The sequence below is a fragment of the Streptomyces sp. AC555_RSS877 genome (genome assembly GCF_019049245.1).
Taxonomy (GTDB): Bacteria; Actinomycetota; Actinomycetes; order Streptomycetales; family Streptomycetaceae; genus Streptomyces.
In genome coordinates, this window is sequence record NZ_JAGMUK010000018.1 from 57,010 (window position 1) to 114,680 (window position 57,671).

Sequence of the window (57,671 nt, forward strand, 5' to 3'; positions counted from 1 at the left end):
GCCCGCGGAGGCGCCGCCCGCACACCGACCAGGCGCCGCGCCTGCTCCTTCTCGTCCACGCGATCACTTCTCGGGGCCCGCCCCTGGGGACGGCTGTCGTCTGAAGACAGCTGGTACCCCGAGGCCGCCGTAGGGCGCCTCGGGCCGCGGCCGTACGCCCACACAGGCGTCGTACGGCCGCATCCCCGCACATCACGGATGCCCCGAGAAGGACACCAAGTGATCGCTACAAGGCACCCCATGGACGACTCCACGACCGCCTGGGCGCTCGCCGCCCGGGCCGGTGACACCGAAGCCGTCGAGCACTTCGTCCGCGCACTGCACCGCGACGTCCTGCGGTACGTCGCCCACCTCTGCGCCGATCCGCAGGCTGTGGACGACCTGGCCCAGGACACGTTCCTGCGGGCGCTCGGCAGCCTGCACCGGTTCGAGGGCCGTTCCTCCGCCCGTGCCTGGCTGCTCTCCATCGCGCGGCGCGCGGTGATCGACAGTTACCGGTACTCGGCGGCCCGGCCCCGGCTGCACGACGCGACGGACTGGCAGCTGGCCGTCGAGCGGGCCCAGCCGTGCGGACTGCCCGGCTTCGACGACGGCATCGCGCTGGCCGACCTGCTGGCGGCGCTGCCCGACGAGCGCCGGGAGGCGTTCGTCCTCACCCAGTTGCTGGGCCTGCCGTACGAGGAGGCGGCAGCGCTGGCCGGCTGTCCGGTCGGCACGGTCCGTTCCCGGGTGTCCCGCGCCCGCGCCACCCTCATCGAGCTGCTGACCGCGGCGGAGGAGCAGCCCCCACGGCCTGCCGTCCTGGCGGCGTGACGCTCCGCTTCAGCCGGACCGCAGCCTGACGTACGCACTCGACAGCGTCTGCGGCGAGGGCGTGAAGGCCCGCAGCCGGATCCGTACGCCCGGCTGTCGCGGCACGGCGTACGTCCCGTCCGGCGGCCGGAGTTCGTACGTCGCCGTCATGTGCGCGGGCAGCGCGGCCGGGCCCCGCACGACCGGCCAGTACGGGTCCATGCCCTGACCCGTGGTGAGCGTGAAGTGGGGGGTCAGGGCGGTGGCGTCCGTGTTGGTGACCCGCAGGGTCAGCCCGGAGACGACGGTCGCCGAGGCCCGTTGCACCGACGCGACCCGCATCCGCAGCGGAGGCGTCCCCGTCACCGCCAGCACGGAACCCGCCAGCGCGGGAACGAGCAGCAGTACGGCCGCCGCGGCCCGCGCCGGACGCCGGTGCGGGCCGCACAGCAGGCGCGGCCTCGGCTGCCACGCGCCGGCGAACTCCGCCGGGGGCGCGGTGATGGCCGCCGCCAGCCACAGCGGCGTCATCATCAGGTAGTAGCCGTCCTGCGAACGCGTCGCCAGATAGAAGGCGCACCACGGCAGCACGGTCGCGGCGGGCCCCAGCCGCCGTACGAACAGCACGAACAGCGCCAGCAGGCCCGCGGCCAGCAGCAGACTCGCATGCGCGTACCAGTCGAGCCGGTCGCTGCCGTTCGTGAAGTAGAGCGAGACGTCGACCAGACCCTGCCCGTGCAGGACCGCGCCCTGGGTCAGCGGCAGCGCGATGCCCTCGAGCCAGGGTCCCGGCTCGCTCACGACGAAGTACGTGTTGATCAGCAGCCACACCGTGACGGCGGCCCCGACGACCCGCAGCACCACCAGTGCCGCCGCCCGCGCGCCCAGCTCGCCGCACCGCACGGCGTAGACGCCGGCCAGCAGGAACGGCGCGAGGAACCACGGCAGTTGCTGCGCCGCGCACGCCGCTCCCAGGCAGGCGGCCTGCGCGAGCCCGGCCGGGCCGAGCCGCCCGCCGCGTCCGATCCGCGGCCAGCGCACCACCACCGGCACCAGCAGGGCCAGGGCCAGGATCGCCGGGTAGCCGAGCCTGCCGTACGACGGCAGCATGCCGAAGCCGAGGCACACCATGGTCGCCGCGGACCGCAAGGGGACGGGCAGCAGCCGCCACAGCACCACCGTGCCGACGACCAGCGCGAGCGAGGCCAGCACCGCCGCCGGGGTGCCGCCGTGGCCCAGCCACAGCAGGGGAGCGGTCAGCAGCGGGGCCAGCGGAGGGTAACCGTACGTCAGGTCGTAGCCGCCGTTCGTCGTCGGGGTGAGCCCGACACCGGGATGGCCGAACAGCCAGGGCCAGGGCTGCCCGTAGACGGCGTGCCCGGCGACCAGCTCCCGGGCGGCCTGCGTGGTCAGGTCCGCCTCGTCGGAGCCCCGGTGGGAGAGCACGAGCGCGCACAGGGCGAGCGTCACCGCAGTCACCAGGACGCACAGGTCCAGCCGCGCCAGCGACCGTTCCCGGCGCACCACCAGCGCCAGCACCCCGTATACCAGGATCGACGCGTAGCAGACGCAGATCACGGCGGCCACGGGCAGCCGGTGCACGGCCGCCTGCGTCCACACCGAGCGTGTACCGATGAGAAGGCTGATGTCGGCGAGCAGCGTCAGGACGCGATGCCACTGCGCGGGGGGTTCCGGGGCGGCGGGCCCCGCCGGCTGGAGCCGCCGACCGGGCGCCGACAGTCGAGTATCTGCCAGGAGCACGCCACCGGACGTTAATCGTGCCTGGTGAGCGAGGTGCCGAAGGAGGTGAAGAGCGCGGTGTGAGGGCGGTAAGAAGCGGGCATCCCGGGCAAAGGGTGCCCGGCGGACGTCCCGCTTCGCGCGTCCACGGGACGTCCCACTTCCGCGCGTCCAGCGGACGTCCCCCCACGGAGTGCCTCAGTACACGTCCCGCACGTACCGCTTCGCCGCCGCCAGCTGCTTCACCCACGCCGACGCCTCGGTCTCGTCCAGCCCGCCGTGCGCGACCGCGATGTCCCGCAGGGCCCGGTCCACGTCCTTCGCCATCCGCGAGGCGTCACCGCAGACGTAGAAGTGGGCGCCGTCCTGGAGCCAGCGCCACAGCTCCGGGCCGTGCTCGCGCATCCGGTCCTGCACGTACACCTTGTTGCGCTGGTCCCGGGAGAAGGCGGTGTCGAGGCGGGCCAGGGCGCCCTCGTCGAGCAGTGCGGTCAGCTCGTCCTCGTAGTAGAAGTCGGTGGCGCGGTGCTGCTCGCCGAAGAACAGCCAGTTGGGCGCCCGGTGACCGAGTGCGAGCCGCTCCTGGAGGAAGCCGACGAAGGGCGCGACACCCGTACCGGGGCCGACCATCACCATCGGCGTCGAGGCGTCGGCGGGCGGCCGGAAGTGCGGCGAGCGCTGCACGAACACCGGCACCTCGGTGTCCGCCTCGGCGCCGGCGAGGAAGGGCGAGCAGACGCCGCCGCGCGGACGGCCGTGCAGGTTCTCGTAGCGCACGACGGACACCGTGAGCGAGACCTGGTGCGGGTCGACGAGCGGGCTGGACGATATGGAGTACAGCCGCGGTTGCAGTTTCTTGAGGACGTCCGCCCAGTCCTGCGCGGCCGCCCGCACCGGGTGCTCGGCGAGCACGTCCACCGCCTGGCGGCCCCAGCTCCACTGCGCGAGGCGGTCCTTGTTGTCGGGACGCAGCAGCCTGCGGAACTCCCGGTCGTCACGGACGTGTTCGGAGACGAAGCGGAGCAGGTCGGGGGTGATCTTCGTGATGTCCAGGTGCCGGTGCAGGGCCTCGGCGAAGGGCACCTCCCCGACACCGTCCACGGACACGGAGGCCGAACCCTCGACGCCGGTCACCGCGAGCCATTCCTCCACCAGCGCGGGCGAGTTGACCGGCCGGACCCCGAGCGCGTCCCCGGCCTCGTACGCGAGCGGCGTCCCGCTCGTGTCGAAGGTGAACCGCCTGACCTCCTTGCCCGCGCCGGGCCGGCTGAGCAGCCGGTTGCCGACGAGACGGGCGGCGGTGGGGGCGGGCTTGGGGGAGCGGGCGGGCTTCGTGGCCGGGGGCTGCGGGCTCGTCGCGGGTTCCTGGACGTCGGTCTTGGTGCCCAGCGCGCCGAGCACCTCGTCCAGCCACGCGTCCGCCGACGGCTCGAAGTCGGGTTCGCAGTCGATGCGCGGCGCGAGCCGCACCGCGCCCAGCTCGTCCAGCCGTGCGTCCAGTCGGCGGCCGTGCCCGCAGAAGTCGTCGTACGAGGAGTCGCCGAAGGCCAGGACGGCGTAGCGGACCCCTTCCAGGCGCGGGGCCTGCTCCCCGGACAGCGCCTCCCAGAAGCCGGAGCCGTTGTCCGGCGCGTCCCCGTCGCCGAAGGTGCTGGTGATCAGCAGCAGGTCGGCGCCGGACGGCAGTGTGCCCGGGTCGGTGTCGTCCATGCCGACGAGCGTCGCCGTGTGCCCGCTCTCGGACAGCCGGTCGGCGACGGCGCCCGCGAACTCCTCGGCGTTGCCGGTCTGCGAGGCCCACAGGATGACGACCTGACGGCCGCGCCGGACCTGGGGCTCGGCCGTGGTCCGCGAGTACATGCCGGCCAGGACGCCGTTCACCCACAGCGCGTGCTCGGGGCTGAAAGGCGCGTCCGGCGGGAGCACCGGGACGCCGGGGGCGCCGGAGTTGATGCCCGCGAGGAAGCCGGTGAGGTAGAGCCGTTCCTGGGAGGTGAGGACGGGCGGCGGGGCCGGTGCGATCCCGAAGGGGTCCGCGCCCGGGGTGACGGTGGTCGGGACGATGACGTCGGCGGGGGCCGCCGGTGCCACCGGTGCCGACACCCGCGTCAGCGACACCGCGCACACCTTGAACTCCGGCTGGAACGACACCGGATCCACCGCGTCGCTCGTGACGGCGTTGACGCTCAGGTACTCCCCGAACAGGTCGTTCCAGTGGAACGGCGCGAAACAGGCCCCCGGCCGCACCCGGTCGGTGACCGCCGCGGGCAGCACGGCCCGCCCCCGCCGCGACGCGACCTCCACCCGGTCGCCCTCGGAGACCCCAAGCTCCCGCGCGTCCGCGGGATGCAGCTCCACGAACGGCCCGGAGTTCAGCTTGTTGAGCTTGGCGACCCTGCCCGTCTTCGTCAGCGTGTGCCACTGGTGCTGCACCCGCCCGGTGTTCAGGACGAACGGGTAGTCGTCGTCCGGCATCTCGGCGGCCGGCAGGTGCGGCCGCGCGTGGAAGACGGCCCTGCCGCTCGCGGTCGGGAACCGCAGCCCGCCCTCGTCCACGTACCGGATGGGGTTGCGCTCGGGCCCGTCCTCCGACGCGGCCGGCCACTGCACGGGCGTCGACCGCAGCCGCTCGTACGTCACCCCGCGCAGGTCCCATCCCGTGACGGGGTTCCAGAAGCGCCGGATCTCCTCGAAGATCTCCTCGGCGCTGTCGTACGAGAACCCCTTCTCGTACCCCATCTCCCGCGCCACGGCCGCGATCAGCCGCCAGTCCGCCGTCGCCTCGCCGGGCGGGTCGGCGACGGCCGCGGTCAGCGTGAGGCTGCGCTCGCTGTTGACGAAGACGCCCTCGCCCTCGGTCCACATCGCGCCGGGCAGTACGACGTCGGCGTACGCGTTGGTCTCGGTGTCGCCGAAGACGTCCTGGGTGACGACGAACTCGGCGGCCTCCAGGCCCTCGATGACGGTACGGCGGTTGGCGACCGAGGCGACCGGGTTGGTGCAGATGATCCAGCAGGCCTTGATCTCCCCGTCGGCCATCTTCTGGAACATCTCGACGGTGCCCTTGCCGACCCCGTCCGCCCGGACGGCCCCCGGCGGCAGCTCCCACAGCTCCTCGACGAACGCCCGCTCGTCCGGCACGAGCACCGACCGCTGCCCCGGCAGGCCCGGGCCCATGTAGCCCATCTCACGGCCGCCCATCGCGTTGGGCTGGCCGGTGAGGGAGAAGGGGCCGCTGCCCGGACGGCAGATCGCGCCGGTCGCCAGATGCAGGTTGACCAGGGCGTTCGTGTTCCAGGTGCCGTGCGTGGACTGGTTGAGCCCCATGGTCCAGCAGCTCATCCACTCACCGGCCTCGCCGATCAGCCGCGCGGTCGCGCGCAGGTCGTCCTCGGCGAGCCCGGTGATCTCCGCGACGACGTCCGGCGCGTAGTCGGCCAGGAACCCCTCCATCGCCTCCCAGCCCTCGGTGTGCGCGGCGATGAAATCGGGGTCGGTGTGCCCGTTCTCGACCAGCAGATGCAGCAGCCCGTTCAGGAGGGCCAGGTCCGTACCCGCCTTGACCTGCAGAAACAGGTCCGCCTTGGCGGCGGTCGCGGTGCGCCGCGGGTCCACGACGATCAGCTTGGCGCCCGCCTTGACCCGCTCCATCATCCGCAGGAACAGGATCGGATGGCAGTCGGCCATGTTCGACCCGATGACCAGGAAGACATCCGCGGAGTCGAAGTCGTCGTACGAGCCAGGCGGCCCGTCGGCCCCCAGCGACAGCTTGTAGCCGGCACCCGCGCTGGCCATGCACAGCCGCGAGTTCGACTCGATCTGGTTGGTCCGCACGAACCCCTTGGCCAGCTTGTTCGCCAGGTACTGGGCCTCCAGGCTCATCTGCCCGGAGACGTAGAAGGCGACCGCGTCCGGCCCGTGCTCGTCGATGATCGTGCGCAGCTTCCGCGCGGTCTCGGCGATCGCGTCGGCCACGGGCACCGGCACCGGCTCCTCGCCCCGGTCGTCCCGCACCAGCGCCGTGGTCAGCCGGCCGGGCGCGGCGAGCATCTCGGCGGTCGTCGCGCCCTTGGTGCACAGCCGCCCCGCGTTCGCCGGGTGCGCCTTGTCACCGGACGCCTTCAGGACCGTACGCCTGCCGTCCGGGCCCATCCCGACGTCGAGCAGGATGCCGCAGCCCACACCGCAGTACGAGCAGACCGTGCGCACCTGCTGCGTCTGCTGCATGCGTGGGGTCGTCGTCATGACGACAACCGTACGAATTGCCCGTTACGCCTATGTGACACAACTTGATCACCAGGGGTTACGCCCACTGCACAGGCGTCCCGGAGGCGGTGTGAGGGGGGTCGCGGAGCGTGTCGCTGTGGGCCGAACGGGTGACCATGCGTAAGAATTACCGGATGCAGACAGCAGTGCGAGCCGAGAACGGAGCATGCCGGTGAACAGCCACGATGTCACCGACGAACAGTGGGAGGGGCTCGCCCAGGTCGTGCCGCTGCGGGGCCGGGACGCCTGGCCCTCCTCGGTCGGTCACCGGGCCATGCCCGAGGCCGTCACCGAGACCCGGCGCCGCTTCGTGGTGTTGAGGGTCACTGTGTTCGCGGACGCCCGCGAGGTCGCCGAGACGCTGATGGCGGGCATACCCGTCCTCCTCGACCTCACCGCCGCGGAGACCGACGTCGCCAAACGCATCCTCGACTTCAGCACGGGGGTCGTCTTCGGGCTGGCGAGCGGCATGCACCGCGTCGACCGGAACGTGTTCCTGCTCACACCCGCCGGCACCGAGGTGACCGGACTGATGGAAGGCGTGGGTGTGCCCGGCACGTGAGACCGGTCCCCCGATCGTAGGAAGGTCCGCCGGACGGAACGGTTCGCCTGACGGCGGAGTCCTACGGTCCGCACATGACCGTGTCCTGCACGTCCCCCACGTCCGCCTTATCCCCCTCACCGGCGCCGTCCGGGGACGGCGGAGAGCGCCCGGACCGGCCGTGTGTCACCGAACTGCGCCTGTCCGCCTTCGCCGGGCACCGGCGTGCCGGGTTCCCGCTCGGCCCGCTCACCCTGTTCGCCGGGCCCAGCGGCTGCGGCAAGACGACCGCGCTGCGGGCGTACGAGGCACTCGCCCGGCTCGGCGGCGGAGCCGTGGTCGACGAGGTGTTCCCCGACCCGGCCGCCTGCGTCCCCGACCGCGCCCGGCCCGACGCCCAGCGCCGGCGCGGCTTCCGCATCGGCTGTACGGCCGACGGACCCGAGGGCCCGGTCCGGCTCGACGTCGCGGTCCAGGCCGAACCCAACCTGCGCATTGTGGGCGAGCGGTTGTCTACGGACGGCCTGGTCCTCCTGCAGACCGCCCTGCGCGACCCCTCGCGCCGCACCGTGCAGGCCGCCTGGCACACGGCGGGCTCCGCGCCGGTCACCCGCGCCCCGCTGCCCGACGACCGGCTCGGCACCGCCCTGCTTCCGCTGCGCGTCGCCGGCAAGACGGACGGGCAACGCCGGGTGCTCGCCGCCGCCGAACAGATGGTCGTCGCCCTGCGCTCGGTCTTCGCCTGCGATCCACGCCCCGGCCGGATGCGCGGTCCGGTCCCGACCGGCACCGGGCGGCTGCTCGGCGGCTGCGACAACCTCGCCGACGTGCTCGGGCGCACCCGCGCCGAGTGCACGCGACGACATGCGCAACTCGTCGCGGCGGTGCGCGCCGGATGCGCCGGCCCCGTCAAAGACCTGTACGCCGAACCGCTCACCGACGGGACCGTGCGCGCGCTGCTCGACCGGGGCGACGGGATCCGGACGCGGCTCGGGCGGCTGGGCGACGGCGAGTTGAGGTACCTCGCGCTGGCGCTGGTGCTGTTCACCGGACCCGGGGTGCTGGAGGTCGACCCGGTCGGCGAGGTACCGGCGGCCCTGCAGACCCTCACCGTGCTCGCCGACAACCTCGACCGGGGCCTCGACCCGCGCCAGCGGGCCGAACTGCTGCGGCTGGCCGCCCGGATGTGCGACCGCGGGCACATCCGCCTGGTCGGCGCGGTGAGCGACGCGTCCTGGGCCGCCGGTCTGGCGGGAGTCACGGTGGTACACCTGGAGCCGTGACCGAACCTCTCGACGTGGCGAAACTGCAGCGCAGGCTGGCCGAGTTCGCCGCCGCCCGCAACTGGCAGCCGTACCACACCCCCAAGAACCTCGTCGCCGCGCTCAGCGTGGAGGCGTCCGAACTGGTCGAGATCTTCCAGTGGTTGACGCCGGAGGAGTCCGCCCGCGTCATGGCCGACCCCGAGACCGCGCACCGCGTCACGGACGAGGTGGCCGACGTCCTGGCGTATCTCCTGCAGCTGTGCGAAGTGCTCGGTATCGACCCGCTGGCGGCGCTGGACGCCAAGATCGACCGGAACGAGCGGAGGTTTCCGGCGCCGTAGTGGCGCTCGCGGGACCAGGCGCGTCCGCGGGAGCAGCCCGCCCGTTGGGGGAACCGGCGCGTCCGTTATTACTCTCCGGAGTCAGAAATCGAGCCGAAATCGATTCGTTGTCCGAAGATTTCCGCCTTCCTCTGGCTTTTTGTCTCAGGCGCCCTCACTCTGGGTAGTGAACAAGGGAGTTCGGGCGGACGCGCCGCGCGCGCGTCGGACAGACGGGGGCAGCGCATGGACGCTGTGCGGCTCATCGTGGCGAGCAGACGCGCCCTGGCGGGAGGCGGTGACCCACCGCACGTCATGGCGGAGGTGTGGCAGGCGCAGGCCCTGGCCCAGGCGATAGGCAGCCGCCTCGCGGTCGCGGGCCCACCCGAACTGCGGGGTGAGGCGCTGGGGTTGACCGAGCTGGCGGGCAGAGGCTGCGGTGTCCTCGACCGTCCGGACATCGACATGGAACATCTCCGTGCCGCCCAGCTCACCGACCTGGGCGACGCCCGCCAGGCGCTCCTCTGCCTCGGCGGCCTGCTCGGCGAGGTGGGCATCGCCCTGGTGGGCCTCGCCAGCGCGGCGGACGACGAGGGCACGTACTGGCAGTGCATGGAGGCGATCGACGCGGCGGACGAGTCGAGGGACAGGGTCCTGGACATGCTGCGAAGACTGGCCGACAGGGACGAGGCGTTGCCGGCGTAGGGGTGGTGGAGGCGCGGTCGTGCCGCCCGTCCGCGGGCGGCGCCCCGTAAGCGCCGGGCTGCGCGACCCACCCCCCACGCCGACCCGCCCGGTCCGCCCGGAAGCGAACGGCCGTCAGCCGGTCTCCCCGTCCTCCACCGCTCCGCGCCCCGCGCTCCCGGCCGACTGCAGGTCCGCGTCCAGCGCCGACAGGTCCGCGTTCAGCGCGGCCATCAGCTCCTCCATCTGCTGGAGCAGCCCCTTCGGCTGCCCGGTGGCGGCACCGGCACCCCCGCCCTGATGCGGCACTGTTTCCTCGGACATGACGGCCTCCTAGGCCCAAGGCCCCTCGGGGCCGACGCGGGTGACGGACGACGACGCCCCGGGGCGACCGTCCGGTGCGGGCGCCGGTCGGTCCGGCTCCGCCGAGCCAACGATCACCGTCGTACCGGGTCACTGGCGAGGTCGCTCCCCGGGTGCGGCCTCGACGGATTCTCACCCGACCGGGCACGGGTGCGACCCAAGGGACCGATGAGGTTGACCGCGATCGCAGCGTGCAGGATGGAGGCATGGATCTCCGCATCTTCACCGAGCCCCAGCAGGGCGCCACCTACGACACCCTTCTCTCCGTCGCCAAGGCCACCGAAGACCTCGGATTCGACGCGTTCTTCCGCTCCGACCACTACATGAAGATGGGCTCCGTGGACGGCCTCCCCGGCCCCACCGACGCCTGGATCACCCTGGCGGGCCTGGCCCGCGAGACGAAGCGCATCCGGCTCGGCACGCTGATGACCGCCGGAACGTTCCGGCTGCCCGGCGTGCTCGCCATCCAGGTCGCGCAGGTCGACCAGATGTCCGGCGGCCGCGTCGAACTGGGCCTGGGCGCGGGCTGGTTCGAGGAGGAGCACGCGGCGTACGGCATCCCGTTCCCGAAGGAGAAGTTCGGGCGACTGGAGGAACAGCTGGAGATCGTCACCGGCCTGTGGGCGACCGCGATCGGCGAGACCTACGACTTCCACGGCACGTACTACGACCTCACCGACTCGCCCGCGCTCCCCAAGCCCGCCCAGCGCAAGATCCCCGTGCTCATCGGCGGCCACGGCGCCACCCGGACCCCGCGGCTGGCCGCGCGGTACGCCGACGAGTTCAACATGCCGTTCGGCTCGATCGAGGACAGCGAGCGCCAGTTCGGCCGGGTGCGTGCCGCCGCCGAGGAGGCGGGCCGCAAGGCGGACGAGATCACCTGCTCCAGCGCCCTCGTGGCCTGCGTCGGCAAGGACGACCAGGAGGTCGCCCGCCGGGCCGCCGTCATCGGCCGCGAGGTCGACGAGCTGAAGGCCAACGGCCTGGCCGGCACCCCGTCCGAGGTCGTCGACAGGATCGGCCGCCATGCCGATGCCGGCTGCGAGCGGATCTACCTCCAGATCCTCGACCTGTCGGACCTGGACCACCTGGAGCTCATCTCCGCGCAGGTGCAGTCGCAGCTGTCGTAGCTGTCGGAGCGCGCCGAAAGGTGACTGTGACAAGCCTGTGGCCGGAACTGTGGCCTCCGCCACAGGTGATGTGATCCGGATGCTGGTGGGGTGGCCCGATGCGCAGAGCCACCCCCTTACTCCCGGTCCTTGTCGCCGCCCTGCTTCTGGCAGGCTGCGGCTCGGAACGCGCCGGCTCCCCGGGCGGCGGAGCCGGCCCGACGCCCCGGAGCTCGGTGTCCGATCCGGGGCTGGACGGTGTGCGGGTCACCGGCGTGACCCTTCCGTCCCCCTCGACGCCCGGGATCGTTGCCGCGTACTCCCCGGTCTCCGCCGCCTACGAAGTGGTCAACGACAGCTCCGAAGCGCTGACGTACACGATCCTGTTCGACTTCACGACGGCCGCCGGCCAGGTGGTGACCAACACCCGCCAGACCGTGCGGCAGGTCGAGCCGGGCAGAACCGTGCGGGGGACCGTCGACATGCCGCTCCTGACGGGAGGCGGCGGGGACATGAAGGTGACGCGGGCGAAGGTCTCCCAGGTCACCAGCGTCCTCGCGGCCGAGGCGCCGGCCGAGCCGGGCAGGTGCCCCTCCTCCGGGATCAATGTCACGACCGACGAGGGCGACGCCGCCATGGGGCTGCGTGTCGTGGGGCTGTGGCTGGAGAACTGCGGCACCGCCGACTACCACGTCGAGGGCTATCCGCAGCTGACCCTCCTCGACGAGGACCGCGAGCCGGTCGACGGCGTCAGCATCCTCCGGGGCAGCGGCGGCATCACCACCGCCGTCACCGGCTCCGACGACCCGCCCCGGCCCGTGACCCTGAAGCCCGGCGAACGCGCCCGAGCGAGTCTGGTGTGGCGCAACACGACCCAAGGCGGCGTCGCCGTCAACGCTCCCTACGTGAGGGTCCGGGCGAAGTCCGGCGCCGCACCCGTCACGGTGACCCCTCACCTCGACCTCGGCACCACCGGAAAGCTCGGGGTAAGCCCCTGGCAGGCGGAGGAGCGCCGACAGCTCCGATAATCGAAAGCGCCGGTCGGCGGGGCTGTGGGATCGTATGACCGTCGTCCTGCCGCGCCCTCAGGATCACCTCCCTGAGGGCTTTCGCACGTACGACAGCCATCACATCCACCGGCCGGAGAGGCCTCCCCGTGTTTCTGACGATCAGCACCACCGGTACTCCCGAACGCCCCGCCACCGACCTCGGTTTCCTGCTGCACAAGCATCCCGAGAAGGCGCAGGCGTTCTCCACGTCCTACGGCACGGCGCACGTCCTCTACCCCGAGGCGGATGCCGAGCGCTGCACTGCGGCGCTGTTGCTGGAGGTCGACGCGGTGGCGCTGGTCAGGCGCGGCAAGGGCAAGGGGCGGGGCGGCGCACCCGACGCGGCACTCGCGCAGTACGTGAACGACCGCCCGTACGCCGCCTCCTCGCTGCTCGCCGTGGCGCTGAGCGGCGTGTTCTCCAGCGCGATGCGGGGCGTGTGCGGCGCGAGGCCCGAAGCCGCCGAGGAGACCAGGCCGTTGCGCATCGAGGTGCCCGCGCTTCCGGCCAGGGGCGGCCGGGAACTCGTACGACGTCTCTTCGAACCGCTCGGCTGGGCGGTGACCGCCGAACCGGTGGCTCTGGACAGCGAGTTCCCGGAGTGGGGCGACTCGCGGTACGTCCGTCTCGTACTGGAGTCGCAGGCGCTGACCCTCGCCGAGGCGCTGCGTCACCTGTACGTGCTGCTCCCCGTCCTCGACGACGCCAAGCACTACTGGGTGGCCCCCGACGAGGTCGACAAGCTGCTGCGGGCCGGTGAGGGCTGGCTGCCCGAGCACCCGGAGCAGAAGCTGATCACCAGCCGCTATCTGTCGCGCCGCTGGTCCCTGACCCGGCAGGCGATGGAGCGGCTGGAGCTCGTGCGGCTGGCCGAAGCCGACGACACGGACGTCGAGGAGATCGACAACGCCGTGGAGGCGGAGGCCGAGACCGAGGAGAAGCCGACCCCGCTCGCCGTGCAGCGCCGCGACGCGATCGTCGCCGCGCTCCAGGCGTCCGGCGCCGCCCGGGTGCTCGACCTCGGCTGCGGGCAGGGTCAGTTGGTGCAGGCGCTGCTCAGGGACCCGCGGTTCACCGAGATCGTCGGCACCGACGTGTCGATGCGGGCACTCACCATCGCCTCCCGGCGGCTGAAGCTGGACCGCATGGGGGAGCGGCAGGCCTCGCGCGTCCAGCTCTTCCAGAGCTCGCTGGCGTACACCGACAAACGGCTCAAGGGGTACGACGCCGCTGTGCTCAGCGAGGTGATCGAGCACCTCGACCTGCCCCGGCTGCCCGCCCTCGAGTACGCGGTGTTCGGGTCGGCCCGTCCGCGCACGGTGCTGGTGACGACCCCGAACGTCGAGTACAACGTCCGCTGGGAAAGCCTTCCGGCCGGGCACGTCCGGCACGGCGACCACCGCTTCGAGTGGACGCGCGCGGAGTTTCGCCAGTGGGCGGACGCGGTGGCCGAACGGCACGGCTACGGAGTGGAGTTCGTCCCCGTCGGACCGGACGACCCCGAGGTGGGACCGCCCACGCAGATGGCGGTGTTCACGATGAAGAGCGTGACCGAGAAGGAGGCGAAGGCGGCATGACCGAGACCGAGAGCAAGACCGGGACGCAGAACAAGGGACGGGTTCTCCCCGTCACCGACCTCTCCCTCGTCGTCCTCGTCGGCGCCTCCGGCTCCGGCAAGTCCACCTTCGCCCGCCGGCACTTCAAGCCCACCGAGATCATCTCCTCCGACTTCTGCCGCGGCCTGGTCTCCGACGACGAGAACGACCAGAGCGCGACCCGGGACGCCTTCGACGTCCTGCACTACATCGCGGGCAAGCGCCTCGCCGCCGGCCGCCGCACGGTCGTCGACGCGACCAGCGTGCAGCAGGACAGCAGGCGGCAGCTGATCGACCTGGCCAGGCAGTACGACGTGCTGCCCATCGCCATCGTGCTCGACGTGCCGGAGGAGGTATGCGCGGAACGCAACGCGGCCCGCACCGACCGCGCCGACATGCCGCGCCGCGTGATCGGCCGCCACATCCGCGAACTCCGACGCTCCGTACGGCACCTGGAGCGCGAGGGCTTCCGGAAGGTGCACATCCTGCGAGGCGTCGAGGACGTCGAGACCGCCACCGTCGTCACCGAGAAGCGCTTCAACGACCTGACCCACCTCACCGGCCCCTTCGACATCGTCGGCGACATCCACGGCTGCGCCTCCGAACTCGAAACCCTGCTGGGCAAGCTCGGCTACACCGACGGCGTCCACCCCGAGGGCCGTACCGCGGTCTTCGTCGGCGACCTCGTCGACCGCGGTCCGGACAGCCCGGGCGTGCTGCGCCGCGTGATGTCGATGGTGCGGTCGGGCAACGCCCTGTGCGTGCCGGGCAACCACGAGAACAAGTACGGCCGCTACCTCAAGGGTCGCAACGTCCAGCACACCCACGGACTCGCCGAGACCATCGAGCAGATGGAGGGCGAGAGCGAGGAGTTCAAGCAGCAGGTACGGACGTTCATCGACGGGCTCGTCAGCCACTACGTCCTCGACGGCGGCCGGCTGGTCGTCTGCCACGCCGGTCTGCCCGAGAAGTACCACGGCCGCACCTCCGGCCGGGTCCGCTCGCACGCCCTGTACGGCGACACCACCGGCGAGACCGACGAGTTCGGGCTGCCGGTGCGCTACCCGTGGGCGGAGGACTACCGGGGCCGGGCGGCGGTCGTCTACGGGCACACCCCGGTTCCGGAAGCCAGTTGGCTCAACAACACCATCTGCCTCGACACCGGTGCCGTCTTCGGCGGCAAGCTCACCGCGCTGCGCTGGCCGGAGCGCGAGCTGGTCGACGTACCGGCCGAGCGGATGTGGTACGAGCCGGCGAAGCCGCTGCGCAGCGAGGCGCCGGGCGGGCACGACGGACGCCCGCTCGACCTCGCGGACGTGCACGGCCGCCGGGTCGTGGAGACACGGCACGCGGGCCGGGTGTCGGTCCGGGAGGAGAACGCGGCGGCGGCCCTGGAGGTCATGAGCCGCTTCGCGGTCGACCCGCGGCTGCTGCCGTACCTGCCGCCGACCATGGCACCGACCGCCACGTCCCACATCGAGGGGTACCTGGAGCACCCCGCCGAGGCCTTCGCCCAGTACCAGGAGGACGGCGTCGAGCGGGTCGTGTGCGAGGAGAAGCACATGGGCTCACGGGCGGTGGCCCTGGTGTGCCGGGACGCGGAGGCGGCCGCCAGGCGCTTCGGTGTGGACGGCCCCACGGGCTCGCTCTACACACGCACCGGCCGCCCGTTCTTCGACGACGAGTCGGTGACGGAGGAGATCCTGGGCCGCCTGCGGACAGCGATCGGCGAGGCGGGCCTGTGGTCCGAACTCGACACGGACTGGCTCCTGCTGGACGCCGAACTGATGCCGTGGTCGCTGAAGGCGTCCGGCCTCCTGCGGTCGCAGTACGCGGCCGTGGGCGCCGCCTCCGGAGCGGTGTTCCCGGGTGCGCTGGCCGCCCTGGAGGGCGCGGCGGCACGCGGCGTCGACGTGGCGGACCTGCTCGCCCGTCAGCGCGAACGGGCCGGCACCGCCGCGAAGTTCACGGACGCCTACCGGCGCTACTGCTGGACCACGGACGGCCTCGACGGCGTCCGCCTGGCACCGTTCCAGATCCTCGCCGTGCAGGGCCGCAGCCTGGCCGCCCTGCCGCACGACGAGCAGCTGGCCCTGCTCGACCGGCTCGTGGAGCACGACAGCACCGGTCTGCTCCAGACCACTCGACGCCTGTACGTCGACACCGCCGACCCGAAGTCGGTGCGAGCCGGCGTCGACTGGTGGCTGGAGATGACCGGCCGCGGCGGCGAGGGCATGGTCGTCAAGCCGGTCGGCGCGGTGGTGCGCAGCGCGGCCGGCCGCCTGGTGCAGCCCGGCATCAAGTGCCGGGGCCGCGAGTACCTGCGGATCATCTACGGCCCGGAGTACACGAGCCCGGAGAACCTCGCCCGGCTCCGCGGCCGGTTCCTGAACCACAAGCGCTCCCTCGCGATCCGCGAGTACGCGCTCGGCCTGGAGGCACTGGACCGGCTGGCCGAGGGGGAGCCGCTGTGGCGGGTGCACGAGGCGGTGTTCGGGGTGCTGGCGCTGGAGTCGGAGCCGGTGGACCCCAGGCTGTAGCCGACGACAGCGCCCCGTGGGACCGCCGGGGTCGATTTCCGGCCGAGTCGCCCAACTGCGGGGCGCCCGGCCGGACTTCGTCCCGCGCGTCCCCGCTTGTCCCTGGTGAACCGCCAGTTGCCGTGCTAACTTCGCAGGCCGGTCAGGCAGGCGTACCGGCTTCATGGGGGACAGTCGGTGGAGACAGGCGCGGGGTGGGACGGGCCCGAGGGCGGTTCCGCGCGCCCGCGGGGACTTCGGCTCCTCCAGGACCTGACCGACGGCCTGTGCGAGCTGAGCTGCACGGAGGACTCCGAGAGCCGCCGCCAGTTCGCCGCGGTCCTCGGACAGCACCTCGGCCGGCCGGTCGACGTACGAGGTGTCCGGCAACGCGAGGACGTGGTGGCGCTGGTGCGCGTCGCGCTGAACGTGGCGGGCGGGGAACGCGTACTGGTCGGGGTGGTCCGCCTCCTCGAAGGAAACCCGGCGGGCGACGAACTCGACCGGCTGATCGACCCCTTCCCGGCCGCCGCCCTCGAGACGCCGCTCGGCCCCCTCAGCCGCGACGACGAGAGCAGTGCCCGCGCCGTCCTGGCCAAGGGCGAGATCTCCGCGAGCCGGCTGCGCGACGACCTGGTCGGCGAGCTCAACGGCCTCGACCTGCCCACCGGGCTCTTACCGGAGCAGCTGCTGACCCACGTCCTGGAGTGGAACACCCAGCCCGACGGTCTGCCGCCCGCCGTGCTCCTGCTGGACCGGGCGGCCCGGCTCGCCCTCGCCCCCGGCCATCGCGCAGCCCTCTCCGGCTGGGCCGACGACTGGGCCCGACGCGCCGGGCTCACCAAGGAACTGGAGCGGCGCAGGGCCGCCCGCCCCGCCGCGGTGAGCGACCCCGACATCCCGCGCTGCCTGATCGTCGCCGTCGAGCCGGCCCGGGACGGCACCGGCGAGATCGTCGTACGACCCTGGCTCAACACCGTCCCCGGTCACTGGAACCCCCAGCCCGGCGAACCGGCCACCACCACCCTCGACGGCCTGGGCACCGCCGTCGAACAGGCCCTCGGGCAGGGCGCCCGGCTCTGGTCGGTGCCGCGCGAACCCGACCCCGGCGGCCGACTGCAGCCGCCGCCGTACATCGAGTTCCTGCTGCCGTACGACCTTCTCAACCATGACGTGGCCGCGCTGACGCACCGGATCGGCGACGGGCGTCCGCTGCCGCTCGGGCTGAAGTACGGGGTGCACCTGCGGAGCCTGGAGCGCATGCGCAGCAAGGACACCCTGGTCAGGGAGCAGTGGCGGGAGCGCTGGCGCGTCCTGCGGGAGCACGGGGTCACGGTGCACGGCTGGAGTGAACCGGATGGTGGGCGCCTGGACGCATGGCAGGCGGTGCTCGCTGGGGAGAACAGACATACGGCCGTGGTGCTGGACGCCCCGGCCGACCGCCTTGCCCTGGAGGCGCTCAAGGCCGCCATCGCGGAAGGGATCGGACTCGCGGTCTGGGACCGCAGAGGGGTTTTCGACGAGGAACGCCGGGAGGTGGTGACCGCCGTGTTCGCCGCCGTGCCGACCCCCGCGCAGATCCCGACGGCCATTCACCGGCTGCGCCAGAAGGCCGAGTTGAACAACCTGGGGCCGAGCCGGTTCCTCGGCCGTCACATCGGCTTCTTCTGGGACGACCCCACCCGGCTCGTTGACATCGATCCCGGCGATCTCGCCGGCGAGGAGGCACCGGCATGAGCGCGCACGAGCAGACGTCCCCGAACGGCTGGCGCGTCTTCCACGCCACGGGCAGCGCCCCCACCGTCCCGCCCCGGCTGCCGGAGCCGCCGCCCTGGCGCCGGTTCCGCGGCGAACCGCTCCAGCCGGCCCCGCCGGACGACCCGGAGGCCGCACTGCGCCGCCTGGGCCCCGGCGACGTCACCCCGCAGCTCGGCCCCGACGAGATCGACACCGTCAACGCCGCCCTGCTGCTGCGCAGGCCCCTGCTGATCACCGGCCCGCCCGGCGTCGGCAAGTCCACCCTCGCCTACCTGATATCCCGCGAACTGGGCCTGGGCCGGGTTCTGGAGTGGAACATCGTCAGCCGTACGACCCTGCGCGACGGCCTGTACGTCCATGACGCCATGGGACGGGCCCAGTCCATCGCCGCCTGGCAGGCGGGACTGAGGGACGCGGGCTTCACCGAACCGGCCGGCCCGCGGGCGGCCGGCGAGGCCCCCGGTGCGGGGCCCGTCGAGGACGTCAACACGGCCCTCTCGTCAAGAGATCGTCAACTCCCGCCCTCCTTAGGCGACTTCATCACCCTCGGCCCCCTCGGCACCGCCCTGCTGCCCTACGATCGTCCCCGTGTGCTTCTCGTCGACGAGCTCGACAAGAGCGACATCGACCTGCCGAACGACCTGTTGCACGTCCTGGAGAACGGAAACTATGACGTCCCCGAGCTGGTGCGCGACGCCGCGGACACCGCGCGCGTCCACACCAGCGACCCCGGGGGTCACGCCCTGGTGCGCGGCGGCCGGGTCGAAGCGCGGGAGTTCCCGGTCGTGGTGATCACCAGCAACGGGGAGCGCGAGTTCCCCGCGGCCTTCCGCCGGCGCTGTCTGCCGCTGGAGATGCGCACCCCCACCCGACAACAACTCCTGGCCATGGTCGAAGGACACCTCGGAGCCCGCCCGCAGGGCACCGAAGACCTGGTCGACCTGTTCGTTCAGCGGGTCCAGGCCGGCGGAACCCACTCCCTCGACCAGCTACTCAACGCTGTCCAGATGACTACCGCGGGTGGTTTCCAGGCGGATGGTGACGGGCGTAAGCTCGTGGAAATGCTGCTCCGCGACCTCGCGAAGGGCCGCTGAATGACCGGCTTTCCCAGGGAGCGCGCGTCCGGGCTCGGCGACGAAGGTCCCGTTTCGGGGTCGTCGCCTCCTTCGGCGTTCTCCGAGTCCGTCGAGAACCCGCGAGAGCACGGAGCGACCTTCCCCGCCGCCCTGGACCAGGACGCACCGGCCCGCCCGCCCCACGTCGAGGAACAGTCCGCGCCGCGCTGGCAGGAGGTCGCCGACGCGGTCTGGCTCGCCGCCCACTGGTCCCACCACGACCGCCCGGCCGGCGAGGACGCGGCGCAGCACCCCGACACCACACCCACGACCCCACCGCACGCCGGTACGGACGCCGCCGCCGTACGGGACCCCGACGCGCCCGCGGTCGACAGGGCGGGCCCCGCCGCCGATGCCGTGCAGCCGCCACGGCGCTCGCCCACCGACGCCGGCACCCCCGGCCTGCAGGTCCCGCCGCTCGGGGACCCCGCGCACCGGCCCGGACTGTCGGACACCGACCGCGTCAGTGGTGAACTCGCCGTCCCCGTCCGGCTGTTACCCGATCCCGAAGGGCCTTTCGCGCTGCACGTGGGGCGACCCCTGCTGCCCGACGACCGCCCGCAACAGGCGCCCGGCCGGGCCACCGCCCTGCTCGCGCGCGCCCTGCACCAGCTCGCCCGGCGCATCCCCTCCCGCGACACCCTGGAGCTCGACGAGGAGACCACCGCCGAACAGGGCCTCGTCGACGGCATGTGGATGCCGTTCCTGCGGCCCGCCCGTACCTCCACCTTCGACCTCGTCGTGCTCACCGACGACGCGCCCACCATGCGCATCTGGGAGGAGGCCGCCGGCCGGCTCGCCCGGGCCGCCGAGCACAGCGGCGCCTTCCGGGGCGTGCGCACGGTCCGGGTGAACGTGCCGCGCTCCGGGTCCGCCACCTTGCGCTGGAGCACCGGACGGACCGCCGCCGACCCCGCCGAACTCCTCGACGGACGCGGCGGCCGCATCTTCCTCGTCGTCACCGACGGCCTCGCCCACGGCTGGGCCGCGCCCGCCGCCGACGAACTGCTCGGCCGGCTCGCCCACGCCGGCCCCACCGCCCTCGTGCACCTGCTGCCGCCGCACCTGCGCCACCGCTCCTCCCTCTACCCCTACCAGGCGGTTCTGGAGGCCGGCGGCTTCGGCGCCGCCAACGACGGCCTCGCCCACTGGGCGCCGCCCGGCGGCCCCGACCCGCTGCGCCCGCTGCCCGCTGCGGGCGACGGCTCGGTGCCGGTGCCGGTGCTGTCCCTGAAGGCCGGATCCGTCGCCGCCTGGGCCGACCTCGTCACCTCGGAGCGCGGAGTCCGCCGCGCCCTGCCCGTCGTCCTGGCCGGCACCCTCACCAAGGGCGCCCCGGCGCCCGGACTGCGCGCCCCGCGCTTCCCGCGAGCCGCCACCGCCGCCGTACGCCGGTTCTTCACCCTCGCCACCCCCGCCGCACGCCGACTCGCCACCCAACTCGCCACGATCCCCTTCGAGTTCGACCTCGTGGAACAGCTGCGGCGGCGCACCATGCCGGAGACCGGACCCGACCACCTCGCCGAGATCCTTATGGGCGGGCTGATCGACTGGGACAGCGGCGGCGAGGGCCGTCCCGAGTTCGCCGACGGGGTCCGCGAGGCGCTGCTGGCCACCACGACCCGCAGCCAACTCGCCCGCACCGTCAGCGTGGTGGGCGAGCTGCCCGCCGCCGGCGCACGGGGCGTCGCCCTGCGCGCCGCCCTGCGCGACCCGACCGGCACCACACTGCCCGACCCCGCCGAGCACGGCTGGGTACGCAGCGAACTGGCCGTGATGCGCGCGCTGTCGGGACCGTACTCCGAACGCGCCAGACGCATCGAACCCAACCTCGCCAGGCTCGGGTCCGGTGCGGCCGAACGGGTGGCTGTCCGTTTGCCCGCCGCCTCACTCCCTGAGGTGAACCACGCGGGCAGCGGGGGGTCAGCGGGCGGCGGAGATGGCAGGGATCCAGCAGACGTCCCCGACGGACCTGGAGAACCGCCCGTGCAAAGCCTGGTAACCGACGCGATCCAACAAGAAGCCCCGGAGGCTGAGCAGCTCATGCAGAGCACCACGACCGCAACACCGGCTCTTCTGGTGAACGTTCCCCTCAGGAACACGTCGTTCGTCGGCCGCCAGACGCTGCTGAGGTCCGTGGAGGAGCAGCTCAGCGCCCAGGACACCGCGGCCGTCCTGCCGCACGCACTGCACGGCCTCGGCGGCGTCGGCAAGTCCCAGCTCGCGCTGGAGTACATCTACACCCACCAGCACGACTACAAGGTGATCTGCTGGATCCCCGCCGAGCGCGAGAGCCTCATCCTGGCCGCCCTCGCCAGTCTGGCCGCCCAGCTGGGCGTCGCCCCGACCGGTCAGGACAGCCTCGGCGCCCCCGCCGCCAACACCGCCGTGCCCGCCGTACTGGAGGCACTGCGCGCCGGGGCGCCGTACGACAACTGGCTGCTCGTCTTCGACAACGCGGAGGACGTCGAGGCGGTACGCAACTACTTTCCCACCAACGGGCCCGGCAAGGTCATCGTCACCTCCCGGAACCGGGCCTGGGAACGGGTCGCCACCCCGCTGCCGGTGAACGTCTTCGAGCGCGAGGAGTCCATCGAACTCCTCCAGAGGCGCTCGCCGGACCTGAGTGCCGAGGACGCCGACCGGCTCGCCGAGGCCCTGGGCGACCTGCCGCTCGCCGTCGAGCAGGCGGGCGCCTGGCGCGCGGTCACCGGCATGCTCGTCGACGAGTACCTCGACCTGCTCGCCCAGCGCAGCCCCGAGATCCTCGAACTCGACCCGGCCCCCGACTACCCGGTCTCGGTCGCCGCCGCCTGGGACATCTCGCTGGAGCGGATCCAGCAGAACAACCCCGGCGCCCGGCAGCTCCTCGACATCTGCGCCAGCATGGCCCCCGAGCCGATCCCGCGGTCCATGCTGCGCGGCAGCCGGGGCGTCAGCATCACCGCCGAGATCGACCCGCTGCTGCGCGAGTCGATCCGGCTGAACCGCGCGGTGCGCGACCTCAGCCAGTTCTCGCTGATCAAGGTGGACCCCCGCTCCGACAGTCTGCAGATGCACCGCCTGCTGCAGACCGTACTGCTCGCCAAGCTGAACCCCGAGGAACGGGAGCGAATGCGGAACGCCGCGCACCAGCTGCTGTCGGCGGCGAAGCCGGGCCCCTACGGCTCGTCGCTGGAGTGGCCCGCCTACCAGGCACTGCTGCCGCACGTGCTCGCCTCGGAGTCGGTGGCCAGTTCCGACACCTGGGTGCGGGACCTGGTCTCCGACACCGTGTGGTTCCTCTACTACTGGGGAGACCACCAAGGCGCCGCGGACTACGCCCGGCAGGCGTGGAACGCCTGGCTCGCGGCTTCCGGCGAGGACGACCTCCAGGTCATTCGCATGACCAAGAGCCTTTCGTTCCTGCTGCGGCAAATCGGACAGGTACCCGAGTCGATCCCTCTCAACGAGAAGGCGCTGGAGGCCTCCCGCCGCCAAGACGTCGAGCCCGAGGAACTGATCCACTCCCTGAGCCAGATGGCCGACGCCCGCCGCTACCAAGGCCGGTTCCAGGAAGCGCGGGACCTGGGCCAGGAGGCCACCGAGCTGGCCCGGTCCCTGTTCGGCTCCGACGACCCCGTCACCCTGAGTGCCACCCACAACTGGGTCGTCGACCTGCGGCTGTGCGGCCAGTTCAAGGAGGCGCTGCCACTCGACCAGGAGAACGCCCGGCTGCGTGACCTGCTGTTCGGCCCTGCCAGCTTCTTCACTCTCAACACGCTCAACGCCCTGTCCATCGACATGCGGGAAAGCGGCGACTACCCAGGCGCCCGTGACTTCCAGGAGGACGTCCACCGGCGGGCGCGCACCGCGCTCGGCGAGGAACACCCGCTCACCCTGCGCATCGCCCGCAACCTCGCGGTGTGCCGGCGCCGCGACGGGGCGCTCGCCGAGGCCGCCAAGCTCGCCGAGGAGACCCTGCGGCGCTTCGTCGCCCGCTACGGTCCCGACCACTTCGACTCGCTGTCCACGGCGATCAACCTGGCCGTCGACCAGCGCCTGTCCGGTGACCTCGACAGCTCCCGCCAGCTGGCCGACGTGACCCTGCGGCGCTACGAGCAGAGTCTCGGCGAGGACCACGCGTACACGCTGCTGGCCCGCGCCAACCTGGCCGCCACGCTGCGGACGCTCGGGTCCCTCGACGCCGCGCAGGAGCACGAGGACGCCGCGGCAGACCGACTGGCCGACACGGTGGGCGACCGTCACGTCATGACCCTGACCGTCGCCATCGGCCAGGCCAACACGGCGTACGCCCGCCTGGACTTCGAGCGGGCGCACGAGATCGACGAAGCCAATCTGCCGCTGCTCGCCGAGGTAGCGGGCGAGGACCACCCGCTCACCCTCTCCTGCACGGCCAACCTCGCGCTGGACCTGCGGGGGCTTGGCCGCGGCCCGGAGGCGGACGAACTTCAGCGCAAGGCAGTGGACGGCTTCACCCGGATCCTGCGGGCCGACCACCCGTGGCTGCTGGCGGCCCGCCAGCGGCGGCGGATCGAGTGCGACATGGCGCCGATGCCGCTGTAGCCTCCGGCGGTCGGGCGGGGGTTGTCGGGGTGGGCGCGGGTTGTTTTCACAGTGCGGGCCGGTGGGCGCCGGTCGCGCAGTTTCCCGCGCGCCTGGGGTGTCAAGCCTTCCCGCGGTGGGGTGGCAGCGTATGTCTGTGGCGGGGAGGCGGGGTTGTCGCGACGGTGTGGACTGGTCGCGCAGTTTCCCGCGCGCCTGGGGTGTCAAGCCTTCCCGCGGTGGGGTGGCAGCGTATGTCTGTGGCGGGGAGGCGGGGTTGTCGCGACGGTGTGGACTGGTCGCGCAGTTCCCCGCGCGCCTGGGGTGTCAAGCCTCCCCGCGATGGGGCGTCAGCCCAGGTCTGCCGCGGGGACGGGGTCCGCATGGACCGTGTGGGGGCGTTCGGCCAGGCGGCGGACCAGGAGGAGCAGGGGCTGGGTGAGGAGGGTCGTCGCCAGGGCCATGAAGACCAGGACCGTGTAGAGCGGCTTGCTCAACAGGCCCGCCTGCAGTCCCGCGTTCAGGGCGATCAGTTCGGTGAGGCCGCGGGCGCTCAGCAGGACCCCGACGGTCCGCGCGTCGTCCCGGTCCAGCCCGCCCAGCCGTGCGGCCACCGTCCCGCTGCCGATCTTCGTCGTGATCGCCAGGACGGTCACCACCAGCAGGGCGACCCAGCCCGTGGCGTCCATGGTGTTCAGTGCGACGGACTGCCCGGAGACGACGAAGAAGAAGGGCAGGAGCAGCGAGCTGACGTCGTGCAGCGGCCGCACCAGTTCCGGATCGAGGGTTCCGCCCTCCTCCCGGGGCACGACGACCCCGGCGAGCAGCGCGCCGAAGATGACATGCAGTCCGAGGGAGTGCGTGACCCAGGCCGACCCGAGGGCGAAACCGATCAGCAACGCCAGTCGCAGCGAGGGCTCCATCCGCGTCCGCGGCCCCCACAGCAGCCGCAGCAGCAGTGGCCGGGCGCACACCAGCATCAGGGCGGTGAAGCCGACCGCGAGCAGCGCCCGCCACGGCCATCCCAGCGCGTGCTCGCCGCTGTCGCCGTCCATCAGCGTCCCGGCCAGCACGGTCCACCCGATCACGTCGAGCAGTCCGGCCGCCGACACGGCCACCACGCCGGGCACCGTACGGGCCAGGCCGTTCTCCCGCACTATGGCCGTCAGCACCGGCACCGCCGTTATCGACAGGGCGACCCCGGCGAACACCACCATGGCGGGGGAGAGGTCCCGCGGCATGCCCAGGTCCCGCAACTGCGCCTGGAACAGCAGTGCACAGCCGCTGCCCACGGCCATCGGCACCACGAAGGCCGCCAGCGCCACCGTGACCGCCGTGCGCGCCCGTGCGCCCAGGACCTTCAGGTCCAGTTCGTAACCCACCGCGAACAGGAACACCACCAGGGCGAACTGCGCGAACCCGGTCAGGGCCGGACCGATGCCGTCGGGGAACAGCTTGTCGTAGGTGTCCGGTGCCAGGCTGCCGAGCAGTGAGGGGCCGAGCGCTATGCCCGCGGTCAACTGGCCGACGATGTAGGGCTGTTTCAGCTTCCGTGCCAGCCAGCCGGCGGCGTGTGCGGCCACCAGGATCAGGGCCGAGGCCCCCACGAAATGCGTGATCATCGTGTCAGGGCTCACGGTGTCCCCCTGGTGTCCAGTTGTCGGGGCCGTCTCCGGCCTCTTGAGGGTCTTCGCATGTGTGCTCGACCCCAACCTCCTTATGATACTGGTAAGTTGACGTCGCAACGGAAGTCGTACACAACGCTGCACGGGTGTCACGGGGGGCACATGACGGCGGTCGTCTTCATTCACGGCACAGGAGTGCGCGAACCCGGCTTCTCGAAGCTCGCGGGGCGCGTGGCGGCCGGGCTGACCGCCCTGCGCGACGGACTGCGCATCGTGCCGTACTACTGGGGAGGCACGCACGGCGCCACGCTCGCCGCAGGCGGGGCGAGTCTGCCCGCGCAGGCGGGGGGTACGGCCCGGGGCATCGGCCTCGCCGAAACCCCGGCCGCCGTCGATGACGACACCGCGGCCGCCTGGGCCGCCCTCTACACCGACCCGTACGCCGAGCTCGCCCTCGCCGCGGCCGGCGGTGACCTGGTCGTGGAGCGCCCGCCCGGTTCCGTACCGCCGGAACAGGAGCTCCAGGCCCGGCTGGCCGCGCTCGCCGCCCGAGGGGACGCCCTCGCCGCCGAGTTGGGCCCCGGGCTGGCCCGCGCGGCCACCGGCCTCGCCGCCCATCCGCTGCTCGGCCCCGCCGCCGGCGCCCTCGGCCCCGACGACCTCGCCCCTATCGCCGCCCGCAGCCTGGCCGCCCGGGTCATCGCCGACGCCCTGGACGCCGACACGCCGCTCGTTCCGGTCGGCGACACCCGGGACGCCGTGGTCGACCGGCTCGCCGAAGCCCTCGGCGCACCGCCCCGGGGCACGGAACGCGGCCTGCGCTCCCTGCTGCTGCGGGCCGCCGGATCCGCCGCGTCCCATGCCGTCGTACGCCGTCGGCGCGCCCTCACCGAGGCCGCGCACCCCGCCGCCGCGGACATCCTGCGCTACCTCAGCCGCGGCGAGGCGGTCCGCGCGGACCTGCGCACGCTCGTCGCGGGCCTGGAGCCACCCGTGGCGCTGGTCTGCCACAGCCTCGGCGGGATCATCGCCCTGGACACGCTGATCGCCGCCCCGCTGCCCCAGGTCCGCCTCCTGGTGACCGCCGGCTCCCAGGGGCCCTTCCTGTACGAGTCCGGCGCCCTGCCCACGCTCGACCACCCCGTCCCGCTGCCGCCGCACGTCCCGGACTGGCTGAACCTGTACGACCCCCGCGACCTGCTCTCCTACCTCGGCGCCGCACTGTTCCCGGGCCGCGTCACCGACATCGCCGTCGACAGCCGCCAGCCGTTCCCCGCCGCCCACAGCGCCTACTGGACCAACCCCGCGGTGTACCGGCACATCGTGGACCGCCTGCCGTGACGGGGCGCGAGCCGGTCACGGATCCCACCCGGGTGCACGCCCTGATCGTCGGTGTCGAGAGGTACGACGCCGGATCCGGCTGGGACCTGCCCGGGCCCGCCCGGGACGCGGTCGCCTTCCACCGGCTGCTGCGCGACGCCGGGGTGCCGCAGGACCGGCTCCGGCTCCACCTCGCCCCTTTGCCGCCGTACGTCCCGGACCTCCCGTACCGGCCGGCCGACCACGCCACGGTGCGCCGCGCCCTCGTCCGGGAACTCCCCCTGGCCCAGGGGGACGTCCTGTGGGTGTGGTGGGGCGGGCACGGAGTCCTCGACCGGGCCGGTCACCTGCGGCTGTTCTGCGCGGACGCGACCACCGCCGACAAGCTGGGCATCGACCTGGACTCCGCGCTCGCCCGGTACGCCGGTGACGCCGTGCCCGCCTTCGCCGAGCAGCTGTGGATCGTGGACGCCTGCGAGACCTTCGAGGAGACCCTCGGCTTCCGGGAGGCCCTGCCGCCGGACGCACTGCCCGTGGGGCGGCGCAACCTCGCCCACCGGCAGACCCTGCTGCGGGCCGCCGGGCGCGGCCGGGCCGCCGCCAACGACCCCGGGCGCGCCACGGGCCTCTTCTCCGAGGTGCTGCTCGGTCTGCTGGCCGACCGCGCGTCCGCTCTGCCCGACCCGCCCGATCCGGAGGAACTGTTTCCGGCCGTACGAACGCGTATCGCGGCCCTCAGGGAAGCGGGCCGTACTCTGCAGTATCCCGAGATCCGGCTGCAGAGCCCCGAACGCACCGAGATCGTTCCTCTGGCAGGCCAGGGCCCCGGCCCGCGCCCGGTCTCGCCGCTGCTGCGGGCCGTGGAGGCGCTGCTCGCCTACCCGTTGATGTACGACCCCACCGAACGGCAGACGGTGGTCGGCGCGTTGACCCCGCGTGTCACGGCGACACTGCCCCGTCACACGAAGGCCCGCACGGACGCCACCGGCATACTCAACGGGCTCGCCCGGCATCACCCGCAAGCCCTGCGGGAGCTGTTCGACGCCGTGGTCTCGCTCGACGACGACCCTGAGCGCGCGGCCGAACTCGACGCGGCACTCCGAGAATTCGAGGCCTCGGTGAGACGCCGAAACGATCGGAAATGATCGAGTGGCGTGATCGTACGGTTTTCGACCCGGGCATGTATGGCCATGATGGAAAAGGACACGGGCACGGGGCATCGCGTCCCGCCGTGCGAGAAGGGGGAGCACCTTGGACCAGCCGCCCGCACTGCACCACCCCGCAGCCACCGCTCGCGCGTCGGCCGCCGCTCGGCATGCCGACGTCTGGGAGTCGGATCTGGCGGACCTCGCGGCGCTGCCCTTGACCGCCGTGGACGGTCTCGCCCCGCTCCACCCGAACGCCCGTCTTCTCGAGGAGGTCCTGCGCGCCCGCAGCAGCATCCGGGGCGGAGGCGAGGGGTAAAAGGAGGGCGCCCGCGCCGAAAGGGCGGGCTTGCCCCGACGGCAGAACCCTGACGAGGCCCTGGGCGCCCGTCGGGGTGCTCGCATGCCCGCACCCGCGACCGGAGGTTCCCCGACCATGAGCAGTCAGCAGAGCCCCGCCCCGTTCCGGATGCCCGAGCGGCTGTTCGCGGAACTGGCCGCGGGCGGTGGCTCCGCGGCGGCCGTCGCCTTCCTCGAACGAGGCGAACGGGCCCGCCGGTTACTGCTCCTGCGCACCCTGCTGGACCGCCTCGACACCCTCCCCACACCGCTGACCCCGGCCGCCGAGGCCTGGCACGTCCTGAAGGACGCGGCCGAGCGGGCCCCCGAGCCGGTCGACCGACTGCTGCTCGCCCCCGCGACCGGCGGCTGGATCGCTCACGTCCTGCGCCGGGCCCACGGCACCGCGTCGGGACCGCCCCTGTGGGCGGAGGCCGGCCACCTGTGCGCCCTGGCGGTCACGGCGTCCCTGTACGCCGGTACGAACGCCCAACTCCGGGTCCCTCTGGTGGACGGGGCGCTGACCCTGCCGGGGCTGGGTCTGGCCCGACTGCCCGAAGGGGAACGGGGGCTGACGGTAGGGCGCGCCCGTACGAGCGGGGGAGAGCTGACTCTCGCGGGGCCGGGGCGCGACGGGGACACGACGTCCGTGACGGTCCGGCCGGGGAGGGTGCGGTTGGGGAGCCAGGCAGAGCGGATCGGGGAGGTCGGCGCCGCGTACGGGGGTCCGACGCGCGAGACGTCTGCGGCGGCCGGAGCAGGAACCTCCTCCTGGCTCCCCCTGCGCAGGCTCACCCACCTGACCTCCGCCGGCACCGTCGGCATACCCCTCGACGACCTCGATCCCTACCGCGACCTGGACGACCCCCTGCCGCCCGCCCGGCTCGACGCCGCGGAGGCGGTGGCGTGGCAGCGGGTGTTCGAGGAGGCCGCCGCCGTGCTCGCGGTGCCGGGCGGGGCCGGGCCCGGGCGGCTGGACCCGGCCTGGATCCGGTCGATCGTTCCCTGGGGCCGTACGCGTACGGCCCCTCCCGCCCCGCCGACCGTACAGGTCTCCGCCTCCAGCGGGGACTCCTTCGGCGCGATGGTGATAGCCCGCCCCTCCGCCGCGCTCGCCCTGGCCGAGACGCTGGTCCACGAGTTCCAGCACAGCAAGCTGGCCGCCCTCCTCCACCTCTTCCCCCTGCTCGACGACGACCGGGAAGAGCGGTACTACGCCCCGTGGCGCCCCGACCCGCGCCACCTCACCGGCCTGCTCCACGGGGCGTACGCCTTCACCGGCGTCGCGGGCTTCTGGCGGGACCGCATGGCCGCCGCGCGGGACGGCCGGGCGGCCGTCGAGGACGAGGCCGGGTACCACTTCGCGCTGCGGCGTGTGCAGAGCCGGCTCGTCGTGCGGACGCTGCTGGCCGAGGGCCGTCTCACCGTCCAGGGCCGCGCCCTGGTGTCCGGCCTTGCCCGTACGCTGGACGGCTGGCTGCGCGAGCCCGTCCCCGCCGCCGCCCTCGCCCGCGCCCGTACGGCCGCCGCCCTGCACCGCACCGAGTGGCGGCTGCGCAACGTGGCTCCGGTGGACGACTCGGCGTACCCGGCGGGCACTCCGCGCCTTCGCCCCGACCGCACCTCCTGGCCGGACCTGCGCACCCACGTCTTCGCGACGCGTCCCACCGCCCCGCAAACAGCCGACGAGCACCTCGCCGCCGGTGACCCGGCCGCCGCGCTCGCCCGTTACGCCGACGAACTGGCCGCCGACCCCGCCGAACCGCATGCCCTCGCCGGCTGGATCGTCGCCCGCGCCACCCTGGACCCCGGCCGCACGGCCCGCCGCATGCTGGCCCGCCCCGAACTGCTCCAGCCCCAGCCCAGCGGCTGACCCGGCGCCGGGCGCCGCCTCACCCCACCAACCGCAACCGCTCCCCGCAGACGCCGATCCGCACCGACTGCCCCCAGGTCAGCTCCACCGCATCCGTCTCCATCCCGTCCCCGAAGGCGATGAGCCGCTCCGACTCGACGGTGATGTGGAGACCGGACGACGCGGTGAGTTCCCCGGCCACCGACGACGTGCCGGTGGCCGGGGACGGCCAGGCCTCGCGGACGAACCACAGCAGGCGTGGCTCGGTGGGCGAGGGCAGGGGCCAGTGGCCGCCGCGCTCCTGCCACACCGACCGGATCCACCCGGTCGCCCCGGTGCCCGTGCCCACGAGCACCCCGGAAGAGGCCTGGGCCTCGACGACACCCCCGTCGCCCTCCAGGCCCAGGCGGTATCGGGCCGTCTGATGTCCGACGGCTGCCAGGCAGATCTCGTTGAGCGCGACGACCCGCTGGGTGTCGTCGGCGACGGCCTCGACCATCGTGCGTTCCTCGACGCCGGCGGAGCGGGTGAGGACCGCCGGAAGCAGCGCGGCCGCGTCGCGCGGGCGGTGCCGGACCAGCACCCCGGGGTTGCGTCCGGGGTCGGTGTCGATGCCCACCACCGGCTGCCCCCCGAGGTACTTGGCGACGTTCGCCACCAGCCCGTCCTGCCCGACCACGACCACCACGTCCTCGGGCGCGAAGAGGAAACGGTCCAGGTCGGCCCGCTCCACCCGTGCCTGACGCCAGGTCAGCGGAACCGCCGAGCCGACCTCGGTCAGCGCCTGCCGCGTCCGGCGGTACCGCTCGGCGAGCTCCGCGATGTCCCGGCCCCGGGAGGACAGGAAGAAGGCGGCCTGCCCGTGCGTGCCGTGCCGGGCCACCAACTCCTCGTACTCCGTGGTGCGATGGACGACGACGACCCGGGGTGCGAGGCTCACTCCTGCTCCCGCGCGCCCAGCTTGGCCAGCAGTCCGGTCAGCACGTCCGGTGACACCGTCACGCTCTCGATGCGCGGCAGGTTCTCCGCGAGCCGTGTCCCGGTGAGCGCGTGCAGCGTCGCCACGTCCACCTCCGCGTGGACCCGCAGCCAGGCGGCCTGCGCCTGGGCCCGCGCCTCGCCGAGCTCGCGCGCCCCTTCCGCCTCCGCACGGGACAGCCGTACGGCACGGGCCGCCTCGGCCTCCGCGAGCCGCACCGTGCGTGCCGCCTCCGCCTGTGCCCGTACGGCGTCCGCCGCCGCGTGCTCCTCGGCCTCCCGCCGGGCGTTCGTGCCGCGCTGGTCGACCAACTGCTCCTCGCGGCGGGCGAGTTCGATCTTGCTGGCCAACTCGTTCTCCGCGATGGCCCGTTCCCGTTCCACCGCGAGGGCCCGCCGTCCGTACGTCGCCCGGTCGGCCTCCTGCTGGATCTGCTCGCGGGCCGGGGTGCGCAGCGCGCGCTCCACCTCGGGCTCCGGTCGCAGCGCCACCACGCGTACGGCGACCACCTCGATGCCGGTCGCGGGCAGCCGCGGTTCGGCTTCCAGACCGGCCGTGATCCGCTCGCGCACCGAGCTGACGCCGTCGACCAGCGCGGCCGCCAGCGGCGTACGCGCCAGGACGTCCAGCGCGTGCTGCTGGGCCGTCTCGGTGAGCAGTGTGGCGAGCTGCTCCAGCGGCGCGCCCCGCCACACGCCGGTGTCCGGGTCGATGGAGAAGTCGAGGCGGGCGGCGGCGACGCCCGGGTCGTCGATGCGGTAGGTGACCGTCGCCTGCACCGCCACGTCCTGGAAGTCGGACGTACGGGCGTGGAACGTCATCGCCAGTTCCCGGTCGTCGACCGGTATCTCCGACAGCGCTGCGGTCAGCGACCGGAACCAGAAGCTCAGCCCCGGCCCGTCGTGCAGCAGGCGGCCCGCGCGGTGGTGCCGGATGTGAGCCGTCGGTGCGCCGCGCAGGTGGCGCAGGCCGAGGCGCCGGGTGATGTCAGCCATGGGATCCCCTCGCTTTTCGTCTGAGCGACGATAACCGGACGAGGTGATTATCGTCAAGGGGACGAAAACAAGTGGTCACGGAAACACGTGAGCGACGGGTCAACCCGCCCCCCAATGGTCAGGATGGAGGCATGGGATTCCATGTCGACTCCGAGGCCGGGCGCCTGCGCCGCGTCATCCTGCACCGGCCGGATCTCGAGCTCAAAAGGCTCACCCCCAGCAACAAGGACGCGCTCCTCTTCGACGACGTGCTCTGGGTGCGCCGGGCGCGTGCCGAGCACGACGGGTTCGCCGACGTGCTGCGCGACCGCGGTGTCGCCGTGCACCTCTTCGGGGACCTGCTCACCGAGGCCCTGGAGATCCCGGCGGCCCGGACGCTCGTCCTGGACCGGGTCTTCGACGAGAAGGAGTACGGGGTGCTCGCCACCGACCACCTCCGGGCCGCCTTCGAGACCCTGCCCGGCCGGGACCTGGCCGAGGTTCTGGTCGGCGGCATGACCAAGCGGGAGTTCCTGGAGATGCACGAGGAGCCGACCTCCGTGCGCTTCCATGTCATGGAGCTCGACGACTTCCTGCTCGGTCCGCTGCCCAACCACCTCTTCACCCGCGACACCTCCGCCTGGATCTACGACGGCGTCTCCATCAACGCGATGCGCTGGCCCGCCCGGCAGCGCGAGACCGTGCACTTCGAGGCGATCTACCGGCACCACCCGCTGTTCCGTGACGAAACGTTCCGGATCTGGTCGGAGGGGCAGGTCGACTATCCGTCGACCATCGAGGGCGGGGACGTGCTCGTGATCGGCAACGGCGCCGTGCTCATCGGCATGAGTGAGCGGACTACGCCGCAGGCCGTCGAGATGCTCGCGCACAAGCTGTTCGACGCCGGCTCCGCCGAGTCGATCGTGGCCCTCGACATGCCGAAGGGGCGCGCCTTCATGCACCTCGACACCGTGATGACGATGGTCGACGGTGACACCTTCACCCAGTACGCCGGGCTCGGCATGCTCCGCTCCTACACCATCGAGCCGGGCGTCGGCGACAAGGAGCTCAAGGTCACCGACCATCCGCCGGAGCACATGCACCGCGCGATCGCCGCCGCGCTCGGACTGAACGAGATCCGTGTCCTGACCGCCACCCAGGACGTGCACGCGGCCGAGCGCGAGCAGTGGGACGACGGCTGCAACGTGCTGGCCGTCGAGCCGGGTGTCGTCGTCGCCTACGAACGCAACGCCACGACCAACACGCATCTGCGCAAGCAGGGCATCGAGGTGATCGAGATCCCGGGGAGCGAACTGGGTCGTGGGCGGGGCGGGCCGCGGTGCATGAGCTGTCCGGTCGAACGGGAGGGCGTATAGATCCGGAGAGGTCGAACGACAGGTCGTATAGAAATGTCGCAGGTCGTATAGACTTCCACGGTCATTGTTCTCGTATCCCTGGAGCGCCCGCCATGGCGACAGTCCCGACCGCCCTCGGCGGCCGCCACTTCCTCAAGGAGCTCGACCTCACCGAGCAGGAGTTCCTCGGCCTGATCGAGCTGGCCGCCGAGCTGAAGGCCGCCAAGAAGGCCGGGACCGAGACGCGGCACCTGCGCGGCAGGAACATCGCGCTGATCTTCGAGAAGACCTCGACGCGCACGCGTTGCGCGTTCGAGGTCGCCGCCGCCGACCAGGGCGCCTCGACGACGTACCTCGACCCCTCGGGTTCGCAGATCGGCCACAAGGAGTCCGTCAAGGACACCGCTCGGGTGCTGGGCCGGATGTACGACGCGATCGAGTACCGGGGGGACAGCCAGGCCAAGGTCGAGGAGCTCGCCGCGTACGCCGGTGTACCCGTCTACAACGGCCTCACCGACGAGTGGCACCCCACCCAGATGCTCGCCGACGTGCTGACGATGACCGAGCACAGCAGCAAGCCGGTCCGGGAGATCACCTTCGCCTACCTCGGCGACGCCCGCTTCAACATGGGCAACTCCTACCTGGCCACCGGGGCCCTGCTCGGCATGGACGTGCGCATCGTCGCCCCGAAGTCCTACTGGCCCGCCCAGGACGTCGTCGACCGGGCCCAGGAGCTCGCCGAGACCAGCGGGGCCCGCATCACCCTCACCGAGTCCCTGGCGGAGGGCGTCCGCGGCGCCGACTTCGTGGCCACCGACGTCTGGGTCTCCATGGGGGAGCCCAAGGAGGTCTGGGACGAGCGGATCGCCGCCCTCGTCCCGTACGCCGTGACCATGGACGTCCTGCGCGCCACCGGCAACCCCGACGTGCGGTTCCTGCACTGCCTGCCGGCCTTCCACGACCTCGGGACCAAGGTCGGCCGCGAGATCTTCGAGGCCCACGGCCTGGAGTCGCTGGAGGTGACGGACGAGGTCTTCGAGTCCGCCCACTCGGTCGTCTTCGACGAGGCGGAGAACCGTATGCACACCATCAAGGCGGTCATGGTGGCCACCCTGGCCTGAACGCCGGTCGCGCGGTCACGCCGGTCGCGCGGTCACACCGGACGACGCTGAGGCGGCACCGTCGGCAGCCTGAACCACACCGCCTTGCCCGACCCGGTGGGGCGATGGCCGCAGGACGAGCTGAGGGCGCGGATCAGCAGCAGTCCGCGGCCGTGCTCCTGCCAGGGGTCGGGCTCGGTGTCCACCGGCCGCGTGAGGTTGCCGGGCGGCGCCGGATCCGGGTCGTGCACCTCGACCTGGCAGCCGCTCGGCAGCAGCTCCACCACCAGCTCGATCGGCGCGTCCCCGGTGGTGTGCTCCACGGCGTTCGCCACCAGCTCCGCCGTCAGCAGTTCCGCGGTGTCACTGTCGGCCCCGTGCTCCAGCTCGGCCAGCGCCGTGCGCACCAGGGCCCGGGCCACCGGCACGGCCGCGGCGGAGTGCGGCAGCGCGATGCGCCAGGAGGCGGAGGCTGCGGGGCGTTCGTACAAGGCGGTTCCGTTCATGAGCAGGCTGTCCTGCTTTCAACCCGATGAATGGTACGGCGCGCCCGGCGGAGGCATCCGACGGGCACCGTGCGGGACCTTCGGCCCCGCTGCGGGCGGCTTACCCGGTTGAACGGCGGGCCTCGCGCGGTTGCTCCCGCCGTTACGGGGGTGTCGACGAGCCGTGACGGATGTGACGGGGCCGGGTCGGATCCGCGGTGATGTCCCGGAGGATGTCCCCACCACCGACGTATCGCGCACTCGTGACGACAGTCACGGATGAGTGATAACTTCGAAGGACAGAGCTCCGTGAGGCAGTGCCCGCCACCGAACGAGGAGGCCGCACCTCGTGAGTCCCTTCACCGGCTCCGCCGCCCGCACCCCCCACTGGCACCACCTGCGCGTCGACCTCACCGACGGCGTCGCCACCGTCACCCTCGCCCGCCCCGACAAGCTCAACGCGCTCACCTTCGGCGCCTACGCCGACCTGCGCGACCTGCTCGCCGAACTGTCCCGGGAACGGTCCGTGCGCGCCCTGGTCCTGACGGGGGAGGGGCGCGGCTTCTGCTCCGGCGGTGACGTCGACGAGATCATCGGCGCCACCCTGGCCATGGACACCGCCCAGCTCCTCGACTTCAACCGGATGACCGGGCAGGTGGTGCGGGCCGTACGGGAGTGCCCCTTCCCCGTGATCGCGGCGGTGCACGGGGTGGCGGCCGGCGCGGGCGCGGTGCTGGCCCTGGCGGCGGACTTCCGGGTGGCGGATCCGAGCGCCCGCTTCGCCTTCCTCTTCACCCGCGTCGGCCTGTCCGGCGGCGACATGGGCGCCGCCTACCTGCTGCCCCGGATCGTCGGCCTCGGCCACGCCACCCGGCTGCTCATGCTCGGCGAGCCGGTCCACGCCCCCGAGGCCGAGCGGATCGGCCTGATCAGCGAACTGACCGCCGAGGGCCGCGCCGACGAGGCCGCCCTGTCCCTGGCCCACCGCCTGGCCGGGGGCCCGGCCCTGGCGTACGCCCAGACGAAGGCGCTGCTCACGGCGGAACTGGACATGCCGCTCGCCGCGGCCGTCGAGCTGGACGCCGCCACCCAGGCCCTCCTCATGAACGGCGAGGACTACGCGGAGTTCCACGCGGCCTTCAAGGAAAAGCGACCTGCCAAGTGGAGCGGGCGGTGAGCGCGCCCACCCCAGGGCCGCGGGGAACCGTGCGACCAGCCACGAACAGCCCGCGGCCGCCGGAGACGGTCAGCCACCCCCGACGCATCGCGATCATCGGCGGCGGCCCCGGCGGCCTCTACGCCGCAGCCCTGCTGAAACGTCTGAGCCCCGACCGCGAAGTCACCGTCTGGGAACGCAACGTCCCCGACGACACCTTCGGCTTCGGAGTGGTCCTCTCCGACGAAACCCTCGGCGGCATCGAACACGCCGACCCGACCGTCTACGCGGCCCTCCAGCAGCACTTCGTCCGCTGGGACACCATCGACATCGTCCACCGGGGCACCCGCCACACCTCCACCGGACACGGGTTCGCCGCCCTGGGCAGAAAACGCCTCCTGGAGGTCCTGCACGACCGCTGCCGCGCCCTCGGCGTCGACCTCCGCTTCCACTCCGAGGCGCCCCACCCGGCCCGTCTGGCGGAGGCGTACGACCTCGTCATCGCCGCCGACGGTGTGCACAGCACCACCCGTGAGGCGTACGCCCATGTGTTCCGGCCCCATGTGACCACCCACCGCTGCCGTTACATCTGGCTCGCCGCCGACTTCGCCCTGGACGCTTTCCGCTTCGAGATCGCCGAGACCGCGCACGGTGTGATGCAGCTGCACGGCTATCCGTACGCGGCCGACGCCTCCACCGTGATCGTCGAGATGCGGGAGGAGGTCTGGCGGGCGGCGGGCTTCGAGGAGCTGGACGAGCAGGCGTCCGTCGAGCGCTGCGCCAAGATCTTCGCGGACGCGCTGGGAGGCCGGCCGCTCACCTCCAACAGGTCCGCCTGGACCACCTTCCGTACGGTGGTCAACGAGCGTTGGTCGCACGGCAACGTGGTCCTGCTGGGCGACGCCGCCCACACCGCCCACTTCTCCATCGGCTCCGGCACCAAGCTCGCCGTCGAGGACGCGCTCGCCCTGGCCGCCTGTCTGGAGGAACAGGACTGCCTGGAGGGGGCGTTGACGGCGTACGAGACCGAGCGCGGGCCCGTCGTCGCCTCCACCCAGCGGGCCGCCCGCGCCAGCCTGGAGTGGTTCGAGAACCTGGGCCTGTACCTCGACCAGCCGCCCCGCCGGTTCGCCTTCAACCTGCTCACCCGCAGCCGCCGCGTCACCCATGACAACCTGCGGCTTCGCGACGCCCACTTCACCGAGGCCGTGGAGCGCGAGTTCGGCTGCCCGCCCGGCACACCCCCGATGTTCACGCCGTTCCGGCTGCGCGGCCTGACCCTGCGCAACCGGGTCGTCGTCTCGCCCATGGACATGTACTCCGCCATCGACGGTGTGCCCGGCGACTTCCACCTCGTCCACCTGGGCGCACGGGCCCTCGGTGGCGCCGGGCTGGTGATGACGGAGATGGTGTGCGTGTCCCCCGAGGGCCGGATCACGCCCGGCTGCACCGGCCTCTACACCGGCAGGCAGGCCGAGTCCTGGAAACGGATCACCGCCTTCGTGCACGCGCGGGCGCCGGGCACCGCGATCGGCGTGCAGCTCGGCCACAGCGGGCGCAAGGGCTCGACCAAGCTGATGTGGGAGGGCATGGACGAGCCCCTGGAGGACGGCAACTGGCCGCTGGTGGCCGCGTCCCCGATCCCGTACAAGCCGTACAGCCAGACCCCGCGGGAACTGTCCCGCGCCCAACTCACGGACATCCGCGAACAGTTCGCGTCCGCCGCCGGTCGCGCGTCCCGTGCCGGTTTCGACCTTCTCGAACTGCACTGCGCCCACGGCTACCTGCTCTCCGGCTTCCTCTCCCCGCTGACCAACCGCCGCACCGACGCCTACGGCGGTTCGTTCGCGAGGCGGCTGCGCTTCCCGCTGGAGGTGTTCGACGCCGTACGCGGCGTGTGGCCGGAGGAGAAGCCCCTGACCGTCCGCATCTCCGCCACCGACTGGGCCGAGGGCGGGAACACGGCCGAGGACGCCGTCGAGATCGCCCGCGCCTTCGTCGCGCACGGCGCCGACGCGATCGACGTGTCGACCGGGCAGGTCGTCGCCGACGAACGGCCGGAGTTCGGGCGGTCGTACCAGACGCCGTTCGCCGACCGGATCCGTAACTCGGCAAGGATCCCGGTGATCACGGTCGGTGCGATCTCCTCCTGGCACGACGTCAACTCCCTGATCCTGGCCGGGCGTACGGACCTGTGCGCGCTGGCCCGCCCTCACCTCTACGACCCGCACTGGACCCTGCACGCGGCGGCCGAGCAGGGCTACGACGGGCCCGGCGTCGTCTGGCCGGCGCCGTACCGGGCAGGCAGCCGACGCCCGCAGACGGGGCGCACGGACGCCCCCAGGCCCCGCCTCACGCTGAGCAGTTGAGCGCGTCCGTACTGCCGGTGCGCTCACGCCGCGAAGCGGGTCATGCGCCCGCGAAGGCGGCTCCCGCGTCCCGCAGGCGCTCGTGCAGCCCCCGGAACACCGCGGCCGAACGCGCGCCCGGCCAGTCCGACGGGAGCAGGCCGGCGGGCAGACCGGGATCGGTGTAGGGGAGATGGCGCCAGGTGTCCAGGGCGAGGAGGTAGTCGCGGTAGGCCTCCTCGGCCGGAGTGTCCGTGCGCCGCTCCCAGTCGTGCAGCACGCGCGCGTGGCGGTCCAGGAACGCCTCGTGCTCCTTGGCGATCGCCGCCAGGTCCCACCAGCGGGCGACCGCGTCCACCGTCGGCGCGAAGCCGAGGTGCTCGCCGCGGAAGAAGTCGACGTACGGGCCGAGCCGCAGCCGCTGGAGGGTGTGCCGGCTCTCCTCGTACAGCCGTGCCGGAGCGATCCACACGCCGGGCGCGGCGGTTCCGAAGCCGAGCCCGGCCAGCCGGGAGCGCAGCACGTGCCGCTTCTGCCGCTCGGACTCCGGCACGGAGAACACCGCGAGCACCCAGCCCTCGTCGTCCGGCGGTGTCGTGGCGTAGATGCGCCGGTCGCCGTCGTCGAGCAACTGGCGTGCGTCCGGCGACAGTTCGTAGCCCGCCGCGCCCTGCGCCGTACGGGCCGGCAGCAGCAGCCCGCGGCGTTTGAGCCGGGACACGGAGGAGCGGACGGACGGGGCGTCGACGCCGACCGCGGCCAGCAGCCGGATCAGCTCGGCCACGGGCAGCGGGCCGGGCATGAAGCGGCCGTACGCGCCGTAGAGCGTGACGATGAGAGACCGTGGTGCATGCTGGTCGGACACGTTGATCATCTTAGGTCGTCGGCATCACTGCTGGTCACCATCAGTGTCACCTGCGTCGCAGGCGGCGGCGCGCAGCCTGAACCGCTGCAGCTTGCCGGTCGCGGTCCGTGGCAGGGCGTCCAGCAGGACGATCTCGCGCGGGCACTTGTAGGGCGCCAGTTCGGACAGGACATGGGCGCGCAGTGCCCCGGTGTCGCGCTCGGCGCCCTCCTTCAGCACCACGAAGGCCACCACGACCTGCCCGCGCGCCTCGTCGGGCCGTCCCACCACCGCCGCTTCCAGCACGTCCGGGTGGCGCAGCAGCGCGTCCTCGACCTCCGGCCCGGCGATGTTGTACCCGGCCGAGATGATCATGTCGTCCGCGCGGGCGACGTACCGGAAGTAGCCGTCGGGCTCACGGACGTAGGTGTCGCCGGTGACGTTCCAGCCGCCTTGCACGTACTCCCGCTGCCGCGGATCGGCGAGATACCGGCAGCCGACCGGCCCGCGCACGGCCAGCAGACCGGGCTCGCCGTCGGGCACCGGCGCGCCGCTCTCGTCCTGCACGCGCGCGTGCCACCCCGGTACGGGCACCCCCGTCGTCCCCGGCCTGATGCGGTCGTCGGCCGCCGAGATGAAGATGTGCAGCAGCTCGGTGGCGCCGATGCCGTTGATGACACGCAGCCCGGTCCGCTCGTGCCAGGCCCGCCAGGTGGCGGCGGGGAGGTTCTCGCCGGCGGAGACACAACGCCGCAGGGAGGACACGTCGTACCCGTCGAGCTCGTCGAGCATCGCGCGGTAGGCGGTCGGCGCGGTGAACAGGACCGACACCCGGTGCTCGGCGATCGCGGGCAACAGCTGCCGGGGACCGGCCTGTTCGAGCAGCAGGGCGCTGGCACCGGCACGCATCGGGAAGACCACCAGCCCGCCCAGACCGAAGGTGAAGCCCAGTGGGGGACTGCCGGTGAAGACGTCGTCGGGGTGTGGCCCGAGGACATGGCGGGCGAAGGAGTCGGCGATCGCCAGCACGTCCCGGTGGAAGTGCATGCAGCCCTTCGGGCGGCCGGTGGTCCCGGAGGTGAACGCGATCAGCGCCACGTCGTCGGACGCGGTGTCCACGGCGGTGTACGGCTCCTCGGGTGTCGCCCGGTTCAGCAGGTCACCAGGGGCGTCGCCGCCGTACGTCGTGATCCTGAGCCCCGGTATCCCGGCCCTGGCGAGGTCGTCGACGGCCCGGACGTCGCACAGGGCGTGCTCCACGCGGGCGATCTCGCACATCGTGGCGAGCTCGTGCGGGCGCTGCTGGGCCAGCACGGTGACCGCGACCGCGCCCGCCTTCAGCACCGCCAGCCAGCAGGCGGCCAGCCAGGGAGTGGTGGGGCCGCGCAGCAGGACCCGGTTGCCGGGCACGACCCCGAGGTCACGGGTGAGGGCGTGCGCGATGCGGTCGACGCGGGTGCGGAGATGGCCGTACGTCCATGTTCCGCCCGTCGGCGTGTGGAACACCGGTCGGTCCCCGGCCGGCCCGGCGAGCAGCTCGGCGGCGCAGTTCAGCCGATCGGGGTAACGCAGCTCCGGCAGGTCGAAGCGGAGCTCGGGCCACTGGTCGGGGGGCGGCAGATGGTCGCGCGCGAAGGTGTCGACATGGGCCGAGGGATTCATGGCGGTTCGCCCCCTTGCCTTGTGGGCGTCGGTGGTGGGCGTCGGGTCGGCATCCCCGGGTGGGTTCGCGCATCGAGCGTATCGTGTTGGTGACGGCAGTCAACGGTGCGCGATACCGTCGGGGGAGTGGCCGCAGGGCTGCGGGGAGAGAGGACCGGCAATGCCCGCATTCTCACTCGAACCATCACAGACCGCCTGGGCAGCGGAACTGCGTGCCCTGGCCGCGGACCGGCTGCGCCCCCTCGCGGAGAAGGGCGAACCGGGCCACGTCAACCGCCCGCTCGTCGCGGAACTCGGCCGGCTCGGCCTGCTGTCCCGCCTGTTCACCTCCGGAGCCCTCGACCTCTGCCTGATGCGGGAGTCCCTCGCGTACGCCTGCACCGAAGGCGAGACCGCCCTTGCCCTCCAGGGCCTGGGCGCCCATCCGGTCCACACCCACGGCACCCCCGCCCAGCGGGAACGCTGGCTTCCCCGGGTGGCCGAGGGCACCGCGGTGGCGGCCTTCGCGCTGAGCGAGCCGGGGGCGGGATCGGACGCGGCGGCACTGACACTGCGGGCGGAACGGGAGGCCCTCAAAGGCGCTGGGACGCCGGGTGCGGGCGCCCCCCTCGCCGCAGCGTCCGACGGCCCCGCCCGCTGGCGGCTCACCGGGGAGAAGTGCTGGATCTCCAACGCACCCGAGGCCGACTTCTACACCGTCTTCGCGCGCACCACCCCCGGCGCCGGCGCCCGGGGCGTCACCGCCTTCCTCGTACCCGCCGACCGCCCGGGCCTGACCGGCACGGCCCTCGACATGCTCTCGCCGCACCCCATCGGCAGCCTCCGCTTCGACGCTGTCCCGGTGACCGCCGACGACGTGCTCGGCGAGACCGACCGCGGCTTCCGGGTCGCCATGGACACCCTCAACCTCTTCCGACCCAGCGTCGGCGCCTTCGCGGTCGGCATGGCCCGTGCGGCGCTCGACGCGACCCTCGCCCACACCGCCCGACGGGATGCGTTCGGCGGCAAGCTGAGGGACCTGCAGACGGTCGCCCACCAGGTCGCCGAGATGGCCCTGCGCACCGAGGCGGCCCGCCTCATGGTGTACGCGGCGGCGACGGCGTACGACGAAGGCGCCCCGGACGTGCCGGGACGCGCGGCGATGGCGAAGCTGCTCGCCACCGAGACCGCGCAGTACGTCGTCGACGCGGCCGTCCAGCTCCACGGCGCCCGCGCCCTGCGCCGCGGCCACCTCCTCGAACACCTCTACCGCGAGGTACGCGCCCCACGCATCTACGAGGGCGCGAGCGAGGTCCAACGCGGCATCATCGCCAAGGAGTTGTACGCGAGCCTGGATGCCGCGGATGCCACGGATGCCACGGACGCCGCGGATGTCACGGACGCCGCGGATGCCACGGACGCCGCGGATGTCACGGACGCCGCGGATGTCACGGACGCCGCGGATGTCACGGACGCCGTGGGCGCCGTGCAGGCCGTGGGTCCCGGGAATGCCCTGGGGGCCGACGCGTGACCGCCGAGCGTGTGAACCCGCCCGGACTCTCCCCGCCCACCGGCTTCTCCCACGCCGTCGTCGCCACCGGCACCCGGATCGTCTTCCTCGCCGGCCAGACCGCTCTGGACACCGACGGCAAGGTCGTCGGCGACACCCTCCCCGAGCAGTTCGAGCGAGCCCTCACCAACCTCCTGGCTGCCCTGACCGCCACCGGCGGTACCCCCGCCGACCTCGCCCGCGTCACCGTCTACGCCACGGACATCGCCGCGTACCGCGCCCATGCTCCCGAACTCGGCAGCATCTGGCGTGAGTTGGCGGGACGCGACTACCCGGCCATGGCGGTCGTGGAGGTCGTGCGCCTGTGGGACGACCAGGCGAAGGTGGAGCTCGACGGCTTCGCGGTGCTGCCCTAGGAGTTCTCCCCGCGTCGCAGGAACGTGATCAGGCGGCGATCGTCAGCCGCCCCGCGGCCACCCGGTGGGGGGCGACGACCCGGCCGTCCGGCAGCAACTCGCCGGTGTCGTCGAACACGATCGCGCCGGTGCACAGCAGGTTCCAGCCCTGCTCGGGGTGGGCGGCGACGACGTGCGGGGCGTGGTTATCGGTTGCGGGGCACGAGGGCTGGTGGGAACAGATGGCGCACCTCCACGGCGTAGGACCTTCGGATCGGGTCCCTATGACAGACCATCCTCCGGCGGCGAACTCATCGGAACGGTCTGCCGCGAAGCGTGACAACACGCGGACAACACGCGGACAACACCCGGACCCTTCCACGACCGACGCTGCGGACTCGCCACCGAAGGGGTGACGATCACCGCCGAGGACGCTCGCGCCCGGTACCAGTGGAGCCCCCCCACTTCAGGAGGTCTCCCCGTGTCCTTGCGTCCCGCCCTCGCCGCGACGGTGACCGCCGCCGCGCTGCTCCTGCTGGCCGCCCCGCCACCTCCGCCGCGCCGCCGGCCACCGCCGAGCCGTACGAGACGGTGACGGTCGACCCGACGGGCCGTATCGCGCCCGACGGCACGGTCACCCTCTCCGGTACCTACCGCTGCACGGGCGCCACGGGCCCGGTGTTCGTCAGCTCGTCCGTCGGCCAGCGCTCGCTGTCCGTCCGCCACGGCATCGGCGGCACCCGCGCGGTGTGCGACGGGCTGGTGCACCCCTGGGCGAACGTCGGCAGCCCGTCGCCGCGTTCCCTCCAGGCCGGCGCCGCGTATGTCGAGGCCACTCTCATGGAGCTGCGCCCGCAGGGCGGCCTGCCGCTGCCCCGCTTCCACGCGGCCCAGCGGCAGGAGATCACCCTGATCGCGGGCTGATCGCGAGCTGTCGTCGGCTGATCGCGGACCGATCGCGGCCTGTCGCGGGCTGATGGCGGCGTCAGTTCATCAGTCCCGCGGCGACCGTGGCACCCAGTTCCCAGCAGGCCTCGACGTCCGCTTTGCCGGGCTCCCCCGTCACGGTCACGGCCTCGGCGGCCCGTCGCCAGCCGAGGCCCGTCGTGATCGCCTCGATGCCGCGGACCGCTCCGGTCACGTCGTTGCCGCCGTGCACGTAGTAGCCGAAGGGGCGGCCCTGCGTCGCGTCGAGGCACGGGTAGTACACCTGGTCGAAGAAGTGCTTGAGGGCGCCGGACATGTAGCCGAGGTTCGCCGGCGTACCCAGCACGAACCCGTCGGCGGCGAGCACGTCCGACGCCGTGGCGGCCAGCGCAGCCCGGCGCACGACGCGCACGCCCTCGATCTCCGGGTCCGTCGCACCGGCGACGACGGCCTCGAACAGCGCCTGGCAGTTCGGCGAGGGCGTGTGATGCACGATCAGCAGAGTAGTCACGCCCGCAGCCTGCCGTGCGGGCGTCGAGAGCCGCAAAAGGTGCCGCCGTTAAGTCGGTCTTGAATCGGCCCTTGAAGGCAATAGGAAGACGTACGGTGGCCGCTCAGACCTGCGTGCGAGTCTCGCGCGTCCGGTACTGGCTCGGGCTGACGCCGTGTTCCCGCTTGAACGCGGCGCTCAGGGCGAAGGCGTTGGCGAAGCCGACGCGGTCGGCCACCGTGGCGAGTGTGGCGTCGGCGTCGCGCAGCAGGTCGGCGGTCAGGGCGAGGCGCCGTTCCCGCCGGTAGGTCATCGGAGGCTGCCCGACCAGGGCGGTGAAGCGCCGGGCCAGGTTCGCCCGGGACACGCCCGTCCTGGCGGCCAGGGCCTGCAGGGTCCACGGGTGTGCGGGGTCGGCCTCCATCAGGCGCAGGACGTGGCCGACCACGCGGTCGCTGTGAGCCCGGTACCAGGCGGGAACCTGGGCGCCGGGGCGCGTGAACCAGGCGCGCAGGGCGGTGATGACTGTCTTCTGCGCGGCACTCGTCGTGGCGCGCGCCTCACCGGTTAGTACGCGATGCGCTGCCGGTGCCTGGCTGGAGGGCCGGGGCGGCCGGTCGGAGGGCCAGTGTCACGGCAGGTGCTCGATGCGTCTTCTGCGTCACAGACAACGGCGTGAAGCGGCGAATCTTTTCCGAACTAGCTGTCCGAGCGACCTCTTTGGCGTATAGCCTCCAGTTCACGACTTTGTCGGATAGGCGCTGTTCAGGGGCCCTCCCCAGTGATCACCTGCAGAGCCTTGCGATGAGAGGTTCTTCCGGCATATGCCAGACACGGTTCCTGGGCAGTTGCCTCACGGCTGCAAGATCAGCAAGAGCGGCATCGAGGAAATTGTTAATAGGATTGAAATCGGCTTCTCGCCGGCCGCCGACCGAAAGTTTCTTATTGTCCGCCGCGGCAATGAATATGATCGCAAGTCCTTGACGGAGTCCTGGGAAGCGGCTCGCAAGCCAGGAGTGACCGATAATCTTGAGATTGATGTAAAGGAAGGCGGTAAGCGAGCGTACTTCAAGCTCAGCGAATCCGGCGTGAAGTGGTCAGCGACTGGCGACGGGTATTTCCCTGCAGGCTTGAAGGCTGATATTGAGAATATTCTCGGCGATGCTATTGAGAGCTCCAAGGCGCAATTATTCTCACGTATCGCAAGGGTGTCCTCGTATGCTCTGCTGGTCGCGTTTGTGGTCGCTGCCATTGCGCTCTATTTTCTCTGGTCATCGAATCGAGCTGCGACTGTCGCTGTCTCTGCATTCGTCGTGGCTGCAACGGCAGGCATCCGCTGGTTTAGCCAGTGGAAGCTCAAGTCATCCGTGATCTTCGACCCAGGCGCATGGACTCCCTGGAACAGGTCAGATAAAATCAATGCAGGCGTTCTTGCGGTATCTATTGCCTCACTCGTTGTAGCGATCACCGCACTTGCTCCTGGCTCAGACGCGGGGTCGAACGACGCAAGGTCAGCGAACGGCATTAGCCCCTCAGTATCGGGCCAGGCATCGCCGTCCGAGAGCAGCACTAAAACTTCCACTTTTCAAATTTCTCCAACAGCAGGCCCTCCCGGAACCACCATTGAATTCACAGGATCCGGATTCTCTCCCGACAAGCCAGTCGTCGTTGAACTTCACGACGGCCCAAAGACGCAAAACTGGCAAGGGCCCTATCCAAAAAGCTTCACGGCCGACAAGAACGGCAAGATTTCTGGCTGGATCAAGGTCGAGAACGAGATCTGTTGCGCAGGAGCGACTATCGAGGTCCGCGCTACCACCACCCGCCAGGGGTGGAATTCATCCAGCGTAGACTTCAATATCACCTAGCTAGTCAGGGGTCGTCAGGTTGGCGGCCCCTTCGTGGTAAGAGCTGGTGGGCTGCAAGTTCAGCGGCTATCGTCGCATGTGGCAATGTTGATGATTTGCCCTGTTCCTCAGATGTCCCGGAACGTCTCGATCTGCGCCCCGACCGAGTTGAGGCGCTCGGCCAGGTCCTCGTACCCCCGGTTGATGACGTAGACGTTGCGCAGTACGGACGTGCCCTCCGCCGCCATCATCGCCAGCAGGACGACCACGGCGGGCCGCAGGGCGGGCGGGCACATCATCTCGGCGGCGCGCCAGCGGGTCGGGCCCTCGACCAGTACCCGGTGCGGGTCCAGCAACTGCAGCCGTCCACCGAGGCGGTTGAGGTCCGTCAGGTAGATCGCCCGGTTGTCGTAGACCCAGTCGTGGATCAGTGTCTTGCCCGACGCGGCGGCCGCGATGGCCGCGAAGAACGGGACGTTGTCGATGTTCAGGCCGGGGAACGGCATCGGGTGGATCTTGTCGATCGGCGCCTCCAGCTTGGAGGGCCGGACGGTGAGGTCCACCAGGCGGGTGCGGCCGTTGTCGGCGGGGTACTCCGGGGTGCGGTCGTGGTCGAGGCCCATCTCCTCCAGGACCGCGAGCTCGATCTCCAGGAACTCGATCGGGACCCGACGAACCGTCAGTTCCGACTGGGTGACGACCGCGGCGGCCAGCAGGCTCATCGCCTCGACCGGGTCCTCGGAGGGGGAGTAGTCGACGTCCACGTCGATGTCCGGCACGCCGTGCACGGTGAGTGTGGTGGTGCCGATGCCCTCCACCCTGACGCCCAGGGCCTCCAGGAAGAAGCACAGGTCCTGGACCATGTAGTTCGATGATGCGTTGCGGATGACGGTGACACCGTCGTGCCGGGCGGCGGCGAGCAGGGCGTTCTCGGTGACGGTGTCCCCGCGCTCGGTCAGCACGATCGGCCGGTCGGGCCGTACGGACCGGTCGACCGCCGCGTGGTACTGGCCCTCGGTCGCCGCGATGTCCAGCCCGAACCGGCGCAGCGCGATCATGTGCGGCTCGATGGTCCGCGTGCCGAGGTCGCAGCCGCCGGCGTACGGCAGCATGAAGCGGTCCATGCGGTGCAGCAGCGGGCCGAGGAACATGATGATGGACCGCGTCCGTACGGCGGCCGCCGCGTCGATCGACGCCATGTTCAGCTCGGCCGGCGGCACCAGCTCCAGGTCGACGCCGTCGTTGATCCAGCGGGTGCGTACGCCGATGGAGTTGAGCACCTCCAGAAGGCGGTACACCTCCTCGATGCGGGCGACCCGGCGCAGCACCGTGCGCCCCTGGTTGAGCAGCGAGGCGCACAGCAGTGCCACGCACGCGTTCTTGCTCGTCTTCACGTCGATGGCGCCGGACAGCCGACGGCCGCCGACCACGCGCAGGTGCATCGGGCCCGCGTAGCCCAGAGAGACGATTTCGCTGTCCAGCGCTTCACCGATTCGAGCGATCATCTCAAGGCTGATGTTTTGGTTGCCGCGCTCGATGCGGTTGACGGCGCTCTGACTGGTGCCGAGCGCCTCGGCGAGCTGCGACTGTGTCCAGCCCCGGTGCTGCCGGGCGTCACGGATGAGCTTGCCGATGCGTACGAGGTAGTCGTCTGCCATGAGGTTGAGGCTATCTCAGATATGAGATGGCGCCTCTTGAGGGGGTCCGTTCGGGTGAGCGGCGTGATGGACCTGAGGGTTCGTCAACGGCGCTTCGCGGTGCGGGTGCGGCGCCATCCGAAAGGTCCGGGCAAATCCACCGATGTCGTTCGGCGTCCCGTGCTGCTGCTCGTGTGCCGGGGTCCGTGGCTGCCGCCGCCGGTGGTGATGGACCAGGAACGCCGGTTGATGTTCAGGCGCACGCCGGGCAGGATCCGGAAGCTCTTGCGGAACGTGAGGGGCATGTGGGCCTCCCTTCGGGGTCGGTCAGTCGCTCCCAACTCCTGTCGGATACCCCCACTTGGCGAACTGATGGCAGTACTCCACCGCCTCGTCGAAGGTGACCGACGTCACCGCTTCGGTGCCGTACGGCGGTACGACGGGCCCGATGCCGTACCGGTGACGTGTGACCCGCCCGTCCTCGTCCCGCAGTTCGAGAACCGTCGGCTCCGGGCAGTTCCACGTCAGGAGCGTGACGTACTCCCCGCCGAGGTTGGCCAGGCTGCTCCATCCCTCCCCGTTGGCGCGGAGCTCCAGCACCGACGACTCCATCGCGCCGTGGTCGAAGGGGCCGCTGTCCCAGTGGCCGATCAGCGACTCGTCCAGGCCCGCCCGCGCATTCGCGGCGTCCCGCTCGGCGATCCGGAGCAGAAAAGCGGTGTCGGCCCCGCCGACGTCGACGACCCGCGTGCCGTGCAGGAGGACGCCCAGGCCGTGTTCCTCGTCCCAGGGGCAGGAGAACTCGATGCCCACGTACGGGATGCCGTCCCGGAAGACGGGGTGGACGCAGAGCGTGCTGATGCGCACGAGGTCGGTCAGGCCGGGCGCGGTGGCCAGGTCGTCCGGCTTCAGGGTGTGCACGGCGTGGGCGCTGAGGGCGGGCCGCGCCCCGGCGAGCAGGGCGGGCAGCCGGCCGGCCGCCCACGCGGCCGTCGCGATCTCGGCGTCGTCCAGCGGGTGGTGCTCGCGGCCCTCGGGGGCGTAGTACAGGGGTACGAGCGTTCCTGCCGCGGCCGCCCAGGTGTCCGGCGGCAGTGGCACCCGTGTCGTCCAGGCGAAGTCGTCCCAGGAGAAATCGGCTCGGTCCATGGTCGCAGGAGGACATCACAGGGAGGCCGGGCATGACCAACCGGGCCCCATGTACTAGAGTTATCTCGACATCGAGATATCTGCCGAGGCGCGCCGCGGTCGCACGTCGTCATCAGTCCGACAGTAAGGCATGCCTAACTTAGCCTTACCTTAGCGGATCGGCCAAGAGGGCGTGGCGGCAGGATGCGGTGGTAAGCGCACAAAAATGAAGGAGACTGTCGTGTCGGCGAACAGCTTCGACGCCCGCAGCACGCTGCAGGTGGGCGACGAGTCGTACGAGATCTTCCGGCTGGACAAGGTGGAGGGCTCGGCCCGACTGCCGTACAGCCTCAAGGTCCTGCTCGAGAACCTGCTCCGCACGGAGGACGGCGCGAACATCACCGCCGACCACATCCGCGCCATCGGCGGCTGGGACTCGCAGGGCCAGCCCTCTCAGGAGATCCAGTTCACGCCGGCCCGCGTGATCATGCAGGACTTCACCGGCGTGCCGTGTGTCGTGGACCTGGCCACCATGCGTGAGGCCGTGAAGGAGCTCGGCGGCGACGCGGCGAAGGTCAACCCGCTCTCCCCGGCCGAGCTGGTCATCGACCACTCCGTCATCGCCGACAAGTTCGGCACCAACGAGGCCTTCGCGCAGAACGTCGAGCTGGAGTACGGCCGCAACCGCGAGCGCTACCAGTTCCTGCGCTGGGGCCAGACCGCCTTCGACGACTTCAAGGTCGTACCCCCCGGCACCGGCATCGTCCACCAGGTGAACATCGAGCACCTGGCGCGCACGGTCATGGTCCGCAACGGCCAGGCGTACCCCGACACCCTCGTCGGCACCGACTCGCACACCACCATGGTCAACGGCCTCGGCGTCCTCGGCTGGGGCGTCGGCGGCATCGAGGCCGAGGCCGCGATGCTCGGCCAGCCGGTGTCCATGCTCATCCCGCGCGTCGTCGGCTTCAAGCTGACCGGTGAGCTCACCCCCGGCACCACCGCCACCGACCTGGTGCTCACGATCACCGAGATGCTGCGCAAGCACGGCGTCGTCGGCAAGTTCGTCGAGTTCTACGGTGAGGGCGTCTCCGCCACCTCCCTCGCCAACCGCGCCACCATCGGCAACATGTCGCCGGAGTTCGGCTCCACCGCCGCGATCTTCCCGATCGACGACGAGACCATCAAGTACCTGAAGCTCACCGGCCGCTCCGAGCAGCAGCTGGCGCTCGTCGAGGCGTACGCCAAGGCGCAGGGCCTGTGGCTGGACCCGAAGGCCGAGCCGGACTTCTCCGAGAAGCTGGAGCTGGACCTGTCGACGGTCGTCCCGTCGATCGCCGGCCCGAAGCGTCCGCAGGACCGCATCGTCCTGGCCAACGCCGCCGAGCAGTTCAAGCAGGACGTCCGCAACTACGTCGACGTCGTGGACGAGGCGGGCAAGGAGTCCTTCCCGGCCTCCGACGCCCCCGCCAACCACCCCAACGGCGCCCCGTCCGACCCGGTCACCGTGACCGCCCCCGACGGCTCGACGTACGAGATCGACCACGGTGCGGTGACGGTCGCGGCCATCACCTCCTGCACCAACACCTCGAACCCGTACGTCATGGTCGCCGCCGCGCTCGTCGCGAAGAAGGCCGTGGAGAAGGGCCTGACCCGCAAGCCGTGGGTCAAGACCACCCTCGCCCCGGGCTCGAAGGTCGTCACCGACTACTTCGACAAGGCCGGGCTCACCCCCTACCTCGACAAGGTCGGCTTCAACCTCGTCGGCTACGGCTGCACCACCTGCATCGGCAACTCCGGCCCGCTGCCGGAGGAGGTCTCCAAGGCCGTCAACGACCACGACCTCGCGGTCACCTCGGTCCTCTCCGGCAACCGGAACTTCGAGGGCCGGATCAACCCCGACGTCAAGATGAACTACCTGGCGTCCCCGCCGCTCGTCGTCGCGTACGCCCTCGCCGGCTCCATGAAGGTGGACATCACCAAGGACGCCCTGGGCATCGACCAGGACGGCAACCCGGTCTACCTGAAGGACATCTGGCCCACCGAGGCCGAGGTCAACGACGTCGTGGCGAACGCCATCGGCGAGGACATGTTCAACAAGTCCTACCAGGACGTCTTCGCGGGCGACGCCCAGTGGCAGGCGCTGCCGATCCCGACCGGCAACACCTTCGAGTGGGACCCGCAGTCGACGTACGTCCGCAAGCCCCCGTACTTCGAGGGCATGACGATGGAGACCACCCCGGTCTCCGACATCACGGGCGCCCGCGTCCTCGCCAAGCTGGGCGACTCGGTCACCACCGACCACATCTCCCCGGCCGGTGCGATCAAGGCCGACACCCCGGCCGGCAAGTACCTCACCGAGCACGGTGTGGAGCGTCGTGACTTCAACAGCTACGGCTCGCGCCGCGGCAACCACGAGGTCATGATCCGCGGCACCTTCGCCAACATCCGCCTGCGCAACCAGATCGCGCCGGGCACCGAGGGCGGCTACACCCGCGACTTCACGCAGGACGGCGGGCCGGTGTCGTTCATCTACGACGCCTCCCGCAACTACATCGAGCAGGGCACCCCGCTGGCCATCCTGGCCGGCAAGGAGTACGGCTCCGGCTCGTCCCGCGACTGGGCCGCCAAGGGCACCGCGCTCCTCGGCGTCAAGGCCGTCATCGCCGAGTCGTACGAGCGCATCCACCGCTCGAACCTCATCGGCATGGGCGTCCTGCCGCTCCAGTTCCCGGAGGGCGCCTCGGCCGCCTCCCTCGGCCTGACCGGCGAGGAGACCTTCTCCTTCACCGGTGTCGAGGAGCTCAACAACGGCACCACCCCGCGCACGGTGAAGGTCACCACCGACACGGGCGTCGAGTTCGACGCGGTCGTCCGCATCGACACCCCCGGCGAGGCGGACTACTACCGCAACGGCGGCATCATGCAGTACGTGCTGCGCAGCCTGATCCGCAAGTAAGCGGAACGGCACGGCAGTTAGGGCCGCATCCCCGGCGACGGGGGTGCGGCCCTTCGCGATCAGAGCAAGCCGCGCTGCGCTGCCCGCACCCCCAGCTGGAACCGGCTCGCCGCCCCCAGCCGCTCCTGCAACTCACTCACCCGCCGTCGCAGGGTCCTGAGACTCACCCCCAGATGGCGGGCCACCGCCTCGTCCTTCATCCCGGCCGCCAGCAGCCTGATCAACGTCCGTTCGGCCTCAGGGATCTCACCGTCGCCGGCCGGCTGGCCGAGCGGTGTCGCCTGCTGCCAGGCCATCTCGAAAAGCTTCTGCAGGGCTTCGGTCACCGCCGAGTGCCACACCACGACGGCGCAGTAGCCACCCGCCGCAGAGGAGGTCAGCGGGAGCATCGCCCGACACCCGTCGACCACCAGCAGCTTGACCGGCACTGACGGCAACACCCGGGCCTGTTCACCGAGTTCGACCATCCTCCAGGTGCGGGAGAGGACCTTCGGATCTTCCAGGGCGGGCGCCGCGTAGATCCCGCGAGAGACGATCCCGCGGCTGAGCAGATCGGCCTGGAGATCCACCTGCCGTGCGGGTGGTGCGAGATACGGGGGTGTGTCGAAGAGGCACACCTCGCGCTCGGCGCGCGCGTACATCTCCTCCAGGCGTGCGGCGATGGCACCCTCGCCGGAAGCGACCTCGATCAGCCGGGACGGCTCCTCACGCAGCAGCCCGGCCTCGTACGCGGTGGCCATCTCCTCGGCGGTGGCGGCGAGCAGTTCGGACACCGTCTCACGCCGTCTGATCAGTCCGCGGACCGCCACTCTCGGGTCGATCGCGCGTAATCCCCCCATGGAATCCGGCGGCTGGAGCAATCCGAGCGCGAGCAGACGGTCGCAGGATTCGCGCACCCGGGCCGGTGAGGCGCCGGTCAGGAGCGCCCAACCGGCCTCGCCGGCATCGGGCTGGTGCAGGATCGCCTGGTAGACCAACTCGTCGAAGGCGGAGACCCCCACCGCGGCCCAGGGGCTCGCGGCAGGGGTCTGGTCTGCCGTGTCGTATGCCGTGTTCGCCATGGCCCGGCACGGTAGGCGATCTTTGTTGCGGCTGTTTGTACCGGCCTGGTGCGCGGTTTACTTCAGGCCGTCTCCGTCGGTCCGGCTACTTCAGGCCGAACGCCCGCAGCACGGTCTGGTCGACCGCGTTGCCGTTCCGGTCGGCGGCCCGCACGCGCAGCGACACGGACGTGGCGCCCTTCGGGTGCTTGAGTTCCGCCTCGCCGTGCTTCACCTTCACCTCCTTCCAGGACGTGCCGTCGTCGTAGGAGACCCAGGCCTTCACGTCACCGGCCGTGACGCTGCCCGACTGATTCCGGACGGAGAGCCCGATCTCCGACTTGTGCTCGGCCTCGGCACGGCCCAGGAGGTCGAGCCCGTCCACGTCATAGTCGACCGAGAGCAGCGGCAGCGCCGTCTGCCGGTCCGTGTGCGCCGAGGCGAAGGACCACTCGGTGTGGGTGCCGGTGGAGTACGCGGCCCAGTCGGCCCTGCGCCGGGCGTCGAGAACGAGGCGGTACGAGGCCTTCGCCGCCGGGGCGTCGAAGGTGCCGAGTCCGCCGAGCGCGGTGTCGCCGACCAGCTGTCCGTCCGCGTACAGCGTGCCCTTCGCGGTGTCCTGGACGTTGTCCACGGACCCGTAGTGACCTGGCGTGGCGTCGACCAACTCTGGTACGGCGAAGGTGAGTTTGTCGCCGGTGCGCTGGGAGAGGCCGTACTGCCCGCTGGTCGCCGGGCGGACGACCGGGCGCAGCCAGTCCTCGGTGGGCAGCCTGCCCGCTTTGTCGAAGGTCCGCAGGGAGTTCCACTGAGGCTTGTTCGCCTTCGAGTCGGGATAGACGGCGTGCCAGATCCGGCTGTCGGAGACGTTGTAGTACTCGGTGCGCTCCGTGCCGAGCCGCACATTGCTGGTGGTCGCGATGTCGGTCGACTGCCAGGGACGGAACCTGTACACGGCGTCCTTGCCGACCTGACCGGCCTTGGCACCGTGATAGCGCACCGTCTGCTTCACCGTGTTGGAGCGGTTGAGGTTGTACGTCTGCTGGTCCGAGACAGCGTCCGTCTGCGGGAACATCACGCTGTACACGTACGGGCTGACCGCGATGCCGTCCAGCTTCAGCTTGACCTTCTTGCCGCTCTTGAGCAGGGCTTCGAGCTTCGCGCCGTCCTCGCCGGTGGCGAGCATCAGCGGGATGGTCGCGCTCTTCACCGAGGCGAGCCAGTACCCGGGCGTCTCGCGGTAGGCGAGGACGTAACCGGCGCCGGCCGCGGTCGCGTTGGCCAGTGCCTGGTCCGGCGTTTCCCCGGTGCCCAACCGGACGACCGCCGCCTTGCCCTTGACGTCGAGCCCCGCGAAGTCGGCCGCGGTGCCGCTGCCCGCGTCCACCGCCCGGACCGTGCGGTCACCGCTGATCTTCACCGGGAACCCGCTGGAGGTCTGCGCGTAGTCGAGGGGCAGCGCGTACTTCTCGGGGCTGGTGACGCTCGCCGTCAGCTCCTTGGCGTACAGACGGAACTTCGAGGAGAACTCGAACATGCCCTCGGTGACCTTCTCGGTGGGCGCCACGTATACGTGGTCGGTCCACCAGCCCTGGCTGTAGGTCAGGCCCCAGGCGCTGCCCGGGCCCTCCCGGTGCCAGTTGGTGCTGAAGCCCTGGAACTCGGAGTCCTCCTCGGTCTTCGGCTTGATCTCGACGGCCGTGCGGGCGTCGAGGACGACCTCGGTGTTCTTGTCGACCTTGACCTCCGGGTCGCCGACGACCGAGGTGTTGACCTCCAGTCCGGCCGCGTCCCGCTTCGAGATCCAGGACGCCGTGGAGTACGTACCGGCGGGCACCTTGAAGGTGTAGCCACTGCCGAGGAACCCGTACGTGTCCGGGTACGCGCCGTTGAGTTCCTGCAGCATGAAGATCGACGCCCCGGTGGACGGCTTGCCGTCCCGGCCCACCAGCGACACCTTCAGGTCGTAGGTCTTCGCCAGCTTCTCGAAGCCGACGGCGGTGGTGACCTGGACGCCGTCGGCTTTCGCGGTGATGTGGCCCGTGTACCGGCCCGTCTTCTCCTCGGCCGGGTCGACGGTGACGCCGACGGTGGCGGTGCCCTTCGCCGGGACGGTCACGGTGTCCGCGTTCAGGGCGGCGTCGGGGAGCGACGAGGAGACCTGCAACTCCACCGCTTTGTCGCTGGTGTTGGTGTAGGTGATGTCCTTGCTGTCGGTCTCGGTGTCGCTCTCCTCGTACGTGCCGAAGCTCAGCGTCGGCGTCGCGAAGACGCCCTGATGGACAGCCCGTACGGCGTCGACCCGGCCGTCGCCCTGCTCGAACACGGAGTTGACGGTGTTCGTCTTCGCGGTGGTCGCCAGCGCCTGCTTGAGCTGCTGCCCCGTCCAGTCCGGATGGGCCTGCGCGACCAGCGCCGCGGCGCCCGCGACATGCGGGGTCGCCATCGACGTACCGCCTGCCGTTGTGTAGTTGGCGTCGACCGGCGTGCCCATGGTCGTGCCGGCCGCGCGGGCCGCGGTGATGGCCGCGCCCGGTGCGGTGATCTCCGGCTTGACCGCGGAGTCGCCGATGCGCGGGCCCCGGCTCGAGAACGACGCCAGCTTGTCGGACTTGTCCACGGCGCCCACCGTCAGCGCCGAGTCGGCGATGCCCGGGGTGCCGACGGTCTGCTCGGACGGGCCGGAGTTGCCCGCCGCGATCACGAAGAGGGTGCCGGTGGAGGCGGACAGCTCGTCGACCGTCTCGCTCAGCACGTCCGAGGGGCCCGACGCGGTGCCGCCCAGCGACATCGACACGATCTTCGCGCCGGAGCGCGCCGCCCACTCCATGCCCGCGATGATCCAGGAGTCCTGGCCCCGGCCCGCGTTGTTCAGCACCTTGCCGACCAGCAGCTCCGCGCCCGGCGCCACACCCTTGCGCCTGCCGTCCGAGGCCGCGCCCGAGCCGACGATCGTGGACGCCACATGGGTGCCGTGGCCGTGGCCGTCCTGCACCGCCTGGTCCGGGACGAAGCTTCGCGTCTCCCCGATCTTCCCCGCGAGATCCGGGTGGCCGGCGTCCACGCCCGTGTCCAGGACGGCGACTTTGACGCCCTTGCCGTCGTACCCCGCCTGCCACACCTCGGGCGCGCCGATCTGCGGCACGCTCACGTCGAGGGACGCCGTGACCTTGCCGTCGAGCCAGATCTTGTCGATGCCCTCGCCGAGCTGCCGCGCGGCCTTCGTCGTGGGTCCGGTGCCGAGCTCTGGGGCGATGTCCGCCCAGAAGGCCGTCGACTTCCTCGCGCTCAGCGCGGCGCCGTCGATCGTGGGCAGCGTGAGCGTCCGGCGCGCGCCGTCGGGGGTCGCGCTGCCTTTCGTGTACGTCGCGATCACCGGGGTGGCGCCGGTCCTCGAGTCCGCGTAGCCCTGCTTCACCAGCTGGGTGACGTTGAACAGGGCCGGGTCGAGGCGGCCCGCGTTCAGCAGCGGGATGGCGTCCGCCGGCAGGACACTGACCTCGCCGTCCTTCTCGCTCGACACGAACGTGGCGGCCTCGCGGCCCTTGCCGCGCTGGACGTCGACGGCGTACTTGCCGTCCGGGCCGTCGCTGAGCGACACGATGTCGCCGGTGATGAGGGTGACGGTCTGCGTGTTCGTGGCACCGGTCGCGGCGCCGCTCCGCACGGGCGTGGTGTCCGGCGTGGTGACCGGTGACCCGGTATCGGCCGTCGCGGGCGTGATCGTGCCCGTGAGTAGTCCTGCCGCTCCTGCCACGGCCCAGAGGGCGTGGAGTCTTCGCATGGGTGGCGTCCTCCCCTGAACGCTGACGACGCTTCCGCCTGGTGAGCGGAAGCCAGTGATCAGAGTGGGCGCTGCGCGGAAGGCGACTCAAGGGAATCCTGTGGCCGGGGAGTGCCAATGCCCTCTTCGGCCAAGGGGATTGGGGGCTTCCACCGTTCCCCCGGAGGTCGGGCCGTGCGCCCGCACGGTCGGTCGCGCGGGTCGCACGGCTGCAGCTCAGTCGGAGCACGGCGTTCCCTCAGCCTGCGGGGACAGGATTGAGACATGTCTGGCACCCCCCCTGACCCGAAACGGCCGCGTCCGTGTGACGACGGCCGATGACGAGCCCGGACTCACCGAGCCGCATGCCGTCTTCCACCGTGCGTGAGACGGGGCAGGCCATCATGCCGCCGGAGAACGGGAGATGAGCGCGCGCCCACGTGGGCGGTCCCTGCGTACACGGCTCCTCGTCGTCGTCGGCGTCGTACTCGTCGGCGTCTGCCTGGCCATGGCGCTCACCACCGTCCTGGCCCAGCGCTCCTACCTGCTCGGCCGGCTCGACCAGCGGGTCGCCAACGCCGCGGAGCGAAGCCAGGGCGCTGTCCGCACCCTGCCGGACAGCGGCAGGGACCTCGGTTTCCTCACCGAACAGGCCCAGGCGGTAGGCACGCTCGCCGCCCGGCTCGACGACGACGGCGACATCATGGCGGCCGAGGTCGTGACCCGAGACGCTGGGCCACGTGCGCTCACCGCCCGCCAGCGCGCCCCCCTCGCAGGCATCGAGGCCGACGGCTCCCTGCACAACCGGACGATTCCGGGCCTGGGCACCTATCGGGTCTCCGCTCTCGACGCCGACGGGAGCCTCGTTCTCACCGGTCTCCCGATGGGCGAGGTACAGGACATGCTCCGCAACCTGATCGCGGTCGAGGCCGGGGTGGCCGGCGCCGGACTCGTCGCCGCAGGCGGTGTCTGCGCCGTCGTCGTCCGGCGTCAGCTGCGCCCCCTCGGCCGGGTCGCGGCCACCGCCGCCGAGGTCTCGCGGTTCCCGCTGGGCCACGGCGAGGCCGCTGTCCTCACCCGTGTGCCCGAACGCGACACCGCCCCCGGCAGCGAGGCCGGTCAGGTCGGCGCCGCGCTCAACCGCATGATCG

The 57,671-nt window shown here is 71.7% G+C and carries 42 protein-coding genes and 2 pseudogenes (2 of these 44 only partly in view); 27 read left to right on the top strand and 17 right to left on the bottom strand.

All coding sequences use genetic code 11. The features are described 5' to 3' along the window. Together KUM49_RS08415 and KUM49_RS08420 are read left to right on the top strand one after the other, a co-directional pair. Positions 1 to 104, top strand: the 3' end of a protein-coding gene (locus KUM49_RS08415) for a hypothetical protein (RefSeq protein WP_217236093.1). The gene continues 592 nt to the left of window position 1, outside the view; only the last 104 of its 696 coding nucleotides appear in the window; its start codon lies beyond the left edge, outside the window; the stop codon is at positions 102 to 104. A 94-nt stretch (positions 105 to 198) separates the two neighbouring features. After that, a complete protein-coding gene (locus KUM49_RS08420; protein WP_217236094.1) occupies positions 199 to 813 on the top strand; it encodes a sigma-70 family RNA polymerase sigma factor in 615 nt (204 codons plus the stop codon). 9 nt (positions 814 to 822) lie between these two features. On the opposite strand, the gene KUM49_RS08425 is transcribed toward KUM49_RS08420, so the two are convergent. Together KUM49_RS08425 and KUM49_RS08430 are read right to left on the bottom strand one after the other, a co-directional pair. After that, positions 823 to 2,553 carry a hypothetical protein gene (locus KUM49_RS08425; protein WP_308406570.1) on the bottom strand — a complete coding sequence of 577 codons (1,731 nt, stop codon included), beginning with the start codon at positions 2,551 to 2,553 and terminating at the stop codon, positions 823 to 825. 177 nt (positions 2,554 to 2,730) lie between these two features. Continuing rightward, entirely contained in the window at positions 2,731 to 6,777 is a 4,047-nt protein-coding gene (locus KUM49_RS08430) for a bifunctional nitrate reductase/sulfite reductase flavoprotein subunit alpha (protein ID WP_217236095.1), read from the bottom strand. Positions 6,778 to 6,964: 187 nt separating this feature from the next. On the opposite strand from KUM49_RS08430, the gene KUM49_RS08435 reads away from it, so the two are divergent. The 4 genes from KUM49_RS08435 (at position 6,965) to KUM49_RS08450 (ending at position 9,629) form a co-directional block, all read left to right on the top strand. Beyond that, a complete protein-coding gene (locus KUM49_RS08435; RefSeq protein ID WP_217236096.1) occupies positions 6,965 to 7,360 on the top strand; it encodes a cell division protein SepF in 396 nt (131 codons plus the stop codon). Between the two features lie 74 nt (positions 7,361 to 7,434). After that, the gene (locus tag KUM49_RS08440; protein ID WP_254400929.1) at positions 7,435 to 8,622 is read left to right on the top strand and encodes an AAA family ATPase; all 1,188 of its coding nucleotides are present in this window, start codon (positions 7,435 to 7,437) and stop codon (positions 8,620 to 8,622) included. Next, positions 8,619 to 8,945: a nucleotide pyrophosphohydrolase gene (locus KUM49_RS08445; protein WP_217236097.1), complete on the top strand. Its 327-nt coding sequence runs from the start codon at positions 8,619 to 8,621 to the stop codon at positions 8,943 to 8,945. The genes KUM49_RS08440 and KUM49_RS08445 overlap by 4 nt, the downstream gene beginning before the upstream one ends. Before the next feature lie 225 nt (positions 8,946 to 9,170). Further along, positions 9,171 to 9,629 carry a DUF6099 family protein gene (locus tag KUM49_RS08450; RefSeq protein WP_217236098.1) on the top strand — a complete coding sequence of 153 codons (459 nt, stop codon included), beginning with the start codon at positions 9,171 to 9,173 and terminating at the stop codon, positions 9,627 to 9,629. 114 nt (positions 9,630 to 9,743) lie between these two features. On the opposite strand, the gene KUM49_RS08455 is transcribed toward KUM49_RS08450, so the two are convergent. Beyond that, positions 9,744 to 9,932, bottom strand: coding sequence for a hypothetical protein (locus KUM49_RS08455; RefSeq protein WP_217236099.1), 189 nt, complete (start codon positions 9,930 to 9,932; stop codon positions 9,744 to 9,746). A gap of 245 nt (positions 9,933 to 10,177) precedes the next feature. Here KUM49_RS08455 and KUM49_RS08460 point away from each other — a divergent pair, with 245 nt between their 5' ends. From KUM49_RS08460 to fxsT, 7 genes are all read left to right on the top strand, one after another. Further along, positions 10,178 to 11,101 (top strand): LLM class F420-dependent oxidoreductase, encoded by a 924-nt coding sequence (locus KUM49_RS08460; RefSeq protein WP_217236100.1) that lies wholly within the window; start codon positions 10,178 to 10,180, stop codon positions 11,099 to 11,101. A gap of 98 nt (positions 11,102 to 11,199) precedes the next feature. After that, positions 11,200 to 12,108 (top strand): DUF4232 domain-containing protein, encoded by a 909-nt coding sequence (locus KUM49_RS08465; protein WP_217236101.1) that lies wholly within the window; start codon positions 11,200 to 11,202, stop codon positions 12,106 to 12,108. Between the two features lie 128 nt (positions 12,109 to 12,236). Next, positions 12,237 to 13,706 carry a 3' terminal RNA ribose 2'-O-methyltransferase Hen1 gene (locus KUM49_RS08470; protein WP_217236102.1) on the top strand — a complete coding sequence of 490 codons (1,470 nt, stop codon included), beginning with the start codon at positions 12,237 to 12,239 and terminating at the stop codon, positions 13,704 to 13,706. Then, positions 13,703 to 16,264 (top strand): polynucleotide kinase-phosphatase, encoded by a 2,562-nt coding sequence (locus tag KUM49_RS08475; protein ID WP_217236103.1) that lies wholly within the window; start codon positions 13,703 to 13,705, stop codon positions 16,262 to 16,264. Before KUM49_RS08470 ends, KUM49_RS08475 begins: the two co-directional genes overlap by 4 nt. A gap of 177 nt (positions 16,265 to 16,441) precedes the next feature. Continuing rightward, entirely contained in the window at positions 16,442 to 17,980 is a 1,539-nt protein-coding gene (locus KUM49_RS08480; RefSeq protein ID WP_217236104.1) for a hypothetical protein, read from the top strand. Further along, positions 17,977 to 19,095 (top strand): MoxR family ATPase, encoded by a 1,119-nt coding sequence (locus tag KUM49_RS08485; protein WP_217236105.1) that lies wholly within the window; start codon positions 17,977 to 17,979, stop codon positions 19,093 to 19,095. The genes KUM49_RS08480 and KUM49_RS08485 overlap by 4 nt, the downstream gene beginning before the upstream one ends. Continuing rightward, positions 19,096 to 23,682: an FxSxx-COOH system tetratricopeptide repeat protein gene (gene fxsT, locus KUM49_RS08490; RefSeq protein WP_217236106.1), complete on the top strand. Its 4,587-nt coding sequence runs from the start codon at positions 19,096 to 19,098 to the stop codon at positions 23,680 to 23,682. Between the two features lie 329 nt (positions 23,683 to 24,011). On the opposite strand, the gene KUM49_RS08495 is transcribed toward fxsT, so the two are convergent. Continuing rightward, positions 24,012 to 25,298: a cation:proton antiporter gene (locus KUM49_RS08495; protein WP_217236107.1), complete on the bottom strand. Its 1,287-nt coding sequence runs from the start codon at positions 25,296 to 25,298 to the stop codon at positions 24,012 to 24,014. Positions 25,299 to 25,448: 150 nt separating this feature from the next. Between KUM49_RS08495 and KUM49_RS08500 the strand changes: the two genes are divergently transcribed. The 4 genes from KUM49_RS08500 (at position 25,449) to KUM49_RS08515 (ending at position 29,963) form a co-directional block, all read left to right on the top strand. Further along, positions 25,449 to 26,627 (top strand): hypothetical protein, encoded by a 1,179-nt coding sequence (locus KUM49_RS08500; RefSeq protein ID WP_217236108.1) that lies wholly within the window; start codon positions 25,449 to 25,451, stop codon positions 26,625 to 26,627. After that, positions 26,624 to 27,751 carry a caspase family protein gene (locus KUM49_RS08505; protein WP_217236109.1) on the top strand — a complete coding sequence of 376 codons (1,128 nt, stop codon included), beginning with the start codon at positions 26,624 to 26,626 and terminating at the stop codon, positions 27,749 to 27,751. The genes KUM49_RS08500 and KUM49_RS08505 overlap by 4 nt, the downstream gene beginning before the upstream one ends. Positions 27,752 to 27,857: 106 nt before the next feature. Further along, positions 27,858 to 28,070 carry a hypothetical protein gene (locus KUM49_RS08510; protein WP_217236110.1) on the top strand — a complete coding sequence of 71 codons (213 nt, stop codon included), beginning with the start codon at positions 27,858 to 27,860 and terminating at the stop codon, positions 28,068 to 28,070. Positions 28,071 to 28,187: 117 nt separating this feature from the next. Beyond that, entirely contained in the window at positions 28,188 to 29,963 is a 1,776-nt protein-coding gene (locus KUM49_RS08515; protein WP_217236111.1) for an HEXXH motif domain-containing protein, read from the top strand. A gap of 19 nt (positions 29,964 to 29,982) precedes the next feature. Here the strand turns inward: KUM49_RS08515 and KUM49_RS08520 are convergent, their stop codons facing one another. Continuing rightward, entirely contained in the window at positions 29,983 to 30,882 is a 900-nt protein-coding gene (locus tag KUM49_RS08520) for an NAD(+)/NADH kinase (RefSeq protein WP_217236112.1), read from the bottom strand. Continuing rightward, a complete protein-coding gene (locus KUM49_RS08525) occupies positions 30,879 to 31,916 on the bottom strand; it encodes an SPFH domain-containing protein (RefSeq protein ID WP_217236113.1) in 1,038 nt (345 codons plus the stop codon). The genes KUM49_RS08520 and KUM49_RS08525 overlap by 4 nt, the downstream gene beginning before the upstream one ends. 131 nt (positions 31,917 to 32,047) lie before the next feature. On the opposite strand from KUM49_RS08525, the gene KUM49_RS08530 reads away from it, so the two are divergent. Together KUM49_RS08530 and argF are read left to right on the top strand one after the other, a co-directional pair. Next, positions 32,048 to 33,271, top strand: coding sequence for an arginine deiminase (locus KUM49_RS08530; RefSeq protein ID WP_217236114.1), 1,224 nt, complete (start codon positions 32,048 to 32,050; stop codon positions 33,269 to 33,271). A 92-nt stretch (positions 33,272 to 33,363) separates the two neighbouring features. Next, positions 33,364 to 34,371: an ornithine carbamoyltransferase gene (gene argF / locus KUM49_RS08535; RefSeq protein ID WP_217236115.1), complete on the top strand. Its 1,008-nt coding sequence runs from the start codon at positions 33,364 to 33,366 to the stop codon at positions 34,369 to 34,371. Between the two features lie 32 nt (positions 34,372 to 34,403). On the opposite strand, the gene KUM49_RS08540 is transcribed toward argF, so the two are convergent. Further along, on the bottom strand, positions 34,404 to 34,856 hold the full coding sequence (locus KUM49_RS08540) for an ATP-binding protein (RefSeq protein WP_217236116.1): 453 nt from the start codon (positions 34,854 to 34,856) through the stop codon (positions 34,404 to 34,406). A 328-nt stretch (positions 34,857 to 35,184) separates the two neighbouring features. On the opposite strand from KUM49_RS08540, the gene KUM49_RS08545 reads away from it, so the two are divergent. Both KUM49_RS08545 and KUM49_RS08550 read left to right on the top strand, forming a co-directional pair. Then, positions 35,185 to 36,012 carry an enoyl-CoA hydratase family protein gene (locus tag KUM49_RS08545; RefSeq protein WP_217236117.1) on the top strand — a complete coding sequence of 276 codons (828 nt, stop codon included), beginning with the start codon at positions 35,185 to 35,187 and terminating at the stop codon, positions 36,010 to 36,012. 29 nt (positions 36,013 to 36,041) lie between these two features. Then, on the top strand, positions 36,042 to 38,360 hold the full coding sequence (locus KUM49_RS08550) for a bifunctional salicylyl-CoA 5-hydroxylase/oxidoreductase (RefSeq protein WP_308406571.1): 2,319 nt from the start codon (positions 36,042 to 36,044) through the stop codon (positions 38,358 to 38,360). A gap of 40 nt (positions 38,361 to 38,400) precedes the next feature. Here KUM49_RS08550 and KUM49_RS08555 read toward each other — a convergent pair whose 3' ends face one another. Next, complete coding sequence (locus KUM49_RS08555; protein ID WP_217236119.1) at positions 38,401 to 39,213, bottom strand: PaaX family transcriptional regulator C-terminal domain-containing protein; 813 nt, start codon at positions 39,211 to 39,213, stop codon at positions 38,401 to 38,403. 15 nt (positions 39,214 to 39,228) lie between these two features. Continuing rightward, on the bottom strand, positions 39,229 to 40,944 hold the full coding sequence (locus KUM49_RS08560) for an AMP-binding protein (protein WP_217236201.1): 1,716 nt from the start codon (positions 40,942 to 40,944) through the stop codon (positions 39,229 to 39,231). 61 nt (positions 40,945 to 41,005) lie between these two features. Between KUM49_RS08560 and KUM49_RS08565 the strand changes: the two genes are divergently transcribed. Both KUM49_RS08565 and KUM49_RS08570 read left to right on the top strand, forming a co-directional pair. Next, the gene (locus KUM49_RS08565) at positions 41,006 to 42,355 is read left to right on the top strand and encodes an acyl-CoA dehydrogenase family protein (protein ID WP_254400930.1); all 1,350 of its coding nucleotides are present in this window, start codon (positions 41,006 to 41,008) and stop codon (positions 42,353 to 42,355) included. Further along, complete coding sequence (locus KUM49_RS08570) at positions 42,352 to 42,750, top strand: RidA family protein (RefSeq protein ID WP_217236120.1); 399 nt, start codon at positions 42,352 to 42,354, stop codon at positions 42,748 to 42,750. Before KUM49_RS08565 ends, KUM49_RS08570 begins: the two co-directional genes overlap by 4 nt. 28 nt (positions 42,751 to 42,778) lie before the next feature. Here the strand turns inward: KUM49_RS08570 and KUM49_RS08575 are convergent, their stop codons facing one another. Next, positions 42,779 to 42,973: a DUF5999 family protein gene (locus KUM49_RS08575; protein WP_217236202.1), complete on the bottom strand. Its 195-nt coding sequence runs from the start codon at positions 42,971 to 42,973 to the stop codon at positions 42,779 to 42,781. 237 nt (positions 42,974 to 43,210) lie between these two features. Between KUM49_RS08575 and KUM49_RS08580 the strand changes: the two are divergent. Continuing rightward, positions 43,211 to 43,653 (top strand): annotated as a pseudogene (locus KUM49_RS08580) (DUF6299 family protein). A 61-nt stretch (positions 43,654 to 43,714) separates the two neighbouring features. Here the strand turns inward: KUM49_RS08580 and KUM49_RS08585 are convergent. Together KUM49_RS08585 and KUM49_RS08590 are read right to left on the bottom strand one after the other, a co-directional pair. Beyond that, positions 43,715 to 44,167: an NAD(P)H-dependent oxidoreductase gene (locus KUM49_RS08585; RefSeq protein WP_217236121.1), complete on the bottom strand. Its 453-nt coding sequence runs from the start codon at positions 44,165 to 44,167 to the stop codon at positions 43,715 to 43,717. Positions 44,168 to 44,270: 103 nt separating this feature from the next. Continuing rightward, positions 44,271 to 44,672 (bottom strand): annotated as a pseudogene (locus KUM49_RS08590) (helix-turn-helix domain-containing protein); the annotation flags it as partial. 298 nt (positions 44,673 to 44,970) lie between these two features. On the opposite strand from KUM49_RS08590, the gene KUM49_RS08595 reads away from it, so the two are divergent. After that, on the top strand, positions 44,971 to 46,014 hold the full coding sequence (locus KUM49_RS08595) for a hypothetical protein (protein WP_217236122.1): 1,044 nt from the start codon (positions 44,971 to 44,973) through the stop codon (positions 46,012 to 46,014). Positions 46,015 to 46,121: 107 nt separating this feature from the next. On the opposite strand, the gene KUM49_RS08600 is transcribed toward KUM49_RS08595, so the two are convergent. The 3 genes from KUM49_RS08600 to KUM49_RS08610 all read right to left on the bottom strand — a co-directional run bounded on the left by KUM49_RS08600 (position 46,122) and on the right by KUM49_RS08610 (position 48,779). Then, positions 46,122 to 47,651, bottom strand: coding sequence for a UDP-N-acetylglucosamine 1-carboxyvinyltransferase (locus tag KUM49_RS08600; protein ID WP_217236123.1), 1,530 nt, complete (start codon positions 47,649 to 47,651; stop codon positions 46,122 to 46,124). An 83-nt stretch (positions 47,652 to 47,734) separates the two neighbouring features. Further along, positions 47,735 to 47,935, bottom strand: a complete 201-nt coding sequence (locus tag KUM49_RS08605) for a DUF4236 domain-containing protein (protein WP_053751607.1) — start codon at positions 47,933 to 47,935, stop codon at positions 47,735 to 47,737. Positions 47,936 to 47,957: 22 nt separating this feature from the next. Next, the gene (locus KUM49_RS08610) at positions 47,958 to 48,779 is read right to left on the bottom strand and encodes a hypothetical protein (RefSeq protein ID WP_217236124.1); all 822 of its coding nucleotides are present in this window, start codon (positions 48,777 to 48,779) and stop codon (positions 47,958 to 47,960) included. Positions 48,780 to 48,999: 220 nt separating this feature from the next. Between KUM49_RS08610 and acnA the strand changes: the two genes are divergently transcribed. Next, the gene (acnA, locus tag KUM49_RS08615) at positions 49,000 to 51,717 is read left to right on the top strand and encodes an aconitate hydratase AcnA (RefSeq protein WP_308406572.1); all 2,718 of its coding nucleotides are present in this window, start codon (positions 49,000 to 49,002) and stop codon (positions 51,715 to 51,717) included. A gap of 59 nt (positions 51,718 to 51,776) precedes the next feature. Here acnA and KUM49_RS08620 read toward each other — a convergent pair whose 3' ends face one another. Both KUM49_RS08620 and KUM49_RS08625 read right to left on the bottom strand, forming a co-directional pair. Next, a complete protein-coding gene (locus tag KUM49_RS08620; RefSeq protein WP_217236126.1) occupies positions 51,777 to 52,778 on the bottom strand; it encodes a helix-turn-helix transcriptional regulator in 1,002 nt (333 codons plus the stop codon). A gap of 85 nt (positions 52,779 to 52,863) precedes the next feature. Then, positions 52,864 to 56,541, bottom strand: coding sequence for a S8 family serine peptidase (locus KUM49_RS08625; protein WP_217236127.1), 3,678 nt, complete (start codon positions 56,539 to 56,541; stop codon positions 52,864 to 52,866). Positions 56,542 to 56,944: 403 nt separating this feature from the next. On the opposite strand from KUM49_RS08625, the gene KUM49_RS08630 reads away from it, so the two are divergent. Further along, on the top strand, positions 56,945 to 57,671 hold the start of the coding sequence (locus KUM49_RS08630) for a cell wall metabolism sensor histidine kinase WalK (RefSeq protein ID WP_217236128.1). It continues 776 nt past the right edge of the window; only the first 727 of its 1,503 coding nucleotides appear in the window; the start codon lies at positions 56,945 to 56,947; the stop codon falls past the right edge of the window.

Coding starts and splice junctions, on each gene's coding strand:
- KUM49_RS08420 (WP_217236094.1), top strand. CDS start 199: ATGCCCCGAGAAGGACACCAAGTGATCGCTACAAGGCACCCCATGGAC.
- KUM49_RS08430 (WP_217236095.1), bottom strand. CDS start 6,777: ATGACGACGACCCCACGCATGCAGCAGACGCAGCAGGTGCGCACGGTC.
- KUM49_RS08435 (WP_217236096.1), top strand. CDS start 6,965: ATGCCGGTGAACAGCCACGATGTCACCGACGAACAGTGGGAGGGGCTC.
- KUM49_RS08440 (WP_254400929.1), top strand. CDS start 7,435: ATGACCGTGTCCTGCACGTCCCCCACGTCCGCCTTATCCCCCTCACCG.
- KUM49_RS08450 (WP_217236098.1), top strand. CDS start 9,171: ATGGACGCTGTGCGGCTCATCGTGGCGAGCAGACGCGCCCTGGCGGGA.
- KUM49_RS08455 (WP_217236099.1), bottom strand. CDS start 9,932: ATGTCCGAGGAAACAGTGCCGCATCAGGGCGGGGGTGCCGGTGCCGCC.
- KUM49_RS08460 (WP_217236100.1), top strand. CDS start 10,178: ATGGATCTCCGCATCTTCACCGAGCCCCAGCAGGGCGCCACCTACGAC.
- KUM49_RS08465 (WP_217236101.1), top strand. CDS start 11,200: ATGCGCAGAGCCACCCCCTTACTCCCGGTCCTTGTCGCCGCCCTGCTT.
- KUM49_RS08475 (WP_217236103.1), top strand. CDS start 13,703: ATGACCGAGACCGAGAGCAAGACCGGGACGCAGAACAAGGGACGGGTT.
- KUM49_RS08485 (WP_217236105.1), top strand. CDS start 17,977: ATGAGCGCGCACGAGCAGACGTCCCCGAACGGCTGGCGCGTCTTCCAC.
- fxsT (WP_217236106.1), top strand. CDS start 19,096: ATGACCGGCTTTCCCAGGGAGCGCGCGTCCGGGCTCGGCGACGAAGGT.
- KUM49_RS08500 (WP_217236108.1), top strand. CDS start 25,449: ATGACGGCGGTCGTCTTCATTCACGGCACAGGAGTGCGCGAACCCGGC.
- KUM49_RS08515 (WP_217236111.1), top strand. CDS start 28,188: ATGAGCAGTCAGCAGAGCCCCGCCCCGTTCCGGATGCCCGAGCGGCTG.
- KUM49_RS08525 (WP_217236113.1), bottom strand. CDS start 31,916: ATGGCTGACATCACCCGGCGCCTCGGCCTGCGCCACCTGCGCGGCGCA.
- KUM49_RS08530 (WP_217236114.1), top strand. CDS start 32,048: ATGGGATTCCATGTCGACTCCGAGGCCGGGCGCCTGCGCCGCGTCATC.
- argF (WP_217236115.1), top strand. CDS start 33,364: ATGGCGACAGTCCCGACCGCCCTCGGCGGCCGCCACTTCCTCAAGGAG.
- KUM49_RS08540 (WP_217236116.1), bottom strand. CDS start 34,856: ATGAACGGAACCGCCTTGTACGAACGCCCCGCAGCCTCCGCCTCCTGG.
- KUM49_RS08555 (WP_217236119.1), bottom strand. CDS start 39,213: ATGATCAACGTGTCCGACCAGCATGCACCACGGTCTCTCATCGTCACG.
- KUM49_RS08565 (WP_254400930.1), top strand. CDS start 41,006: ATGCCCGCATTCTCACTCGAACCATCACAGACCGCCTGGGCAGCGGAA.
- KUM49_RS08595 (WP_217236122.1), top strand. CDS start 44,971: ATGCCAGACACGGTTCCTGGGCAGTTGCCTCACGGCTGCAAGATCAGC.
- KUM49_RS08600 (WP_217236123.1), bottom strand. CDS start 47,651: ATGGCAGACGACTACCTCGTACGCATCGGCAAGCTCATCCGTGACGCC.
- KUM49_RS08605 (WP_053751607.1), bottom strand. CDS start 47,935: ATGCCCCTCACGTTCCGCAAGAGCTTCCGGATCCTGCCCGGCGTGCGC.
- KUM49_RS08610 (WP_217236124.1), bottom strand. CDS start 48,779: ATGGACCGAGCCGATTTCTCCTGGGACGACTTCGCCTGGACGACACGG.
- KUM49_RS08620 (WP_217236126.1), bottom strand. CDS start 52,778: ATGGCGAACACGGCATACGACACGGCAGACCAGACCCCTGCCGCGAGC.
- KUM49_RS08625 (WP_217236127.1), bottom strand. CDS start 56,541: ATGCGAAGACTCCACGCCCTCTGGGCCGTGGCAGGAGCGGCAGGACTA.